This window comes from Mycobacterium sp. 852002-10029_SCH5224772 (assembly GCF_001667315.1).
GTDB lineage: Bacteria > Actinomycetota > Actinomycetes > Mycobacteriales > Mycobacteriaceae > Mycobacterium.
In genome coordinates this window covers 1-57,671 of sequence record NZ_LZHT01000011.1, presented here as the reverse complement: position 1 = coordinate 57,671, position 57,671 = coordinate 1, and the positions used below count along the sequence as shown (strand labels likewise).

Annotated in this window: 47 protein-coding genes, 1 tRNA gene and 1 pseudogene (1 of these 49 running past the window's edge); 20 read left to right on the top strand and 29 right to left on the bottom strand. The window is 65.4% G+C overall.

Annotated elements, in window-relative coordinates:
• The 3 genes from A5775_RS03410 to A5775_RS03400 form a co-directional block, all read left to right on the top strand.
• Positions 1-5,860: the 3' portion of a BTAD domain-containing putative transcriptional regulator gene (locus A5775_RS03410; protein WP_082952862.1), read on the top strand. 4,055 nt of this gene lie to the left of the window's left edge; the window shows 5,860 of its 9,915 coding nt (coding positions 4,056-9,915); its start codon lies off the left edge, out of view; its stop codon occupies positions 5,858-5,860.
• Positions 5,857-6,558, top strand: coding sequence for a Type 1 glutamine amidotransferase-like domain-containing protein (locus A5775_RS03405; protein WP_067247487.1), 702 nt, complete (start codon positions 5,857-5,859; stop codon positions 6,556-6,558). The genes A5775_RS03410 and A5775_RS03405 overlap by 4 nt, the downstream gene beginning before the upstream one ends.
• A gap of 67 nt (positions 6,559-6,625) precedes the next feature.
• Positions 6,626-8,227, top strand: coding sequence for a bifunctional aminoglycoside phosphotransferase/ATP-binding protein (locus A5775_RS03400; protein ID WP_067247483.1), 1,602 nt, complete (start codon positions 6,626-6,628; stop codon positions 8,225-8,227).
• Here the strand turns inward: A5775_RS03400 and A5775_RS03395 are convergent.
• A complete protein-coding gene (locus A5775_RS03395) occupies positions 8,218-9,132 on the bottom strand; it encodes a TPM domain-containing protein (RefSeq protein ID WP_067247480.1) in 915 nt (304 codons plus the stop codon). The two genes, A5775_RS03400 and A5775_RS03395, sit on opposite strands and share 10 nt — an antisense overlap.
• 211 nt (positions 9,133-9,343) lie before the next feature.
• Here A5775_RS03395 and A5775_RS03390 point away from each other — a divergent pair, with 211 nt between their 5' ends.
• Positions 9,344-10,750: an aldehyde dehydrogenase family protein gene (locus A5775_RS03390; RefSeq protein WP_067247476.1), complete on the top strand. Its 1,407-nt coding sequence runs from the start codon at positions 9,344-9,346 to the stop codon at positions 10,748-10,750.
• 265 nt (positions 10,751-11,015) lie between these two features.
• On the opposite strand, the gene A5775_RS03385 is transcribed toward A5775_RS03390, so the two are convergent.
• From A5775_RS03385 to A5775_RS03355, 7 genes are all read right to left on the bottom strand, one after another.
• Positions 11,016-11,693 (bottom strand): hypothetical protein, encoded by a 678-nt coding sequence (locus A5775_RS03385; protein WP_067247473.1) that lies wholly within the window; start codon positions 11,691-11,693, stop codon positions 11,016-11,018.
• Positions 11,690-12,634 (bottom strand): vWA domain-containing protein, encoded by a 945-nt coding sequence (locus tag A5775_RS03380; RefSeq protein WP_067247470.1) that lies wholly within the window; start codon positions 12,632-12,634, stop codon positions 11,690-11,692. The genes A5775_RS03385 and A5775_RS03380 overlap by 4 nt, the downstream gene beginning before the upstream one ends.
• On the bottom strand, positions 12,631-13,608 hold the full coding sequence (locus A5775_RS03375) for a hypothetical protein (RefSeq protein WP_067247467.1): 978 nt from the start codon (positions 13,606-13,608) through the stop codon (positions 12,631-12,633). Before A5775_RS03375 ends, A5775_RS03380 begins: the two co-directional genes overlap by 4 nt.
• Entirely contained in the window at positions 13,599-14,072 is a 474-nt protein-coding gene (locus tag A5775_RS03370) for a hypothetical protein (protein WP_067247464.1), read from the bottom strand. The genes A5775_RS03375 and A5775_RS03370 overlap by 10 nt, the downstream gene beginning before the upstream one ends.
• Positions 14,062-14,940, bottom strand: a complete 879-nt coding sequence (locus A5775_RS03365) for a DUF58 domain-containing protein (protein WP_067247461.1) — start codon at positions 14,938-14,940, stop codon at positions 14,062-14,064. The genes A5775_RS03370 and A5775_RS03365 overlap by 11 nt, the downstream gene beginning before the upstream one ends.
• 16 nt (positions 14,941-14,956) lie before the next feature.
• Positions 14,957-15,958, bottom strand: a complete 1,002-nt coding sequence (locus A5775_RS03360; protein WP_067247456.1) for a MoxR family ATPase — start codon at positions 15,956-15,958, stop codon at positions 14,957-14,959.
• A gap of 93 nt (positions 15,959-16,051) precedes the next feature.
• Complete coding sequence (locus A5775_RS03355; RefSeq protein ID WP_156660556.1) at positions 16,052-17,275, bottom strand: hypothetical protein; 1,224 nt, start codon at positions 17,273-17,275, stop codon at positions 16,052-16,054.
• 536 nt (positions 17,276-17,811) lie between these two features.
• On the opposite strand from A5775_RS03355, the gene A5775_RS03350 reads away from it, so the two are divergent.
• Positions 17,812-18,525, top strand: coding sequence for a TylF/MycF/NovP-related O-methyltransferase (locus A5775_RS03350; RefSeq protein WP_197512332.1), 714 nt, complete (start codon positions 17,812-17,814; stop codon positions 18,523-18,525).
• Here A5775_RS03350 and A5775_RS03345 read toward each other — a convergent pair.
• A complete protein-coding gene (locus A5775_RS03345; RefSeq protein ID WP_067247446.1) occupies positions 18,514-21,066 on the bottom strand; it encodes an excinuclease ABC subunit UvrA in 2,553 nt (850 codons plus the stop codon). The two genes, A5775_RS03350 and A5775_RS03345, sit on opposite strands and share 12 nt — an antisense overlap.
• Before the next feature lie 142 nt (positions 21,067-21,208).
• Between A5775_RS03345 and A5775_RS03340 the strand changes: the two genes are divergently transcribed.
• Complete coding sequence (locus A5775_RS03340) at positions 21,209-22,360, top strand: alpha/beta fold hydrolase (RefSeq protein ID WP_197512330.1); 1,152 nt, start codon at positions 21,209-21,211, stop codon at positions 22,358-22,360.
• A 231-nt stretch (positions 22,361-22,591) separates the two neighbouring features.
• On the opposite strand, the gene A5775_RS03335 is transcribed toward A5775_RS03340, so the two are convergent.
• From A5775_RS03335 to A5775_RS03315, 5 genes are all read right to left on the bottom strand, one after another.
• Entirely contained in the window at positions 22,592-22,849 is a 258-nt protein-coding gene (locus A5775_RS03335; RefSeq protein ID WP_067247442.1) for a hypothetical protein, read from the bottom strand.
• 154 nt (positions 22,850-23,003) lie between these two features.
• Positions 23,004-24,176, bottom strand: a complete 1,173-nt coding sequence (locus tag A5775_RS03330; RefSeq protein WP_067247439.1) for a CaiB/BaiF CoA-transferase family protein — start codon at positions 24,174-24,176, stop codon at positions 23,004-23,006.
• Positions 24,177-24,244: 68 nt separating this feature from the next.
• Complete coding sequence (locus A5775_RS03325) at positions 24,245-25,768, bottom strand: aldehyde dehydrogenase family protein (RefSeq protein ID WP_067247437.1); 1,524 nt, start codon at positions 25,766-25,768, stop codon at positions 24,245-24,247.
• Between the two features lie 22 nt (positions 25,769-25,790).
• The gene (locus tag A5775_RS03320; protein ID WP_082952866.1) at positions 25,791-26,996 is read right to left on the bottom strand and encodes an amidohydrolase family protein; all 1,206 of its coding nucleotides are present in this window, start codon (positions 26,994-26,996) and stop codon (positions 25,791-25,793) included.
• A gap of 216 nt (positions 26,997-27,212) precedes the next feature.
• The gene (locus A5775_RS03315; protein ID WP_197512328.1) at positions 27,213-28,439 is read right to left on the bottom strand and encodes a cytochrome P450; all 1,227 of its coding nucleotides are present in this window, start codon (positions 28,437-28,439) and stop codon (positions 27,213-27,215) included.
• A 309-nt stretch (positions 28,440-28,748) separates the two neighbouring features.
• Between A5775_RS03315 and A5775_RS03310 the strand changes: the two genes are divergently transcribed.
• From A5775_RS03310 to A5775_RS03280, 7 genes are all read left to right on the top strand, one after another.
• Complete coding sequence (locus tag A5775_RS03310; protein WP_067247430.1) at positions 28,749-29,438, top strand: TetR/AcrR family transcriptional regulator; 690 nt, start codon at positions 28,749-28,751, stop codon at positions 29,436-29,438.
• A gap of 217 nt (positions 29,439-29,655) precedes the next feature.
• Complete coding sequence (locus A5775_RS03305; protein ID WP_067247427.1) at positions 29,656-32,004, top strand: CaiB/BaiF CoA-transferase family protein; 2,349 nt, start codon at positions 29,656-29,658, stop codon at positions 32,002-32,004.
• Positions 32,005-32,055: 51 nt separating this feature from the next.
• Positions 32,056-32,256 carry a ferredoxin gene (locus A5775_RS03300; protein ID WP_067247425.1) on the top strand — a complete coding sequence of 67 codons (201 nt, stop codon included), beginning with the start codon at positions 32,056-32,058 and terminating at the stop codon, positions 32,254-32,256.
• Positions 32,253-33,368, top strand: coding sequence for an NDMA-dependent alcohol dehydrogenase (locus tag A5775_RS03295; protein ID WP_067247421.1), 1,116 nt, complete (start codon positions 32,253-32,255; stop codon positions 33,366-33,368). The genes A5775_RS03300 and A5775_RS03295 overlap by 4 nt, the downstream gene beginning before the upstream one ends.
• 80 nt (positions 33,369-33,448) lie before the next feature.
• Positions 33,449-33,862, top strand: a complete 414-nt coding sequence (locus A5775_RS03290; protein WP_067247419.1) for a limonene-1,2-epoxide hydrolase family protein — start codon at positions 33,449-33,451, stop codon at positions 33,860-33,862.
• Positions 33,859-34,776 carry an SAM-dependent methyltransferase gene (locus A5775_RS03285; protein WP_067247416.1) on the top strand — a complete coding sequence of 306 codons (918 nt, stop codon included), beginning with the start codon at positions 33,859-33,861 and terminating at the stop codon, positions 34,774-34,776. The genes A5775_RS03290 and A5775_RS03285 overlap by 4 nt, the downstream gene beginning before the upstream one ends.
• 57 nt (positions 34,777-34,833) lie before the next feature.
• Positions 34,834-35,229: a nitroreductase family deazaflavin-dependent oxidoreductase gene (locus A5775_RS03280; protein WP_067247413.1), complete on the top strand. Its 396-nt coding sequence runs from the start codon at positions 34,834-34,836 to the stop codon at positions 35,227-35,229.
• Between the two features lie 126 nt (positions 35,230-35,355).
• Here the strand turns inward: A5775_RS03280 and A5775_RS03275 are convergent, their stop codons facing one another.
• From A5775_RS03275 to A5775_RS03260, 4 genes are all read right to left on the bottom strand, one after another.
• The gene (locus tag A5775_RS03275) at positions 35,356-35,811 is read right to left on the bottom strand and encodes a hypothetical protein (RefSeq protein ID WP_231995107.1); all 456 of its coding nucleotides are present in this window, start codon (positions 35,809-35,811) and stop codon (positions 35,356-35,358) included.
• On the bottom strand, positions 35,808-36,617 hold the full coding sequence (locus A5775_RS03270; RefSeq protein WP_067247409.1) for an SDR family oxidoreductase: 810 nt from the start codon (positions 36,615-36,617) through the stop codon (positions 35,808-35,810). The genes A5775_RS03275 and A5775_RS03270 overlap by 4 nt, the downstream gene beginning before the upstream one ends.
• A 3-nt stretch (positions 36,618-36,620) precedes the next feature.
• Positions 36,621-37,529 (bottom strand): RNA polymerase sigma-70 factor, encoded by a 909-nt coding sequence (locus tag A5775_RS03265; protein WP_067247406.1) that lies wholly within the window; start codon positions 37,527-37,529, stop codon positions 36,621-36,623.
• Between the two features lie 110 nt (positions 37,530-37,639).
• Positions 37,640-38,656, bottom strand: a complete 1,017-nt coding sequence (locus A5775_RS03260; protein ID WP_197512326.1) for an ABC transporter substrate-binding protein — start codon at positions 38,654-38,656, stop codon at positions 37,640-37,642.
• Positions 38,657-38,869: 213 nt separating this feature from the next.
• On the opposite strand from A5775_RS03260, the gene A5775_RS03255 reads away from it, so the two are divergent.
• Together A5775_RS03255 and cax are read left to right on the top strand one after the other, a co-directional pair.
• Positions 38,870-39,130, top strand: coding sequence for a DUF1918 domain-containing protein (locus A5775_RS03255; RefSeq protein WP_067247403.1), 261 nt, complete (start codon positions 38,870-38,872; stop codon positions 39,128-39,130).
• 703 nt (positions 39,131-39,833) lie between these two features.
• The gene (gene cax / locus A5775_RS03250; RefSeq protein WP_082952860.1) at positions 39,834-40,991 is read left to right on the top strand and encodes a calcium/proton exchanger; all 1,158 of its coding nucleotides are present in this window, start codon (positions 39,834-39,836) and stop codon (positions 40,989-40,991) included.
• Positions 40,992-41,075: 84 nt separating this feature from the next.
• On the opposite strand, the gene A5775_RS03245 is transcribed toward cax, so the two are convergent.
• The 6 genes from A5775_RS03245 to A5775_RS03220 all read right to left on the bottom strand — a co-directional run bounded on the left by A5775_RS03245 (position 41,076) and on the right by A5775_RS03220 (position 46,652).
• A tRNA-Ile gene (locus A5775_RS03245) sits at positions 41,076-41,149 on the bottom strand.
• A 128-nt stretch (positions 41,150-41,277) separates the two neighbouring features.
• A complete protein-coding gene (locus tag A5775_RS03240; RefSeq protein WP_067247400.1) occupies positions 41,278-41,697 on the bottom strand; it encodes a hypothetical protein in 420 nt (139 codons plus the stop codon).
• 322 nt (positions 41,698-42,019) lie between these two features.
• Positions 42,020-42,439, bottom strand: a complete 420-nt coding sequence (locus A5775_RS03235) for a DUF732 domain-containing protein (RefSeq protein WP_067247396.1) — start codon at positions 42,437-42,439, stop codon at positions 42,020-42,022.
• A gap of 414 nt (positions 42,440-42,853) precedes the next feature.
• On the bottom strand, positions 42,854-43,720 hold the full coding sequence (locus A5775_RS03230) for a carboxymuconolactone decarboxylase family protein (protein WP_067247393.1): 867 nt from the start codon (positions 43,718-43,720) through the stop codon (positions 42,854-42,856).
• 41 nt (positions 43,721-43,761) lie between these two features.
• Positions 43,762-45,135 (bottom strand): TldD/PmbA family protein, encoded by a 1,374-nt coding sequence (locus A5775_RS03225; RefSeq protein ID WP_067247390.1) that lies wholly within the window; start codon positions 45,133-45,135, stop codon positions 43,762-43,764.
• A complete protein-coding gene (locus A5775_RS03220) occupies positions 45,132-46,652 on the bottom strand; it encodes a TldD/PmbA family protein (protein WP_067247647.1) in 1,521 nt (506 codons plus the stop codon). The genes A5775_RS03225 and A5775_RS03220 overlap by 4 nt, the downstream gene beginning before the upstream one ends.
• Before the next feature lie 58 nt (positions 46,653-46,710).
• On the opposite strand from A5775_RS03220, the gene A5775_RS03215 reads away from it, so the two are divergent.
• From A5775_RS03215 to A5775_RS03205, 3 genes are read left to right on the top strand one after another with little or no spacing between them, the layout of a single operon-like run.
• Complete coding sequence (locus A5775_RS03215; protein WP_067247386.1) at positions 46,711-47,595, top strand: carbohydrate ABC transporter permease; 885 nt, start codon at positions 46,711-46,713, stop codon at positions 47,593-47,595.
• Positions 47,582-48,403, top strand: coding sequence for a carbohydrate ABC transporter permease (locus A5775_RS03210; protein WP_067247383.1), 822 nt, complete (start codon positions 47,582-47,584; stop codon positions 48,401-48,403). Before A5775_RS03215 ends, A5775_RS03210 begins: the two co-directional genes overlap by 14 nt.
• Positions 48,400-49,740 (top strand): extracellular solute-binding protein, encoded by a 1,341-nt coding sequence (locus A5775_RS03205; RefSeq protein ID WP_067247379.1) that lies wholly within the window; start codon positions 48,400-48,402, stop codon positions 49,738-49,740. Before A5775_RS03210 ends, A5775_RS03205 begins: the two co-directional genes overlap by 4 nt.
• 8 nt (positions 49,741-49,748) lie before the next feature.
• On the opposite strand, the gene A5775_RS03200 is transcribed toward A5775_RS03205, so the two are convergent.
• The 5 genes from A5775_RS03200 to A5775_RS03180 are packed head-to-tail and all read right to left on the bottom strand — an operon-like array spanning position 49,749 to position 56,414.
• A complete protein-coding gene (locus A5775_RS03200) occupies positions 49,749-51,203 on the bottom strand; it encodes an amino acid permease (RefSeq protein ID WP_156660555.1) in 1,455 nt (484 codons plus the stop codon).
• 24 nt (positions 51,204-51,227) lie between these two features.
• Positions 51,228-53,042 carry a sulfatase-like hydrolase/transferase gene (locus A5775_RS03195; protein WP_067247372.1) on the bottom strand — a complete coding sequence of 605 codons (1,815 nt, stop codon included), beginning with the start codon at positions 53,040-53,042 and terminating at the stop codon, positions 51,228-51,230.
• Positions 53,035-53,487 carry an SRPBCC family protein gene (locus tag A5775_RS03190; RefSeq protein WP_067247369.1) on the bottom strand — a complete coding sequence of 151 codons (453 nt, stop codon included), beginning with the start codon at positions 53,485-53,487 and terminating at the stop codon, positions 53,035-53,037. The genes A5775_RS03195 and A5775_RS03190 overlap by 8 nt, the downstream gene beginning before the upstream one ends.
• 36 nt (positions 53,488-53,523) lie before the next feature.
• A complete protein-coding gene (locus tag A5775_RS03185; protein ID WP_067247366.1) occupies positions 53,524-54,375 on the bottom strand; it encodes an energy-coupling factor transporter transmembrane protein EcfT in 852 nt (283 codons plus the stop codon).
• Positions 54,372-56,414 (bottom strand): ABC transporter ATP-binding protein, encoded by a 2,043-nt coding sequence (locus A5775_RS03180; RefSeq protein WP_156660554.1) that lies wholly within the window; start codon positions 56,412-56,414, stop codon positions 54,372-54,374. The genes A5775_RS03185 and A5775_RS03180 overlap by 4 nt, the downstream gene beginning before the upstream one ends.
• A gap of 109 nt (positions 56,415-56,523) precedes the next feature.
• Here A5775_RS03180 and A5775_RS03175 point away from each other — a divergent pair, with 109 nt between their 5' ends.
• Both A5775_RS03175 and A5775_RS25620 read left to right on the top strand, forming a co-directional pair.
• Positions 56,524-57,012: a MarR family winged helix-turn-helix transcriptional regulator gene (locus A5775_RS03175; RefSeq protein WP_067247363.1), complete on the top strand. Its 489-nt coding sequence runs from the start codon at positions 56,524-56,526 to the stop codon at positions 57,010-57,012.
• Between the two features lie 114 nt (positions 57,013-57,126).
• Positions 57,127-57,671: pseudogene (locus tag A5775_RS25620) on the top strand (hypothetical protein); the annotation flags it as partial.

The following is a 57,671-nucleotide window of genomic DNA, read 5'->3' as shown; positions in this document are numbered from 1 at the left end:
GCTCGCTCGATTGGTGATAGGCGCCGTCGACGTCAGCCCTGGGGCACCGCACGACGAATTCCTCCTGCTTTATGGCATCGATGACGATGGCCAGATCTCCCTGCAGGTGTGGTTTGACGTCGAAGACCTCGACGCCGCAATGGCCGAACTCGACGCCATTCATGCCAAGTTCGAGGCAGCGCATCCACATTCGCGGACACTCGACAACGCGGCAACGCGCGCATTCGAACGCTTCTGGTCCTACTTCGCCGCGCGCGACTGGGATGCCGTAGGAGCGATTGTCTCCGAAAGCCTTTCCGGCGCCGATCACCGACGCGTCGTGAATGCCGGGGACCGAGGTAGTCGAGAATCCGTGATCCAGGATCTACAGGTGGCCGCCGACCTCGGCTTCACGATAGGGATGGCGGACGTCATGGCGATCCGCGGCGAGCACCTCGCCCTCACGCGGGTGCGTGCGTCCGGTAGTGACCCCGAGACGATTCAAAACGACGCCTTCAATCTCATCGAGATTGCCGCCGACGAGCGAATCACGTCGATCGCTATCTTCGACCTTGACGACTCCGACGCGGCGTTCGCCGAACTCGATGACCGCTACCTCGCGGGCGAGGCTGCGGCCCACGCGCACACCTGGTCGGTCATCGCGGGGACCTATGCTTCGGTCAGCCGACACGAGTTCCCCGCGATAACACCGGACTGCATCACTGTTGACCATCGCCGGACGACAGCGTTCGGGCCCGGTGAGACGTCCACATTCATCCGCGCCGGGTGGGACCTAGGCCAAGACATTCGACCCTTCGTCGAGACCGTGCACCGGTTGAGTGATCTCGGCGCGGTCTGCAGCTATGCGGGCCATGGCGTTTCGCGCGAGGGCTTCGTCGCCGAGTGGCGGGGAGTCGGTCTCTCCACGGTCGAGGGTGACATGATCAACCGCGCCGAGTTCTTCGACGAGGCCGACCTCGACGCCGCGATCACGCGATTCGATCAGCTCAGCCGACCGGCACCGCGGCTCGAAAACACAGCATGCCGAGCGTTCGACCGCTACATGGCGCACTTCGCGGCCCGCGACTGGGACGCGCTCACGAAGGTAATGGCCGACGACATCGTGACCGACGACCGCCGGCGGGTCGTAAACGCGGGCATCCGCCGCGGTCGTGATGCCGAGATCACAAACCTGCGGGCGGGCGTCGACGCCGGGGGCGGGTACATCACGGCCGTCATCATCGCAACCCGTGGAGAGCGCCTCGCCCTCGTGCGTATATCGGGCCACTATCGCGAGAACCAGGAGTTCGTCACGGATTTGCTAGGCGTCGTCGAGGTCAACTCCGACAACCAGATCGCGGTGATCGTCGTGATCGACCTCGACGACTTCGACTCCGCCATCACCGAACTCGACGCCCGCTATCTCGCCGGCGAGGCCGACCCCTATTCGCAGACGTGGGCGGCCGTCGCCGAGACGTACGCGGCCGTGAACAGGCAACAGCTGCCATTGTCACCCGGCTGCGTGAGCATCGATCACCGACAAGCGAGAGCGTTCCCGCCTGGTGAAGTGACCGCATACATGCACGCCACTTGGGAAATCGCGCCAAACGCCACGGGTTACCTCGAGTCGGTGCATCGGCTGAGTGACTGCGGTGCCGTCCTCACCCACGTGGTGCGGGGAAGCTCGCAAGAGGGCTTCGACGCCGAATGGCGGGAAGTCATACTGGGCACATTCGACGGAGGTGTGATCAGCCGCTGCGAGCTCTTCGACGAAGCGGACCTGGATGCCGCGATCGCGAGGTTCGAACAGCTCAGCCCGCGGCCATCCCGGCTGAAAAACAGGGCAACGTTGGTCTTCGAGCATGTCTGGTCGCACTTCGCGGTTCGCGACTGGGACGCCATGGCCAAAACGGTGGCTGACAACTATGTCAGCATCGATCATCGGCGGGTCGTAAGTGCCGAGCCTCAACACAGTCGAAACGACGTGATCAGAGACCTGAAGGCGGCCGCCGAAGTCGGATTCATGATCTCGATGGTGAGTGCCGTCGCGATTCGCGGAGAGCGTCTCGTTCTCGCGCGAGTTCGCGCCTCCGGCAGTGACCCTGACGCCGCTCAAAACGATGCCCTCAACATCGTGGAGATTGACGCCGACGACCGAATCGCGAACGTCGTCGTCTACGACCTCGAAGACTTCGACGCGGCCATCACCGAACTCGACGCGCGATATCTCGCCGGCGAAGCGGCCGACCACGCGCAGGTGTGGTCGGCCATCGCACGAGGCTATGTCGCGGTCAATCGGTGCGAACTTCCAGCCATAACACCGGATTCGGTGTACATCGACCATCGAGCCGTCCTAACGACCGCGCGGGAGGATCTGGCGGGATATCTTCCCACCGTGTGGGACCTCATGCCAGATGTCAGCGCCTACATCGAGGCGGTGCATCGGCTGAGTGAGGCGGGAGCGGTCATCGCCCACGCTGCGCGTGGCACTTCGCAGGACGGCTTTGATGCCGAGTGGCGGGCAGTCGTCGTTGGAATAACCGACGGCGACCTCTACCGCCGCGTCGAGGTATTCGACGAGACGGACCTCGACGCGGCGCTCGACCGGTTCGACGAACTCAGCCGGCCGGCACCGCGGCTGGAAAATGCGGCAAGCAAAGTGGCCGAGCAATTCCTTGGGCACTATGCGGTGCGCGATTGGGATGCCATGGCGGAACTGCTCGCCGACGACGTTTCCTCAGACGATCGCCGCTCAGTGATAAACGCCGGGATCCGGCGCGGCCGAGATGCCGAGATGGCGAACTGGCGCGCCACTGGCGAAGTCTGGAGCACGCATGAGGCGTCGATCGTCGCCGTCCGCGGAGAGCGGCTCGCGCTGTGTCGTACCGCTTTCACAAGCCAAGGTCGGTCACCTGAGGCATTTTCCGCTTCGGCGTTCGGCGTAGTTGAGGTCAACGACGACAACCGAATTCGGGGAATCGTCGTCATCGAGCCGGAGGATATCGACGCCGCCTTCGAGGAACTCGACGCCCGCTACCTCGCGGGCGAAGCGGCGGCCCACGCACACACCTGGTCGGTTATCGCTCGGGTCTACGGGAGCTTCAATCAGCACGACATCCCCGAGGCGGATTGGGTCACCGTCGACCACCGTCGGACCACACCGTTCGCCTCCGGCAACATAACTCCGTCCATACGCGCCGTTTGGGACCTGACGCCGAATTTCAGCGCCAACATCGAGACGGTGCACAGGCTCAACGACTTCGGCGCGGTCGTCACTCACACGTCGTACGGCACCTCGCCACAAGGATTCGACGCCGAATGGCGAATGATCCAAGTTCTCACTGTCGAAGGCGACCGGATCAATCGCTGCGAGCTATTCGACGAGGCGGACCTCGACGCCGCGCTGGCCCGCCTTGACAACCTTCGCTCGCAGCAAGGGCGGCTGGAAAATGCGGCAAGCCGAGTGGACCAACGCCTCCATGCCTGCTTTGCCGCCCGCGACTGGAATGCAATGACCGAGGCGCTGGCCGAGGACACGCTCTATGACGATCGTCGACGCGTGGCGAACGCAGGGCTCCGGCGCGGCCGGGATGCCGAATTGGTCAACATCCGGGCGCTGGTCGATCTCGGTGCAAGTGTGATGTCGACCGTCATTGCGACCCGCGGGGAACGTCTTGTGCTCACACAAGCCCGCTTCTCGGGCCCCGATCAACGATCCGACGCATTTCATAACGTGATGGTCTCCGTCCTCGAGATTGATGCCGAGGAACGGATCGTGGCCCGCATCGTGTTCGACCTCGAGGACATAAACGCCGCCTTCGCCGAACTCGATGCCCGCTACCTCGCGGGCGAAGCAGCCCCCCACGCGCACACTTGGTCGGTGGCTTCAGGGGCTAACGCCCAATTCAATCGTCACGAGTTTCCCGCGACGACGGCGAATCCGGTTTACATCGATCATCGACGCCTCGTATCGATCGCGGGGGTTGATCTAGCCACATCCGTCGGTGCCATGTGGGACCTCACTTCGGATACCAGTGCCTACATCGAATCCGTGCATCGACTGAGCGAACTCGGAACCGTCACTACCCAAGTCCTGAAAATGACCTCGCAAGAGGGCTTCGACGCGGAATTGCGGTTGACCTACGTGATCGCGGTCGAAGGCAACCTGCTTAGCCGCATCGAGGTCTTCGACGAGGCAGATCTCGACGATGCCCTCGCGACATTCGAACAGCTCAGCCAGCCGACGCGGCGCCTGGAGAATGCGGCGAGCCGTGCAGAACGCCGACTCTTTGACCGCTCGGGCACCCGCGATTGGGCGGCGATAGTCGACATCTTGGCGCCCGACAGTTACGTCGACGATCGACGTCGAGTGGTAAATGTCGGCTTCTGGGACGGTCGCGACGCCGTAGTCGCAAATATGCGAGCACTGGCCGAGGGCCTTGCGCAGGTATCTTTGACGGCGATCGCGATTCGCGGAGAGCGCCTCGCACTCGCCCGCATCCGCTCATTCAATCCTGACTCGCGGCACGGAGAATTTTCCATCGAGATGCTGGGAATCGTCGAAATCGACACCGACGGGCGGATCGCTGCCCATATCTTTTTTGACGCCGAAGATATCGATGCTGCCTTTGAGGAACTCGATGCCCGCTACCTCGCCGGCGAAGCCGCCGCTCACCCGCACACCTGGTCGGCTGTCTTGCGGGCCCTCGACGCGTTCAACCGACGCGAGATTCCCGCGACCACACCGGACTGGGCGAATATTGACCATCGCCGAGGAAGAGCGTTTTCGCCCGGAGACCTCGTCCCATACATCCGCGCCGCATGGGAACTCGCGCCCAAAGCCAAGATCTATGTCGAGGCGGTTCATCGGCTGAGCAGCCTCGGCGCCGTCGTCACCGAGGTGCTGCGCGGAACGTCGCCAAACGGCTTCGATGCCGAGTGGCTCGAAGTCAACCTCATTACAGTCGAAGGCGATCTGATCAACCGCAGTGAGCTGTTCGACGAGGAGGACCTCGACGCCGCCGTTACACGTTTCGATGAACTGCAGCCGCTGGCGCGACGGCTGCAGAACAAGGCCACCCGAGCAGAAGACCGCTTCTTTGCGTACTACAAGGCTCGCGACTGGGCAGCGCTCGCCGAGATGCTGACCGACGGCAGTTTCATCGAAAATCGCGTGCCCGTGGTGAACACCGGGCTCTGGCAAGACCGCGAGGTCGTGATCGCGAATATGCAAGCCCTGGCCGAAGCTGTGGCAAATACGACGTCGACCGTAGTTGCGATCCGCGGGGAACGCCTTGCACTCACTCTCATGCGTTACCCGAACAGCGATTCGCGGTACGGGCAGTTCGCCCCCGAGCAGCTCATCATCGCCGAAGTCGACACCGACGATCGGATTGCGGCGCACATCGTGTTCGACCCCGAAGACATCGACGCCGCCTTCGAGGAGCTCGAAAACCGGTACCTCGCCGGCGAAGCGGCCATTCATTCGCGAGTGTGGTCGGTGATTGCCCGGGCCCAGGCCGGATTCACCCGGCGCGAACTTCCTGCGACCACACCGAATCCAGTTTACATCGATCATCGATCGCTCCTAGCGAGCGATGCGGTTGATCTGGCCGCAGCTCTGCAAGCCTCGTGGGACGTCCTGGCCCCGGATATCAACGTCTACGTCGAGACCGTCCATCGGCTAAGCGAACTCGGAGCAGTCGTCATGCAGGCACTCAAAGGGTCGTCGCGAGAGGGCTTCGCCGCCGAGTGGCGGTTGACCAACATTTTCACGGTCGAGGGTGACCTGATTAACCGCTGCGAAGTCTTCGACGAGGAAGACCTCGACGTGGCTCTCGCGCGCTTCGACCAGCTTGCCGGCGAAGATAAGCCAAAGTGAAAGCGCCACAACCGCAACCGGTCTATCTGCTGGCGGACAGTCAGCTGCTGTTTTGGAAGCTCCGCGACCGCCTGCTTCTCGAGGCAGCCCTCGATGGATTGGTTCAGGACGCACCCCTCAGCGCGGCCTACATCGGTGCCTCCAACGGGGATCGGCCGGAGTTCTACGAAATCTTCGAAGCGGCCATGGATGCCGTCAGGATCACCGATCGTCGCATGATCGGCTCGTCGTTCGACCGGGCCGACCGCGCCTTCCTGGACAGCGCCCAGTTGATCGTCCTCGCCGGCGGCGATGCGCGTCTGGGCTGGAACACCTTCGAAGAAACCGGCATGAAGGAGACAATCCTGGGCCGCTACGCCGAAGGCGCCGTCCTCGTGGGCATTTCGGCCGGTGCGGTACAGCTTGGACGCTATGGGATCGTCGAGACGCCGGAATCACTCGGGGCCGACGTGTTCGACGTGTTCAATCTCATCCCGATGGTGATCGACGTGCACGACGAACGCACCGAGTGGTTGCGACTGTCGCGGGCGATTCGATTGCTGAAGGGAGAGGCGAGTGGGCTCGGCATCCCCGCCGGCGGCGGAGTCGTCGTGCACGCGGATTCGACCATCGTGGCCCTGCGCCGTCCCGCGCATACATTCGTCTTCGACGGCACTACCATCACGCACGCACTGTTGGCCGCCGAAGTGGGCAACTGACGAGTTCGTCCGTAGCCTGAAATTCTGTGAGGGCCAGCCAAACCACCTGTAATCGTTCGGCGAGACCATGACACACGCCTTCGACCCAACTGGACCCGACGGCCGCCCGCGGATCATCGCCGACCTGCTGCGGCCCGACGCGTATGAACCCCCGGCCTACGACGTGCGTCTTCACGAGACGCACAGCTCGTGGGTCGTGCTCGCCGGACCATACGCCTACAAGCTCAAGAAGCCGGTGGACCTCGGCTTCCTCGACTTCACCAGCATCGAGCGGCGCCGTGCCGACTGTGACGAAGAGCTGCGCCTCAATCGGCGGTTCAGTCCGCAGATGTATCTGGGTGTCGTCGAAGTCACCGAACAGAATGGCCGCTACCGCATCGGCGGCGCGTCCGGCTCGGGCGAGCCGGCCGTGTGGATGCGGCGCCTGCCGGAGGAAGGCATGCTGCCGGCCAAGCTCGCGCGCGGCGAGGTCGACCTGCGTCTCGCGCGGCGGATCGGCCGCACCCTGGCCAAGCTTCACGGCAGCGCCGAAACCGGCCCCGACATCGACGCGTACGGCAGCCCGTCCAGCGTGATCGCGAACTGGCGGGAGAACTTCGACCAGATGCGCCCCTTCGTCGGGCGCACCATCGCGAGCGACATCAACGACGACATCCGAAGCTACGTCGACGAATTCGTGCGGACGCACGCGCCATTGCTCGAGCGACGCGTGGCCGACGGGCACGTGCGGGATGGGCATGGCGACCTGCACGCCGCCAGCATCTGCATCGACGACGGCCGAATCCTGCTGTTCGACAGCCTGCAGTTCGCGCCTCGCTATCGGTGCGCCGACCTGGCGTCCGAAGTTGCCTTTCTGGCAATGGATTTGGAGTATCACGGTCGCGCAGACCTGGCGTGGGGTTTCGTCGACTCCTACGTGCGCGCCAGCGGCGACGTCGGACTGCTCCAGCTACTCGACTTCTATATCTGCTACCGCGCCTACGTTCGCGGCAAGGTCCGCAGCCTGCGCCTAGCCCAGACCAGCCAGTCTTCCGGTGACGAAGGACGTGAGCTCATCGCCGAGTCGCGGAACTACTTCGACCTGGCGTGGGCGCACGCGGATGGGCTGCCCCGTCCGCCGATGGTGGTCATCATGGGCCTGCCGGCGAGCGGCAAGACCACGCTGGCACGCGCGCTCGCGGGCCGACTCGGGCTGGTGCACCTCTCGTCGGACCTGGCGCGCAAGCGGATGGCGGGCATCGAGCCCACCCAGCGCGGCGGCGACGAATTCGGTTCGGGGCTCTACGATCCGGCGATGACGCGCAGCACCTATGCCGCGCTGCGCCGCGACGCCGCACGCTGGCTGCGTCGGGGCCGCGGCGTCGCCGTCGATGCGACGTTCGGCAATCCGCACGAGCGCGCCCAGCTGCGGCAGCTGGCGCACCGCCTCGGGGCCGACCTCCGCGTCGTGCTGTGCGACGCCGACGACGCCACCCTGATCGCGCGACTCGAGCGGCGCGCCACGGAGAAGGGCGTGGTCTCGGATGCGCGGATCGAGCTGTGGCCCGAGTTGCGCGCCGTGTTCACGCCCCCCGATGAGCAAGCGTCCGTTCTGCGGGTCGACGCGACGCGCAGCAACGAGGAGACCGTCGAGCAGGCGCTTTCGCTGTTGCGCGCTTCCTACCGCTGACGGCTTCGACCGCGTCGTGGCTTGCGCTGTGCCGACAGCACGTCGTCGTTGGCCAACGTTTGCGCCTGAGCGGCCAGCGTCGATGCCCTGTTGGCATGGGCGATCGCTTCGGCGTCGTTGGCCGCTTCCTTGCCGCGTGCCGCCGCCAGATGCCGTTTGCCCTCGTCGAGCCGGGTCTGGGCCTCGGCGCCGACGCTGTCGCGATGCCGCGCGACGTAGTCAGAGATTTGGCGCAGCCTGGCGTAGGGGGTAGACAGCGCCTGCGGCAGCGAATCACCGCGGCCTTCAATGCTCGTTTGCGGGCCGCGGGAGCGGGCGCGCCCGCGCCGACGCGCGCGATAGAGCACGAACAGCAGCAGTACAACCACGACGACGATGACGCCGATCGCCACCAGCGGCCAGATCGGCTTCGACGAGCTCGCCGGCTTGGCCGAACTCGCCAATTTGTCCAAACCGTCGGCCGCGGCGACCGCAGCACCGCTCCAGTCTTTCGCACCCAGCACGGGTTCAATTTGGTTGCGGCGCAGACTGTTCAGCCCGGCAGTGGTCGGGCCGTGCACCTGCGGCGGCACGGTGAAGGTGTACGCCTTGGTGTTCGTGGCGATGGCCAGCAGCGCATCCTGGCCGCCCAGCCCACTGGCGCTGCGGGTGCGGTCGGCCCAGTTGTCGGGCTTGTACCGGGAGAAGTTGTCGACGTAGACGACCCACAGTTGGATGTGGCGATCGCGGTAAAGCCGGTCGATCGCCGAGCTGACGGCCGCACGACCGGAATCGGTCAACGCCCCCGTGCTGTCAGTGAGGTGATCCTTGAGCTGGGAGGGCGGCTGCGCGCCGGCGGGGCTTGCCAGCAGCAACCCGGTGGTGAGGATCGTCAGGACGGCACCGAAAAGGCGAACAACCCGCATACAGGTAACTTAGCCGTCCGTTTGCGTTCGGGCAGGCGAGCGGCGCGCACGCGACCCACGGATCGCCGATCACGTTGCCGCACGTCGGCGACCAGCAGAATCGCCCGGAGACTCACGGTCGGCACGCCTCCCCCACGCACTGGACACCCACTGGTTACGCGCGTAACCTCTGTCGCGCGACGACAGGAACCGCTAACGAAGGGCCACGAAATTGAGTACCACCATTCCCGTCTTCAACCCTTCCACTGAGGAGCAGATCACCGAGGTCCCCGATTCCGACCAGGCAACCGTCGACGCCGCGGTGGCCCGCGCGCGCGAGACCTTCGAGTCAGGCGTGTGGCGCAAGGCGCCCGCGTCGCACCGGGCAAACGTCCTCTTCCGCGCCGCGCGCATCATCGAGGAACGCACCGACGAGCTCGCCGCGCTCGAGGGCCAGGACAACGGCATGAACCTGACGGCCGCGCGGCACATCATCCCGGTCTCGGTCGACATGCTGAAGTACTACGCCGGCTGGGTCGGAAAGATCCACGGCGAGTCGGCCAATCTCGTGTCCGACGGCCTGCTCGGCACCTGGGAGACCTATCACACCTTCACCCAGCTCGAGCCGGTCGGCGTCGTCGGCCTCATCATCCCTTGGAACGGGCCGTTTTTCGTCGCGATGCTCAAGGTCGCACCCGCCCTCGCGGCGGGGTGCAGCGCCGTCCTCAAGCCCGCCGAGGAGACGCCGCTGACCGCGCTCAAGCTCGAGGAGATCTTCCGTGAGGCAGGTCTGCCCGATGGTGTCCTGAACGTCATCACCGGCTACGGCGAGACCACGGGTGCCGCGCTCACCGCGCACCCGGACGTCGACAAGATCTCGTTCACGGGGTCGACGGAGGTCGGGCGGCTGATCGTCAAGGCGGCCGCCGGCAACCTCAAGCGGCTCACACTCGAGCTCGGCGGCAAGTCGCCGCTGATCATGTTCGACGACGCCAACCTCGACAAGGCGATCTTGGGGGCGGGCATGGGCCTGCTCGCCGGTTCGGGGCAGAACTGCTCGTGCACGTCGCGCATCTACGTCCAGCGCGGCATCTACGACCAGGTCGTGCAGCGCCTTGCCGAGTTCGCTCAGATGCTGCCGATGGGCGGCAGCGAGGATCCGGATTCGGTTCTGGGGCCGCTGATCAGCGACAAGCAGCGCAAGCGCGTGGACGGCATCGTGAACGACGGCGTGGCCGGCGGCGCGCAGGTGATCACCGGCGGCAAGCCGATGGACCGCAAGGGCTACTTCTACGAGGCGACGATCGTCACCAACACGACACCGGACATGCGGCTCATCAAGGAGGAGATCTTCGGGCCGGTCGGCTGCGTGATCCCGTTCGACGACGAGGACGAGGTGCTCGCTGCCGCGAACGACACGCACTACGGCCTGGCCGGCTCGATTTGGACCGAGAACCTGTCGCGCGCGCACCGCGTCGCCAATGAGCTTCGCGCGGGCCAGGTTTGGGTGAACTCCTCACTCGCCGCCGACCCCTCGATGCCGATCAGCGGCCACAAGCAGTCGGGTTGGGGCGGCGAACGCGGCCGCAAGGGGATCGAGGCCTACTTCAACACCAAGGCGGTCTACATCGGCCTGTGATCGGGCTTTGAGCGCCGGTCGCGCGAGCGTAACGTCACTGCGAAATTATCGCTGATTTTTCGCAGTGTCGTTACACTCGGCGCTTCTGGTCCAGGAGGATATGAGCCGCAACGGCTTTCAGTGCGACGCGATGATCAGGCCGCTTGAAATGCGTTCACATCCGGGAATTTCGGCGGCGTGGCCGTGGCGACGCCGGGGCTGGCGCGGGCGCAGGGGCACACACGATGGCCCGAGGAGTTCGTCGACGTCAAAGCCTGACAGACCCTTACGGAGGTTCCCCCGGCGATGCAGCGTCCTGCAGCACCTGCTGCAACTTGTCGAACGGATCGCCCACACCCGGGTCGAGCCGGCGTGGTGGGATCTCACGGCCATCGGGTGTGAGGGCGGCGAGGGGCGGCGGCGCGGTGAGCGCCATTTTCTTGGCGGCCAACCGGTTCGCGGTGTCGTGCCGGATGTTCCGACGCTGCGCGTCCGAGTCGGTGTTGCCGAAGAAACAGGCTTCAGGCGCGGCGTCGACGACGGCCAGCGCGCCCGCATAACGTTCCGCGGCGCGTGCCCGCTCACCTGCCGCCGCAGCCCGGTCGCCCTGGGTTTCGCGGACCAGTTCGAGGTTGACCCGCACCGGGCAGGAGCGGGCGACGTCGGTGCGGGCAAGCGCGGCGGAGAAATGACGGTCGGCATCCGCGAGCCGGCCGTCGAGCACGGCGGCGGCGCCCGCGGTGAACGGCGCCTTCGACGGTTCGACCACGTTGACCACGCCGAGGACCGCCGCATCGGTTCGCACCGCATTCCCATCGCCGTGGGCGAACGAGGACACGGCGGAATTGCCGGCCACGACAACGGAAATCAGCTTGACGACGACCAACAGCGCAACAGCGGTCAGTGGGGCCGAGTAGATCAGCAGCCGCCGTCGTAGCCGTAACCGCGCCGGTCTGCGCGTCATGATTCCAAGTCCCGCCAGGCGATGCGGCCGCGCCGGAACTCGCGGACCGAAAGGTAGATTTCGGCGAGCAGCAACCCCGCCGCGAGCAACGCGGGCAGCCAGTACAGCTCTATCCGGTCAGCGGCCTCGGCCTGAACGTGCTGCGGCGTGACAGGCAGGTCGGGCCGGAAGGGCTGGCCGGGATCTCGGTGAACGTAAGGCACGTTGAGTTGTCCCGCGATGTGACGCAATGCGGCTTCGTTGATCGCGTCGCCGCGGCCGTAGCCCAGCACCGCCCCCCCGCCCACCGACCCCCGCGTGAGGTCGATGTCGCCCTGCGGCGTGCGCGAACTGGGCGCACCGGAACCGAAGTACAGCACCACGTTCCGCGAACCCGGATATTGCTGCGCTGCCTGCATCAGCTGGTACCGCAACACGTTGTCCGCGGCGGCCGCGTTGACATCTGAACCACTTTGGCCGGCGCGCAGAGCCGCGATGGTCGGACGCAAACTCCAAACATCTTCGGACAGCGGCCACTCCAATGAAGCTTTCGAGGCGAACGTGACGAGCGCGTAGCGTGCCGCCGGGTACTGCTTGATCAACACGGCGATGTCGTCGCGTATCCCCGCGATCCGCGGTTTGTCGGTGCCAGCAATGCTGTAGTCCTCGACATCCGAGTCGGCCGAACGGTCGACGATCAGGAACACGTTGAGATTGTCGCCGGCCGCGGACGTTGTCACCCCATGGTTTCCGTCGTCGCGAAATGCCGGGCGGGCGGTCGCGGCGATGAGCAGTAGCACCGCGACAGTCACACCGCTCCAGCGCAGCACCGCCCGGTGTCGGCGTCCGGAGCGGCGCCCGGCCGACAAAAGCGCCTGGCGCAGCGCTACCAGGCGCGCCAGGGTAAGCGCGCCGGTGACGACGGCGAGGATCGCCCAGGGCAGGAGAGGCTGAAACGTCATCGGCGCAACACCAATAGCGCCACCGAGAGCACGGCCGCCGACAACAACGCGATCGCCAGGGGTACCGCCGGCGCGTCCTGCAGCTCCGCTGTCACGACGGTGCCGTCGGCCAGGCGCACCGGCGGGGCGTGCGCCCGAATCTCATCGAGGGTCGCGGTCACCGACTTCGGTCCCGGCGCGAGATATCGGCCTCCGGTCTGCTCGGTGAGCGCCACCAGCGAACCGCTCGCGGGCGACGGCGCCGTGTCGATCACATTGATTTGGGCTCCAGCCCGTTCAACCAGGGCCCGTAGACTGCCGTCGGTGAACAGTGCGGCGCGCCGTTCTCCGCCAGCACGCAGATCTGAGGGGCCGAGATAGATCACCGACCGCCGGTGCGTGCTCCGCTGCTCGGCGGACGGAAACCCGGAGAGACACAGCGCCAGAACATCATTCACGTTTACGGTGTAGTCGGTGTAAGGCACCGGCGGGGCGAATGACGCCGACTGCGCCTGGTGGGCGCCCACGTACTCGTCGAATCGCGCCGCTGCGTACTGGTGGTCGCGTGTCAGCGGCACCACGCGGCGATTGGCCGATGTCAGGCCGATGCGTTGAGCCTGGGGGGAATTCGTGGCCTGGCGAGCGAAGTGGTCGAGGAGTTCAGCCGTCGCGGCATCGGTCACCGGCTGCCCGACGCACAGCATGATGTCCTCGGGGTGTGCGGCGTCGAAATCCTTGGTGGCCTCGGTCGGACGGGCTCCCGCCCAGGTAGCGGCGGCGAACATGACCGTCAACACGACCAGGGTGACAACCGTTGACAGCGAACGCAACCGGGCCACCTTCGCGTACTCGGGCAACCGCGTCAGCCGGGCGACGTTGGCCAGAGGGCGCAGCTGCCGGCGGGCAGCGGCCATGGATAGCAGCGCCGCCAGGGCCGCGACGGCGACGAAGCAGGCCGATCCGATCGCCGCGACCGGCCACCACTTCAGGTCCACGAGCGGATCAACTCCTGCGCCCGGGCACTCACGTCGGCGACGTCGACCCGCGATTCGGCGTTGAACTGCGCATCGCCGAGCTGGGTCAACAGCGGCGCGGCCACGGCCAGGTTCGCGTCAGCCAGGGCGCCGACTTGCAGGTACTGAGCCCGCGCGCCGGTCGCTTGATGCAGAAAGCTACGCACCGTCCGGCTGATCGCCGCACACGCCTCGGGCGCCGACATCCGCCCGGCACGGTGCTCACCAGCTATGCGCTGCACGCAGCGGGCGAACCGGTTACGGATCAGCCAGGCGTGGACGCGCCGCACAATGGGGATGCGCCGTAGCCGACGCGACGGCAGCGTCCACACGAAAATGCCTGCATACCAACCGATGACGACGACGATCAGCAGGACAACCCCCCACAGCCACCCCGTCGAGTACGGCTGCGGACCGAACACATGGCGCAGCAGATCATCCGGCACGAGCGGCCACCTCGGTCAGGCGAACAAGTTCACGCCGAATGTCGTTGCTGCCCGCGATAGTCGCGTGCGCAACCGCGCGACCGGTCAAGAACGCATCGAGGCGTTCGCGGCGAGCCTGCTCGGCCCGGCGATACGCGGCGACGACACGAGGGCCGAGGTCGGCGCCATTCAAGACGAAACGACCGGTGGCGACGTCGTACCCGTCGGTGTTGTCGGATCCCACCGCGGGCATGTCCGACACCATCGCCCACATGATGTCGTGCCGCCCGCCCAGTCTGGTGAGCACCGCGCTGAGCCGGTCGTCTGGGCGCTGCTCGAAGTCGGGTTCGTCGGACACCACGATGATCAACATGGTGTGTCGGTAATGCGTTGCCACGTAGTCGAGTTGGGCCGTGATGTCGCTGGGACCGGGGTCGGTCATGGTGTGCTGGTACCAGCGGTGCAACAGCCCCTCGACGTGCGTTTCGCCGCGCCGCTGCGGGACGTTCACGCAACCGCGGCGGTCGCCGTAGACCATGCCGATCTGATCGGATCGCCGCAGGCCGATCAACCCCACCGCGCCCATGATGTGCGCGGCGACGTCGCGCTTACACTCCCCGCTCGGCGCGAGCGCCGACATGTTGCGACCGGCATCGCCGACAAGCAGGATCTTGTGGTGCTTTTCGGAAACGAACCGTTTGATGAGCACGCCGCCCGAACGCGCCGAGGCCTTCCAATCGATGTCCCGCACGTCGTCGCCGGGAACATACGGCCGTAGATCATCGAATTCCATGCTGCGCGTGTGCAATAGCGCGTAGCGGCCGCCTTCGAGCAGACCGCGGGTATCGGTGCCGAAGTGGGCCTTGGCCCGGTTGAGGTGCTTACCCAAGACGACCGTCTGGCACCTAGGGGACCCTGACGGCCCGCAGGGCGGCGTCGACCACGACCTCAGGGGTGATATCGGCGCTGGCCGCTTCGAATCCGAGGATGAGCCGGTGCCGCAGCACCCGGTGCGCAAGCTTCGCGATGTCCTCTGGCAGCACGTGCGCACGTCCGGACAACACCGCCTGCGCTCGGGCCGCCTTGCAGAACGCGATTGTGGCGCGTGGGCTGGCGCCGTACTCGACCAGACGCGCGATCTGCTTGGGCAACACCTGCGCCGGGTGGCGGGTCGCGTCGACGAGTTGGCTGGCGTAGAGCATCAGCGCGCGATCCATGTGGACGTGGCGCACGACCTCCTGCAGGCGCAGCACGTCGTCGAGGCTGACCACCGGCGGGGCGGGTCGCCCCTTGTCGTAGATGCCCGCGTCGATCCGCGTCATCACTTCCACCTCTTCCTGCGGGGTGGGGTAGCGCACGATCTCCTTGAGCAGGAAGCGGTCGGTCTGCGCCTCGGACAGCGGATAGGTGCCTTCCTGGTCGACGGGGTTCTGGGTGGCGATCACCAGGAACGGATCCGCAAGGGGGTGCACCTGCCCGGCGATGGTGGTCTGCCGCTCCTCCATCGCCTCGAGCATCGCGCTTTGGGTCTTCGCGCTTGACCGGTTGATCTCGTCGAGCAACACGATGTTGGCGTGCACCGGACCCAGTTGGGTGACGAACGAATTCGTCGCCGCGTCGTAGATCTGGGTGCCGATGATGTCGCTGGGCAGCAGGTCGGGCGTGCACTGGATCCGTTGGAAGCGGCCGTGCACCGACTCCGCGAGCACCTTGGCGGCGGTGGTCTTCGCCAGGCCCGGCACACTTTCCAGCAGGATGTGGCCGCCGGCGAGCAGGCCGATCAGCAGCGACTCCCGTAGGTCGCGTTGCCCGACGATCTTGGTGGTGAACGCCTCGGAGATGGCGTCGACGATCCCCTGGACGTCGTCGATTTCACGCTGATGTGGTTGTGTTCGCGCTGTAGTCATACGCCCGCTGGGATACCCGGGTGCGGGCTTTCCACACTTCGGGCGTGTGTGACATGGCGCGCATCGCCAACCGTTCGCGAGACGCCCTACCGGCTACGTCTGGTTCCCTCGCGGGGGCCGTCTGTTCTTGCCTTCAGCCTCCAGCCGCAGCCGGATTGCCTTCGCCCGTGCCTCGGCGGCCCGAGCTTGCGCTTCGGCGGCTTCTGCTCCCGCCCAAACCTCGGCGGCCCGAGCGCGAGTTTCGGCGGCTTCCGCGCGGGCGCGCGCCTCGGCGGCCAGGGCCTCGGCTTCGGCCGCTTCCGCGCGTGCCCGCTCCCGCGCCCGCGCGTCGGCGGCCAGGGCCTGGGTTTCGGCGGCTTCGGCACGCGCCCGTGCCTCGGCCACCAGCGCTTCTGCTTCGGCGGCCTTTGCCCGCTTTCGAGCTTCGGCCGCAACGGCCTCGATTTCGGCGGCTTCTGCCCGCTTCCTCGCTGCGGCGGCCAAGGCTTGCGCTTCGGCGGCTTCCGCCTGCTTCCGCGCCTCGATGGCCAGCGCCTCGGCTTCGGCGGCCTTTGCGCGTGCCCGTTCCCGTTCCCGCGCTTCGGCGATCAAGGCTTGAGTTTCGGTGGCTTGTGCCTGCGCCCGCGCCTCGGCAGCCAAAGCTTCGGGCTCGGCGGCTTTTGCCCGCTTCCGGGCTTCGGCGGCTAGGGCGTGCGCTTCGGCGGCTTTGGCCTGCTTCCGGGCTTCGGCGGCTAGGGCGTGCGCTTCGGCGGCTTCTGCCCGCTTGTGCGCCTCGGCGGCCTGCGCTTCGGCGGCTGCGGCTTCCGCGCGCGCCCGCTCTCGCGCCCGCGCTTCCGCGGCCAGCGCTTCCGCCGCGGCGACCTCGGCCTGCGCCTGCGCCTCGGCGGCCACCGCTTCGGGCTCGGCGGCGAGCGCTTCGGCCGCAGCGGCTTCGTCCCGCGCCCGCGCCTCGGCGGCGAGCGCTTCGGCTTCCGCGGCCAGAGCTTCCGCTTCCGCCGCCAGGGCTTCGGCCGCGGCCGCGTCTGCCCGAGCCCGCGCTGCGGCGGCCACCGCTTCGGCTTCCGCGGCCAGCGCCTGGGCGGCGGCGGCTTCTGCCTGCGTCCCCGCGTGAGCCTCCGGTCTGAGTCGCGGCGGCTTCTGCTGGGACGGCGGCTTCTGCTGGGACGGCGGCCTGGGCTGATTGACGAGCGGCTGACGGTTCCGCATCGGAGCGCCGGCTGCGGTTCGCGCCTTCTGCTCAGCCACTCTGTACGGGCCCGCAAGGAAATCGGTCAATACCAAGACCACGCCGACCAGCAGTACCAGCGGCAGGGCCAAGGACGGGCGAGTGACCATTCCCCAGATCCCGGCGACTGTCAGCGGCGCTGCGAGCAACACTGCGGCCCCCGGATACCGACCACCTAGGTCGAGGATCGCTGCGGGGACCGCGGACGCGCGAGCGGCCAACGGGAGCCGATCCGGCCGACTTACGACGACTCTCTGAGACCCCACGATCCCGCTCCTTCACGGAGATGCTGGCACATAAGAGTACTGCGCAATCGGCCGTTGCGGTGGATCAAATCTTCGTGTCTGAATAGCAATATCGCCGCAATACCGTAGCCGGGCCGGGCGACTTGGAAGATGACGGTAGTTCACGGCCAGCGAGCATCGGTGTGGCCGTCGGGCGCCGAGATCTGCACTATCCAGCACCGGTGTCGATGGAACCTCACAATCCGTCGTGAATGAGGTGCCAAGCCTCTACGCTGCCGGTTAATCATGCTGCGTCTTCCGGCGAGGAGGTTGAGCGCATGGAGTCGTCGATGGCGTCGGATTACCCGTGTAGCAACGGATTCAATTGGGCACAATTGGTGAAGATGCCGATCGTGAGCGATGAATGGCATCATGGGCATCAAATTCTTAACTTTTACCCGATGGATAAGGACTTTCGAGAATCGCAGGCGGCGCGGACCATGGTGGCCGAGAACTTCGGCAACGCCAAGGCTCTCGACATCGATGCGGAATTGCTCAGATTCGGCTCTGACCACGTTACGTTGGGAGGCGCGTATTTGGAGATGGGCGTATGTACCGGAAGAACCATCAACTTCATTGCCGCGCTCAATCCCCGCCAACGTATCTGGGGATTCGATTCCTTCGACGGCCTTCCTGAACGATGGGCTCGCACCGATATCACGGTCCTCCAAGGCACTTTTCGGGCTAACGTCCAGGGTTGGATGCCACCGGTGCTCCATAACGTAGCCTCGGTAGAGGGCATGTTCCATGAAACCCTTCCGCAGTTCAAAAAGCGAGTTCTGGAATCCACGCCCATCGCTTTCCTACACGTCGATTGCGACATTTACGCATCGATGAAAGAGATTTTTTGCCAGCTGGCCGACAACATCGTGTCAGGGACCGTAATAGTATTTGACGAATTTTATAACTATCCGGGGGCCGAGGACAGGAGTTCAGGGCATTCCAGGAGTTCCTCGACCTCACCGGGAAGAAACCGGTCTACCTTGCCTACAACCAATACTTCGAACAAGCGGTTGTCCAGATTGCCTGACTCGATTGCGACGCGCTCAAGCCGGTAAGCACTCGGCGCGGGCCAACCGCTTCGCCAGATACGGCGCCGTGCGACTGTGCTTCGCACTTGCCACCGTCGCCGGCGGGCCCGCCGCAACGACACGTCCGCCGTCGCTGCCGGCTCCGGGCCCCAAATCGATCACCCAGTCCGCACCCGCGACCATCCGCATGTCGTGTTCGGCCACCACGACGGTATTGCCAGCGTCGACCAGCCGGTGCAGTTGACGGTCGAGCAGATCCACATCGGCGGGGTGAAGCCCGGTGGTCGGCTCGTCGAGGACGTAGAGGGTGTGCCCTCGCCGGGGTCGCTGCAGTTCGGCGGCGAGCTTGATCCGCTGCGCCTCGCCACCCGACAGCTCGGTCGCCGGTTGTCCGAGACGCAGATAGCCCAGTCCGACCTCTTGCAGCGTGGTCAGGCTCCGCGCTGCGCTGGCGACGTCGGCAAAGAACTCCGCGGCCTCATCGACCGTCATCGCGAGGACGTCGGCGATCGTACGGTCGCGATAGCGCACCTCGAGCGTCTCGTCGGAGTAGCGCGCTCCTTGACACGCCGGGCACGTGGCGTATGTGCCTGGCAAGAACAACAATTCGACCGAGACGAAGCCCTCCCCCTGACAGGTGGGGCAGCGACCTTCAGCCACGTTGAACGAAAACCTGCCAGCTGTCCAACCGCGGCGACGCGCCTTCGGGGTCGCGGCGAATTCACGGCGCACGGCGTCGAATAGGCCGGTGTAGGTCGCCAGCGTCGAGCGCGGCGTGCGGCCGATCGGGCGCTGGTCGACTGACACCAGCCGGTTGATCTCCTCGCCGCCCTCCGCCGTCACACCGACACTCGCGTCGCGATCGAGATCGATGATCCCACTGTCGGCTTCGTCGTCATCGGATTCGGCCGGCTCGGCTGCTCGTCCCGTGCCGAGATGGCTGTTCACGACATCGCCGAGGACCTTGACGACGAGCGTCGACTTGCCTGAACCGGACACTCCGGTGACGGCGGTGTACACACCGAGTGGCAGGTCGACGTCGAGGTCCTTCAAGTTGTGGAAGCAGATCCCCCGCAGCCGCAGCCGCCCGGACTGCGTGCGCGGTTGACGAGACGGCGGCCTGGCCCCCTCGAATAGGTACCTACGAGTGACCGACCCCTCGATGTCGGCGAGACCCGGCACCGGCCCGCTGTAGAGCACGGCCCCGCCAAGCTCTCCGGCCCCAGGCCCAACGTCGACGATCCAGTCGGCGCGGCGTACAACGTCCATGTCGTGCTCGACCACGAACAACGAATTGCCCGCGCGCCGAAGGCGATCGAGCACCTCGAGTAGCGGTTCGGCGTCGGCGGGATGCAGTCCAGCCGACGGCTCGTCGAGCACATAGAGCACGCCGAACAAGCCGGCGCGCAGTTGAGTGGCCAGCCGCAATCGCTGCAGTTCGCCGGGTGACACCGTCGGAGTGCGGCGACTGAGCGTGAGATAGCCGAGGCCAAGATCTATGAGTACCTGCAGGCGCGCGACGAGGTCGGCGGCGATCATGGTCGCCACTTCCGTCAGCTCACCGGATTTCGTTGACTCGTAAGCGGCGGCGGCATCGGTCCGAGAAGCCGTCGGGCGCAACGTTTCAGCGAGGTCGGCCAACGGCATCGCCGTGTAGTCGGCGATGGTGCGCCCGGCGAACGTCACCTTCAGCGCCTCCGGCCGCAAGCCGGAACCGTCGCATACTGGGCACTCGACGCTGTCGACGAATTGCAGCACGCGGCGGCGCATCATCGCGCTATGGGAGTTGGCCAACGTGTGGCGAACGTGGCGCTCGGCGCTCGAGAACGTGCCGTTGTAGTAATAATCGGCTTGCACAGGGTGCTGGTCCGGATCGATTTCGACGGTCGGCTGCTCGTCGGTGAACAGAATCCAATTGCGTTGACGCTTAGGAAGTTTTCGCCATGGCTTGTCGATGTCGTAGCCCAGCGTGACGAGGATGTCGCGCAGGTTTTGGCCCTGCCACGCACCAGGCCATGCGGCAACGGCGCCTTCGCGGATGGTCAGCGAGGGGTCTGGCACCAGTGTCTCTTCGGTCACCCGATGGATTCGCCCCAGCCCGTGACATTCGGGGCACGCCCCAACCGCGGTGTTCGGCGAGAACGCATCGGAGTCCAGTCGTTCCGTAGCCCCCCGCGGGTAGGTCCCGGCGCGGGAGAACAGCATCCTCAACAGGTTCGACAGGGTGGTGACGGTACCGACCGTCGACCGCGATGTCGCCGAACCCCGGCGCTGCTGCAGTGCAACGGCAGGCGGTAGCCCGGTGATGTCATCGACCTTTGGCGCGCCGGTGGGCAATAGCAGGCGACGGGCGTACGGAGCGACCGATTCGAAATAGCGGCGCTGGGCCTCGGCATAGATGGTCCCGAAGGCCAACGACGATTTGCCGGATCCGGAGATTCCGGTGAACGCGACCAGCGCGTCACGGGGCGCTACCACGTCGACACCCCGCAGGTTGTGGACCCGCGACCCGTAAACGCGCACACAAGGGTCGATTTCGTCCGGGCTTCCGTAGGGCATTTGCGTCATCTTGCTCAGCGGAATACCCCGGGTTGCGGCCGCACAAGCGCGATGTCTGCTGCTCGACACCGGGTCCGACGCCTCATTCTTTCCCGGATTTGGTCTGCAATCCCGTTTTAACGCCCCGCCGGCCGGGAATTCCGCCGTGGCCATGACGGAGACATCACCAAGCCGCATCCGCCTGAGTCATCACGTCGTGGAACTCGATGACGGGCGCCGGATCGGACTTTCAGTCGGCGGCCGCGGAGTGCCGTTGTTATTCATGCACGGGCTCCTGCTGAGTCGTAAGGCATATCTACGGATGCTCAGCCGGATCGCCGGTATGGGATTTCTGGTCGTCGCCGTCGATGCCGCCGGTCACGGCGACACCGGGCGACTGCCCAGCGACGCGTGCGGCTTCACCGATCGTGCCGATTCGGTATTGCGCACGCTGGACGCCCTCGGCATCGGGCAAGCGTTGTTTGTCGGCCATTCGATGGGTGGGCGAATGACCATCCAGCTGGCCGCACGCGCGCCCGAGCGGGTACTCGCTGCCGTGCTGTTCGACCCGGCGGCCGGAGCCCGGTTCGACACGACCATCCCAGAACTGGTGAAGTCACCCACCAAGGCATTGGGCGCGGCCTACACCGCGGTCCGCGACACACTGGGCGACCCGACGCAGCTCAGCGCCGGGGAACAGGTCGGATATTTCCGCGTGCTCGCCGCGGTGGCGGTGCCCAACCTGCGTTATCCACTCGGGGCCGTCCGGACGATCAAGGCCATCGTCGAGTCCGGTGATTACACGCCGATGCTGCACACCATGCGCGACGAGGGGATGCCCACGATGGTGGTGCACGCCGAAAAAGACATGATCGTGCCGTTCCCGCACGCGCGCGAAATCGCCAACGAGTCCGACGCCACGCTGTACAAGGTGCCGGCCGCGTACCACTCGTGGATGATCGCCAATCCGCGGCAGGGCGCCGACGCGTTTCGTCAATTGCTCGATGGCGAACTGGGCGAGGTGCTTCGCAACGCCGCCGACACGATGGGCATCGCCGACCTCGATGACCACGAGGCATGGGAGCGCGAATTGCTGGACCCCGATGCGCTGGTGTTGCAGTTCATCCAGGGTCGCGACCGTGTCGAAATCGGGGCGGAGGAGCTTGACCATGTCGACCTCGAACTGGTGCGCCGTACGGAGCGTTCGCAGGAGCGACTGTCGTGGGCGCAACGCACGTATCGTAGGTGGGCGGCCAAGCACCTGCATCAGGCGCGATCGATGATCCGGCAGAACACCCGGATTGAGCCGGAGCATCACGAATAACTACCGGTGAATAGCGTGCGGTGGGGGCGGGCGGGGCTCGAACCCGCGACCAACGAATTTGCGAGCGATGGATCGCGTAAGTCTTAGAATGTCAATTCAATTGGCCCGCAGTAGCATTAAGGATCTAGCGATGATACTCGGCAACCGTTGTTAGGTAACTGACCCGGTCATACTCGCCGATTAAACGCCGACTGCCACGTGTTTGCCATCGCCGCGGCCGGTGTTCTTGCCTCAATCAGGCGCCTGGCCAGCGCCGCGCTGCTTTTCCGATGCCAAGTGCTTCACCATCTGGCAGAGGTTGACGACAGCAGCACTCAGCTTGGAGATGGTGGCGTCCCGATCTTCAACACACGACTGCCAGTCGGGAAACTCCTGCGGCAACTTCTGGTTGTCTGCGTTGACGTGGATTTTCTGCTCGATTTGGTCGCACAAATCCGCGAGCGTTAACTGTCCTGGCGCAGAGATGTCGGAGAACCATTTATCGGACATGTGCGGCCGTCTCCTCTCCAAAGAAACAAAGCTCCCGAATCTCGCAGGTTAGCGGGTCCCCGTCACTAGGTTTTCTGTGGGGCCGGATCACATCCGGCTGCCTTGGCACCAGTCAAACCGCTCCGGCCTCGGATGCCGGAGGTTGCGCCGCTGTTCAGATTGCACCCGTCGAACGAAGGCGTTCCATTCCAACCGCATCGAAGCCCGCGAGGGCGCCGAGTAGTTCTTCCGTATGCTGCCCGACGTGCGGCGCCGCCGGCGGTGCAAATCCTTCGTCGGGTTTGGTCTTGATGCACGTTCCAATCAATCGCTGCGACGTTCCGTCCGGCTGAGCCTGCTCGTAGATGAGTCGGCGATCCTTCGCGTGGTCGTCGTCGAACAGGTCCGCTCCCAAAAACGCTGGGGCTCCTGCGATATCGGTTGCAATGAAGAAGTCTGTCCATTCCCTGCGTGTGCGGCTCTCGAAAATTGCCGTTAACTCCTCGCGCAGCCTGGCGTCCGCCTCGAGATCCTTCCCCGGCTGCTGGCGCCCCGGTTCGTAGAGATCCATCCTGTCGAGTGACTCGCAGAACCTTAGCCAGAACTTGTCCTCCAGCGCGTTGAACACCACATAGTTGCCGTCGCTCGTTCGGTAGTACTGATAGCGAAGCGAAGCGCGGATTCCCTCACCGTAGGCCGGATGACCGTTCGCCAACGCCGTGAGGTGCTGAAAGTTCCAGTTGATAGCCGCATCGACCTGCGCTACCTCGACGTACTGCGGCTTGCCGTCGCGCCCGGCGGCGTGCAGTGCGGCGAGTACGCCCATCGCTGCGTACAGCGGTCCCGCCAGAACACCTGTCGTCCCTGTGGCCGCCCCCGAAAGGCGTGGCGTTCCATCCGCATCGATCACCGGCGGACTCAAGCCGGCGAAGCAATCGAAGGACAGCCCGTGTGTGGGTAATCTCGTGTAGGGCCCATAGCTGCCCATGCCGTTGAGCACGCAGTAGACAACCGTCGGGTTGACCGCAACGACGTCGTCGTAGCTGAATCCGAGCCGATGCGCGGTTCCGTAACGTAGACCGTCGATCACCACCGCCGACGACGCGGCCAGGCGGCGAAACGCATCCTGCCCGTCCGGTGTTTTCAGGTTTATTGCCACACTCTTCTTGCCGCGGTTCCAGTGCGAGTCCTGCAACTCGCCGCCGGAAACCGCCGAACCGCGGAAGCCACCGCCGCCGGGCGGCTCCACCTTGATCACCTCTGCGCCGAGGTCAGCCAGATGCCCGCCCAGTGCATCCGCGGAGAACAGTGACACCTCGAGGACGCGGACATCCTTGAGAAGTTCCATAACGCGACCTTTCCAGCCCGGAGTCCGGACGCAACCAGGCGCGGCGCGTCCTCACAAGTGCGGTGCGGCTACATCATGGTGATTGATTTCAGCTCGGTGTATTCCTCGAAGCCCCAGCGACCTTGCTCTCGGCCGAGTCCACTTTGCTTGAAGCCGCCGAATGGCCCCCCGCCGTTGAACATGCCGCGCGCCGGTAGAGACCAGCCGGGGCCCTGCCCGCCCCCCGGATCGGCTCCGAGGTTGGCACCGGGTGCGAGAGTTTGCACCATGATGGTGCCGGTTCTGACCTGCCTGGCGACGTTGAATCCCCTTGCGGCGTTGCGGGTTAGCACCAACCCTGCCAGACCGTAGATGGAGTCGTTCGCGATGCGGATGGCTTCGTCTTCGGAGCGATAGGTCATGACTGCCAGGACAGGCCCGAACACCTCTTCCTGGCATAAGCGCATGTCGCTGCGGCAGTCGACAAATGCCGTCGGTTCGTAGTAGAAGCCCCGTTCGAGATGTTCGGGACGTTTGCCGCCGGCCACTAGCCGCGCGCCTTCCTGCACTCCGGCCGCAACGAAGGACTCAACTCGTTGACGCTGCTGATCCCTGATAAGGGGCCCGACGACGGTGGCGGGATCACGCGGGTCCCCGACCGTGATCATTGGGGCCATGGCTTTGAGGCCCTCGACATACGCGTCGAGCAGGTGCTCGGGCAACAGAAGTCGCGATGTGACGGTGCACGCCTGTCCGGCATGCATCAAAACTTGTCCGAATCCTATTCCAGCAACGTCACTTTCGGTCGCATCGTCGAGGACGATGTGCGCGCTCTTGCCGCCTAGTTCGAGCTGTGCGCGTTTCATCGTCGCCGCCGATAGTGCGCGGATGCGTCGACCGGTGGCGGTCGAACCGGTGAACCCGATCATGTCTACGCCCGGATGGGTACACAGCTCCTCGCCGATACCAGCACCTCCCACGACCACGTTGAACACTCCGGGCGGGAGGCCGGCTTCCTCGCCGATCTTGGCCAGCTCCAAGGCGTTCATCGGGGTCCACGGGTGCGGCTTGAGCACCACAGTGCAGCCGACGGCCAAGGCGGCCAGGCACTTCTGAATGTTGATCGAGAAAGGAAAGTTGAACGGCGTGATGACTCCGACCACCCCGACCGGTTCGCGGACCACCGTCACGCCGCCCAGGCCGGTCGGCGACACCACGGGCCCGCCCGGTGTCTCCACCCACGTCACGTCGTGTTCGACGAACTCGCCGTAGTAGTGGGCGGCTTCGATCGCACCACCAACCTGAATCAGGTCGGTGATGAAGCCGGTCGAGCCGATCTCGGCGACGATCAACTCTCGAAGTTCTGCTTTGCGCTCGTCCAGAATTTCAGCGAACCGCTTGATGATCTTTGCCCGTTCCCGGACCGACATCCACGGCCACGGCCCTTCGTCGAAAGCCCGCCTGGCAGCCTCGACCGCCATGGCCGCCTGCTTTGGTCCGCCGTCGACAACCCGTCCGATCAACTCTTCGGTAGCCGGATCGATGACGTCGATGGTGCCGAGAGCGTTGTCGCTCAACCACTTACCGTCGATGAAGCTCTGGTACTCCCGCATTACATGAATCCGTACGCGTCGACTAGGTCAGCGTCGGATACGGGGCGGGCTCAAAGTCGAAGACCCGGCGAGCATTACCTTGAAGCACTTTGTACTTGTCGAGGTCGGACCGGCCGTCGAGCGCCTTGTGAGCAGCCTGAAGGGAGTTGGGCCAGAGGCTGTCGGTGTGCGGATAGTCCGTTTCGATCATCACATTGTCAACGCCGATGAAGTCGAGATTCGCCGCCCCGAAGTCGTCCTCGATGAAGCAGCCGTACATGTGGTCGCGGAAGAGCTGGCGTGGTGACTCCGGGAATATCTCGGGGTCGGTGGGTACGGCGTTCAAGCGCATCGTGGCCGGGTCAACCGCCCAGTTGTTGGCGCGCAGATAATGGTAGTCGGCGGCCACATGTTCAGCACGCTCGATGAGATAGGGAATCCAGCCGATGCCACCCTCGGCGAGCACGATCTTCAGGTCGGGGTACTTCTGCAGCTTGCCCGAGAACAGCCAGTCGGTGGTTGAGTTCGCCAGATTGAGGTTGATGTTGACCGCCTGAACCCCAAAAGGTGCGTCAGGTGCTGTGTTCGGGCTGACCGAGGACGATCCGATGTGGGTGCACAGCGGCATCTTCGTCTCGTTCACCACTGCGAAGAAGTCGTCCCATGCTCCCGAGTGAATGGACGGAAATCCCAACGGGTGCAGGTTCTCCGCGAAGGCAATCGCTTTGGCGCCCTTGCCTGCGCACCTCAGCGTCTCTTCCACGGCCAGTTGAGTATCCCACAACGGAATGATGATCATCGGGATGTAGCGCCCGGGCGCCGCCGCGCACCACTCATCGATGACGAAGTCGTTGTAGGCCCGCACGCACTTGAGACCTAGGTCGCGGTCACCGAGGTGGGCGAACATCTGACCACAGAACCGGGGAAAGAACGGAAAGTTCAGTCCCGCGATCACATGATCCTCGTCCATGTCAGCGATACGGGCCACCGGATCGAAGTATGCACGAGGCATTTCGTCGTAATTCACTGGCAGCGGCGAGTACTCAGCCGGCCGTTGGTGAGCCGCGACCAAGATGCCCATCACCGAGGCGCGCGCTTGGTCGTAGATCCACGTATCGACGCCATCGATGCGCTCGACACGTGGCACTCGATCGCGGTCGGCGGCCGACGCCCGGTCGACCCATAGATTCGGTGGCTCGATGATGTGGTCATCGACGGAGATCATCCATTGAAGATCTTGCTTGTCCACGGGTTCCTCCCTGATTTCACCGAACCGGTTCATCGGGCTTGGCGAGCGAGCAACGGCTGCAGCAATGGGGGCGTCGTCGCGCAAACGGATACCGATTACCGGCTGACCTGATGCTAGGAGCGGCTCTGGCGCACTGTCAAGTGGCACTTGATAACTTGTCGAGTCCTACTTGAAAAATCGCTATCGCGCTGGCTGCGAGCTGATATGGGCCACCCCTCACTGGCCGACGCGGGCACCCGGCGTGAAAACGACGGGCAGGGCGCGGTAGCCCCGAGTGACCGAGTTCCCGTGAAAATCAACTTTTGCCCCAGGGGGGATTGCGTAGTCGGGTATCCGATTCAGGGTCTGTTCGACGCCCACCCGAAACTCGAGTCGGGCGAGATTGGAGCCGAGACAGCGATGGACGCCGGCTCCGAACCCGAGGTGGCGGTTTGTCTGTCGGTCGAGAATGCACTTGCTCGGCTCGTCGAACTCGCGCGCGTCGCGGTTGGCGGCCGCATAGTTCACGACGACCGTCTCACCGGGACAGAACTTGTGGCCGCTTAGTTCAACCCCTTCCGCAACTGAGCGATGCAGTCCGTGCACCGAACCGGCGAACCGGATGAATTCCTCTATCGCCGTGGGCATCAACTCCGCTTCGCGGACGAGGCGATCGCGCTCCGAAGCATGAGTGCCCAGATAGAAGAAGGCGAACGACATTGCACTAGAGGTTGTTTCGAGCCCCGCTTGCACCAGCAGCATCACATTGGCGACAACGTCGTCGAAGCTCAGTTTTTCGCCGTCGACCTCGGCGGCGAGTAAAACATCGATGAGATCGTCACGCGGCGGTTCACCACGACGCTTGTCGATCTCCTCGCGTACGCGGAGGTAGAGATTCGTCATCGAACCGTTTCGGACCTCTTCGCTCTCACCATTGATCGCGAGGTCAGCGGTCTCGATGTAGAGCGGCACGTCCTCAACGGGCATGCCGAGGAGATATCGGAAGAACACGATCCCGGGTTGCTGCCAGGCGACGTCGGCGAGATCGCCGCGGCCCGATTCGATGAAGTTGTCGATCAAGCCATCGGTGACCGCGCGCACCTGGGGCTCCAGCTGTTTCATGCGACCCGGAGAAAAATATGGGTTGAGAACTTTGCGAAGCTCTTGCTGCCGCGGAGGATCCAAGGTGATCACGATGTCACCCAACGACATCGGGTTGCCCTCCAGCCCAAGGGGTTTACTGGAGAAGCTGCGCCAATCACGCAAGATCTCGTAACAGTCGTCGTAACGGGTGGCGACCCACGCGCCCCCCGGCGTAGGGCCCAGGAAAGGGACATCCTGGTGACTGAACGGTCCGCTCTCCCGCATCACTGCGTAGACCTCGTAGAGGTATTCTTGGTCGTTGAAATCTTCGTGACGAAGATCGAGGTTCCGGGCGTGTTCCTCCGGTGGCTTGGTCACCATGGGTATTCCTTTCCGCCCCCGGGCGCGGGCATGCCAACCTCGGGACAACGACCGCAATCGCGCCACCGTCCATGTGCCATCTGCGCCGGCCCTCGATTTTCTCGCACACGCCGAAATTTGCTTTGGCAGCACAGTAAGTCGTCGGCCAGATGGAGTCAAGTCGCACTCGATAACTATCCGAGCCCACTCATGATCAGCGCGCCGTAGTGCGCACGGACACAGAGGATAAGGCCGAAGAAGCTAAGTGGCGTCGGACGGCACGCGTGCGAGCTTCCCCTCAGAAGACTCGTGCTCGCTAAAGTATGTGGGGTGACTACAGGTGCGCGGCGGCGAGTTCGCGACAAGGACGGCAAACAACGAGCTCTCCTTGAAGCGGCTGCGGAGGTCTTTGCCGAGGCGGGATACGCGGCTGCGGCGACAAAGGAGATTGCTCGTCGCGCCGACTGCTCTGAGGCAATGCTGTTCCACTACTTCGGGGACAAGCGAGGCATCTTTGAGCAAGTTGCTTCTCGACAGATCGCGGACCTCGTCAGCGAGGCAGAAGAGCAAGTCGTGGCGGCCCTGCCTGCGCACTTCGAGGACTATATCGAGAAGCTTTTCCTTGCGAGACTGAGGATCGATGACCGGAACAGCGGCGTGCCCGGATGGGACATTTCCGGTCGGGCGTTATCAGATCCGGACTTCTCGCTGCGCGTGCTGCAACCCAATCACGCACGCCGTACGGCCGTTATCGCTGAAGGCGTTCGCAACTACCAAGCCGCGGGACAGATCAGGGCCGACGTCGACGCCGACCTGTTCGCCGAGCTGCTGGCTAATTTCATCATCTTCACAACCAGCCTCGGACCACGCTGGTTTGGTACAGGCGAGTCAGATATCCGCGCGCAGATCGAACTGGGTTCGCAGATCCTCGCTAAAGGCGTAAGCACTTCACCCAGGACGCCGCCCGCCAAGCGAGGCGCGCGGGCGCAACGGGCCCCTAGGGTGCGTGCGGCCGACTAAAAGCTCCGACGAGTCGACCACGCGGCCGTGGCTATCGAGTCGCACTTGACACCGTTGCTTTCCCGTCGCTAGCGTCGTTGCCAGCCAGGCCGCAGCGATGCGGATGCAGAGCACCCTGCTCGATCGGCGCGAGCGTGAGGACAGAAGGTGGCGTGTGTGCATTCATCGGCGCTTGTAGCTCACTTCCGAAAACGTTGACGCGGAAAGTCGCACGGCGATGAACGCGCTGAATGGGGTTCGGGTTGTCGAATGGGCGACGGAAATCACCGGCCCGTATTGCACCAAGTTGTTCGCCGACCTCGGAGCAGAGGTCATAAAGATTGAAGCCCCGGACGGGGATCCGTTCCGCCGCAGAACGTCTGGCGATCGAAGCGACGCCGACGCGTTATTCAAATTCCTGAACGCCGGCAAGCGTTCAGTCGTTGGCACATCGCTGCCCGACCCGGAGGACCTGATCGCTTCCGCCGATGTGTTCGTCGATTCTCTTGGCCCTGGGGCACTCGACCGCGAGGCCCTCCTCCGGCGTGCGCCACACCTGGTGATCGTGGCGTTGTCTCCGTACGGATTGACCGGACCGTACCGGGACCGACCCTCAACGGAGTTCACGATCCAGGCCGAGAGCGGAACCTTGGCGCTGCGAGGTCGTCCGGACCAACCGCCCATTCAAGCGGGTGGTCGAGTCTTCGAATGGGTCATGGCCAGTTATGCCGCCGTCGCGGCGCTCGGCGCATTGCGTCGGGTTCAACTCGGCGGTGCAGGTGAAATCGTCGACTGCTCGTTGTTGGAGACGTGCCACCTCAGCGCCAGCGGCTTCGCTGACATCTACCACGAGTTGGCCGGACGTCCTGAGTTGAACTTGCCTGCCCGGCAGGTCGAGATCCCGTCCATCGAACCGACCGCGGACGGATGGGTGGGCTTCAACACCAATACCCGCCAACAATTTGAGTCGTTCCTCGCGATGATCGGTCGACTGGACCTGCTCGACGATGACCCGGCGTGGGCGCTCGCAACGACCCGCTGGGAACGCCGGGACGAGTGGAATCAGATTGTGCGGAACTGGACGACGAGACACTCCACAGACGAGATCGTCGAGTTGGCCTCCGATCTGCGGATCCCCGTTTCACCGGTCAACAACGGCCAAACCGTGGTGAACCACCCCCAGTTCGCGGCGCGCGGCGTGTGGGGCACGTATGCCGACGGCAGCTTTACCCACCCGTTGGCGCCCTACCAGATCAATGGCCGACGACCCGCCCCGACCGCCGGTGCTCCTCCGCTCGGCGAAATGGCACATGCACCCGCCCACACCAGGATTGCGACCGCCGCTGACCGCGCACCGGCACTTCCGCTACAGGGCGTACGAATTCTCGACGCGACAGCGTGGTGGGCGGGCCCCTCCTCCACCCATATTCTCGCCGCGCTAGGCGCCGAGGTCATTCACCTAGAGTCGACGGACCACCCCGACGGCGCACGGATGGCGGTCGCAGCGTTCGCCAATCAGCCTCAGTGGTGGGAGCGGTCGGGAATGTACCTGGCGACCAACACGAACAAGCGAGGGCTCACCCTCGACCTGTCCTCTTCCGAAGGGCGGGAGTTGTTGTTCGGCCTCGTCGCATGCTCGGACATTCTGGTCGAAAACTTCTCACCCCGGGTCTTCGACAATTTCGCGATCACGTGGGAGGCCGTCAGTGAGCAGAACCCCCGAATAGTGATGGTCCGTATGCCTGCGTTCGGACTCGACGGACCATGGCGCAACAATGTGGGTTTCGCGCAAACGATGGAACAGATGACCGGAATGGCTTGGGTGACCGGCCACGAGTACGACCAGCCGCGAATCCCCCGCGGCCCGTGTGACCCACTGGCGGGAATGCACTCCGCATTCGCCATGCTCACCGGACTCCGGCGTCGCGACGAGACTGGCCAAGGGTCCCTCATCGAAGTATCGATGGTTGAGTCCGCACTCAACGCGGCCGCCGAGCAGGTCGTCGAATTCACCGCATACGGGCACCTGATATCGCGGCTAGGAAATCGGAGCCGTGACGCCGCCCCACAAGGGCTGTATCAATGCGCGGGGACCGAGCGGTGGCTGGCGATTTCGGTCGCCACCGACGAGCAGTGGCGCCTACTGAAGTCGGCTCTGGGTGAACCGGATTGGGCGAATGACCCCGCGTTGGACACCCACGAAGGGCGCATGCGGGCACATGATGTGATCGACAAGCATCTCGAGCACTGGACCGGCCGCCAGGATTCCGCGGCCGCCGCAGAGTTACTCGTTGAATACGGTGTTCCGGCTGCGGATTTGGCAGACGCCAGGGTCGGTTCGATGCACCCTCAGCTGGCCGCACGAGGCTTCTTCGAAAGCCTCGACCACCCAATCGTGGGACGCCATCACGTGCCGGCGATTCCCTTCAGGTACCGCAGCGTCGATGAGTGGTATCGGTCAGCGGCGCCGACGTTGGGACAGCACAACGCGAGCATCCTCGGCGACCTACTGGGCCTGGACGCCGCATCGATTGCAGCGCTCACAGAAAAAGGAGTCATCGGGACCAGACCAGGCGGCTTGGACTAGACAGATCTGCTGTAAGTGCGTCCAGCGGATGTGTTGGGGAGAAGAGACAGCGTGAAACTTCGTGTCGACAGCGAAATGTGCCAGGGCCACAGCCGTTGTTACGCAACGTATCCCGAATTGTTCGACATCGACGACGAAGGGATTGCCGTCGTCACCATGGAAAATGTTCCTCCCGCATGGGAAGACCGGGCGCACAACGCAATCGCGAACTGCCCCGAGCGTGCCATACATATCGTCAAGGAGTCGCCGTGAAGACCAAGGGAGCAGTTCTGTGGGGGCTGAACGAGAAGTGGTCGGTAGAAGAGATCGAACTCGATCCGCCGCAGGAAGGCGAGCTACTCGTCGAGTTCGAAGCCACCGGTCTCTGTCATTCCGACCACCACATCCGCACCGGCGACATGTTCGGGGTGAGTTTTCCCTTGATCGGTGGACACGAAGGGGCGGGCATCGTTCAAGAGGTGGGTCCGGGAGTGCGCGATGTGGCGGTGGGAGACCACGTGGTCACATCTTTCCTGCCGGCGTGCGGTCGCTGCCGCTGGTGCGCCACGGGTCAGCAAAACCTCTGTGATTTCGGCGCGACCATCCTCGCGGGAGTCCAGGCCGACGGCACCTTCCGGCGCCGGGCCAGAGGACGGGGCATCGGAGCCCTCTCAGGTGTCGGCAGTTTCGCCCAGTGGGGGGTGTTGTCGGAAGCCTCAGTGGTCAAGATCGACAACGATGTGCCGCTATCGCGCGCATGCCTTCTCGGCTGCGGCGTAACCACCGGTTGGGGTTCAGCGGTCAATACCGCGAACGTCAGTCCCGGCGACGTGGTGCTCGTGGTTGGCTGCGGAGGGATCGGCAGCGGCGCCATTCAGGGTGCGCGACTGGCGGGAGCAGAGCAAATCGTCGTGGTCGATATCGAGCCGAGCAAGCGCGACAAAGCGTTTCAGTTCGGAGCCACTCATTTTGCCACCTCGATAGAGGAAGCAACCCAGTTAGTTGGCGAGATTACGCGTGGAGTCATGGCCGACTCGGCCATCCTCACGCCAGGCGTACTCGAAGGCGCGATGATCAACGACGCGCTCAACGCGGTGCGGAAGGGCGGCGCCGTGGTGGCCACCGCCCTGGCATCGATGTCCGACGTGACACCGACGCTGCCGCTGACGTTGTTCACGCTGTTCCAAAAACGCCTCCTGGGCAGCCTGTACGGCGAAGCCAACCCGCGGGCCGACATCCCTCGACTTATAAGCCTGTATCGAAGCGGCAAGCTGTTGCTCGACGAAACGGTCACCACCGAGTACAAGCTCGAAGACATCAATGAGGCCTACGACGACATGCTCGCCGGCCGCAACATCCGCGGGGTGATAATCCACGAGCACTGAGCCTTTGGGGAACGGCGAATCCGCCACGTATCCAGCCCGCGCAAGTTAATTCACCTACTCATCGTGAAGGGATTTCACTCATGTCTTCGCCAGCCGATGTCGTCCGTAACTTCTGTGCCTTGATGGCGCAGCGGGACGCCGAAGCCCTGCGTCCCCTCCTCGCCGAAGGGGCCGTTTATCAGAACGTGGGAATGCCCGCCTTCACTGGGCCAGACGCCATCGTGGAGAACATGGCCGCCCAGTTCGCGATGTTCCCCGACGCCTACGCCTTCGAAATCGTCAACCTCGCCAGCGAGGGTTCCGTGGTGCTCACCGAACGCCTGGACTACATCCAGACTCCGGACGGAAGCAAGCCGGCCATCCCGGTAATGGGGACCTTCGTCGTCGATGACGATGGGAGGATCACTCGCTGGACCGACTATTTCGACCTGAATCTGATAATGAAACTCCTTCAAGGCGAGGACATTAGCGCCCTGGTACCCGCGACCGCATGAGTTGGGACATCACCACCGATCTGGGATCAACGGCGCTTGCTGTCGCTGCTCAACGGGCAGCGGAAACAGCACAAGACGACCCGTTGATCCACGACGAGTTTGCAGCGGTGTTGGTGGCGGCGGCCAATGAACCGGGTTGGCAACGCATCGCGTGTGGCGACCTTTCGTGGATGGGCGCAGAGGACGATGTTGGGCGGCGGGTTGCGCGAACCGGCCGCGAGTACGTCGCGACACGGACGGTCTTCTTCGACGAGTTCTGTGCTGACGCAGCGAGTTTGGGAATCAGCCAATTCGTCATCCCCGCAGCCGGCCTCGACGCCCGTGCCTATCGCTTAGCCGCTCTCACCGGCAGGCGCGTGTACGAAATCGACCAGCCCGCAGTCCAGGCGTTCAAAGACGCCGCCCTAACAGCGCATGGTGCTACTCCGCTAGCCGACCTGTGCGCGATTCCTGTCGATCTGCGCGATGAGCGTTGGCCGCTGATGTTGATGGAGGCGGGCTGGGACAAGTCGCTGCCGACCGCCTGGCTCGTCGAGGGGCTGCTGCCCTACCTCTCGTCAACCGAGCACAACGCACTCTTCGAGACGCTCACTGGGCTCAGCGCACCGGGTAGCCGGCTGGCCGCCGAGGTCTATCACCACTCGACAATGCATTTCGGTGACAAGCGGCTGAGCGCGTGGCGCGACGGAGCAGCCGAGATAGACGACGCGCTGGGCGTCGACGTGGATGTAACGGCGTTCATCAGAAACGACGATGCCAGCGATACGGCATCATGGCTGTCCCAGCACGGATGGCGGGTGGATTCCCTAGACAGCCGCGAAATGATGTCGCGCCTCGGCAGGCCAATCCCACCGGACCTCCGCGACATGGCGCCAGCTAGCTCCCTGGTAACAGCGATCCGCTCCGGGCCCTAGCGTTCCAACGGATACTGGTGGTCGTCATTTCGAGCTTGGTGTGAACGAGGGGTGTCCATGCGGGTGCCAAGGGCCGTCGCAAACTTCAATCGTCGAGTCACCAATCCATCGGCTCGGTCGATCACGCCATGGCTTCCAGGCCTAGGGACGCTCGAACATGTCGGACGCAAATCAGGCAAGAGTTATCGAACGCCGCTGTTGGTTTTTCCCATCCGCGACGGCTTCGTCGTTCTCATCGGGTACGGGCTGGAATCGGACTGGCTGAAGAATGTATTCGCCGGTGGACAAGCGGTGCTGCACAAGCGCGGCAAGAGTATCGCGCTCGCCAATCCCCGCCTCCTGGGTAAGGCTGACGCCGCAACGCTCGTTACAGGGCCATCTGGTGTGTTCTACCGCCTGTTTCCGTACAACGAAGCGGCGCTGGTGTTGACCAAAGTCAATTCCACGCAGTGACTTTGGGCAGCAGAACGAAGAAATTGCGCCAATGGGCTCGCCCAACGCGGTCGATTGTCGATGTCACGAATCGCTCCCGGCGAGCAACCCCCGCTGCACGGCGGGCCGTGTTTCGGGGCCGGTCGGCTAGTCACCAAGTGCCTGATCTTCACGACACTCGTTTGCTTCCTTTATGCCGGCTCGCCTTGGCCGATAAGCCGTCAGGATCAGCAGACCAACCGGCAGCAGCACGGCCACCGTGAGCACAATCGTCTGCCAGACCGCGGCCTCCATCGTGAAGTGCTCCAGGTGCGTGAGATGAAAGATCAGATGCGGGATGGCGAACAGCAGGTACGCGCCCAGCGCGATCCGCACCATGCGGCACTCCATCGTGATTGCGGTGACAACGAATACGAGCGCAAGTGAGAGATTCATGGCGCCGTAGTCGCGCATGAGGTGTTCGGAGTACGGCGGAATGAGATCCACCCAGGGCACGTAGTCGTAGAACACCCGAGGCGCCAGCGTCGCGACGAGCCCGACCACCATCTCCACGAATGTGAGAAACCACACCCCGGCGCGCAGCGCGGTCAGCGGGGCGTTCACCGCGACCCGTTGCGTCGGCGGTGCGGCAGGTAAGCGCGGATGGCGTCGCGGTAGGGCAGGTGGCCCGTGGCGACTTGTTCGCCGAGATATTCCTCGAAGGTGATCGTGCCGGCGGCGTGCTCCGGGGCTAGCAGCCCGCCGGCGCGGATCCCGCCAAATACCTTGCCGGGCAATCGGACCGGGACGATGGGTCGACGCTTACCGACGATCGCCAAGTAGCTGCGGGCAAGATCGTCGATCGCGCGCGCCTGGGGGCCGCCGAAATCCGGCGCACGCCCGATCGGCTCGCCGAGCGCCAATTGGGCCAACCGTGCGCCCACGTCGCGCGCGTCGACCGGTTGGAACCGCAGGCTCGACGGCAGCGCCAGGACCGGTGGTTTCGCGAGCATACGCATTAGGAAGGCGATCAGATCGTGAAACTGGGTCGCCCGCAGCACCGTCCATGGCAGACCCGACTCGGCGATCAAACGTTCGTTGGCGAGCATCATGCGGTAGAGGGCGAATGGGACGCGGTCGATTCCGACGATGGAGACGTACACCAGATGCGGTGCGCCCGCTCGTTTCGCCGCCGCCACCAGTTGGTCGGTGGGATAGACGCAGTGCACGATTGTGTCGACACCGTCCACGGCCGCGTCGAGCCCATCACCGGTCTGCACGTCCCCCACGACATGCGGGACGTCGGTGGACTGTTGGGGGCGCCGTCCGCGACTGAGAACGCGGACATCTTTGCCCTCGGCCGCAAGATGGTCGACAACGATGCGGCCCACGGTTCCCGTACCGCCGGTTACGAGTACTGAGTTCGTCATACCCTATGAACCGGACAGGCCCGGAGGATGTGACAACTGCTTGGCAAGAAACCGCAGTTTGTCGGGATTGGCCAGGATCCGCACGGCCGCTATCCGCTCGCCCCTGATCTCGAAGCACAAGACACCGGCCAGTGTGTCGCCGTCGAATGCCAGGATCGCCGGCTCGCCGTTGACCTCGGCGGCATCGAGACGCAGGTGTACCTGCGCCAGGTTTCTGGTGAACACCCGCGCCACGTACTGGGCCATCCGGTCGCGGCCCGAGACCACGCGCCGGGCGGCCGCCACCTTGCCGCCGCCGTCGGCCGTGGAGGTCACATCGGCGGTCAAGATTTCGACGAGTCCGACGACGTCGCCGGCGGTGGCGGCGGTGAAGAACTGCTCAACCAGTGACTGCCACTGCGTCCGATCAGGTTGGAAACGCTGCCGAGGTTCACCAAGACGTTGCCTCGCGCGCCGGTACAGCTGCCGGGCGTTGGCCTCCGACATCTCGAGGATCTCGGCGATCTCTAAATGGCTGTAGGCGAACGCCTCTCTGAGCACGAACGCCGCCCGCTCGTTAGGGGTGAGTTGCTCCATCAAGCTCAGCAACGCGATGGACACCGACTCGCGTTGCTCGGCAACTTCCTGCGGGCCGAGTGTCCGTTCGTCGGTGAGGACTGGCTCCGGAAGCCACGGCCCGGGGTAGACCTCCCGGCGAGCGCGGGCCGACGTGAGCCGGTTGAGGCACAGGTTCGTGACGGCCTTGGTAAGCCACGCCGGCAGCGATTCGATGAGTGCTGAGTCTGCGCCGTGTAGTCGCAGGTATGCATCCTGCACCGCGTCTTCGGCTTCGCTCGCCGACCCCAGCAGTCGGTAGGCCAACCAGAACAGGCGCGGCCGCTGAGCCTCGAAGTCCTCCACGAGGTCGGTCACACTGCCAAGACTGCCACGGCTCGAATGTCGCCGGATGGCTGCCGCGACGGGACGAGCTGACAGGTGTCAGCTGGTTAGCTAGGGACGGACCGCCGCCAACACGTTGACGCTCACGTCCGACGAGGTGGCCGATCGACCAGCAACCGCTGTCCGTCCCGCCACTGAACGACGCGGATCTGATGGCCGGTTTGCACGCCGGTGACCGGGTCGACACGAAATCGACCGAACAAGGTGGTGGTGTCGAGTCGTTGTGACGCGGCCATCACCGGCAAGGATTCAATAGTGTCGGCTTCCATCGCGCAGCGCTGCCAAACGACACCTGCGGCGAAGGCCGCAGCAGCCGGATAGGGCGGCTCAGTACCGTTCGCGCTCCGGTAACAGTGGCTGAACCACTCGCTGTCGGGGCCGTCCGCGGGATCATCTGTCCCGTCGTCGAACCACTGGCACGGCCCGTAAAGCCCCTCCACGCGATCACCGATGGCATGCCGGAGCTCATCAACCCCCGCGGCAACCAATCCAACTGCGCGCCAACGGCGTTCGCTGGCCCACTGCGCGATCGCGACGTCGTCGTCGAAGGAACCGGCCGATAACAGCACATCGCCCGCCGGGACCTGCGCCAGCATGTCTCTGGCCCGGCCTGGCCGAAAAGTCACCGACCGCCACAGGAGACCCAGTCGCCGCGCAACCGTCGCCGCCCCTTCGGCCACCTCGCGACCAAACCCCGTGTCGACATGCACTATTACCACCTCTGACCCCTCCCCGACACCGTCGGCGACAAGTGTTTCGAGCACTGCGGCGAGATAGCGGTAAGCAGGAGACTCCACGTTGACGACACGCGGATACGCCGGCCGCGCCAGCCGGGCGGTCGCGCCACCGTGGTTCCAGACGACCCCTGTGCTGGCGGCCGCAGCCGCGAGCGCGGGCCCCGAACCGTACGGCCCGAACACCACGTTGGGCCGGCTAGCCTCCGCGGCCCGCATCGCGGACGCCGCGGAGGGGTAAGCGTCAATGACCTCCAGACTTACTCCGGAACTGTCAGCCCAGAGAGCAACGGCGCTCGCCCCTGCTATCCCGAATCTGGCCAGCGGCCCCGACAGCGGGGTAACCAGGACGGCGCGCGCTGCCACGCACACAATTTAAACAGTGTGGCGAAACCGAGCGCGAGCTTCGCGCGGCTGCCGCGTCGGAATTCAGCCACGGGCGTGGGGCCTACGCGCCGACCTACAAACGCGGACTTCGTCGCCGGAAAGCTGCAGTAGTTACTCACGCTTCCGTTAAGTGACGAACGCGCGCACCATGGAGGGGTCCGCAGTCTCACCAGGACGAGAAGGGGGCGGGCGATGAAGGCAAATGTCGGCGACTACCTCGTGGTAAAGGGCACAACCACGGAACGGCATGATCAACATGCTGAGATCATCGAAGTGCGCTCGCAAGACGGCTCGCCGCCATACGTGGTGCGTTGGCTGGTGACTGGGCACGAGGCGACGGTGTACCCCGGGTCTGACGCGGTGGTCGTCACCGCCGCCGAGCATACGGAGGCCGCACAACGCGCTGCCGCGCGGGCCCGCCACGCCGCCACCACCCGCACAGCGGTTCCGTGAGATTTGCTGGGCCAAGAGTAATTCGACGAGAGTCAGATGTGTCGGCTCCGATCGAGGTCACCGCTGTGGCCCCCAGTGCAGGGTCAGGCTAGATCGCCAGTACCGTGCCCCCGGTCGTCGGGCAGCATGCCGATGTCGCCGGTTCGCCTGCACGGCAAGATGTTTGCGGTTGTTGAGGCGAACGCGAGTACAGTAGTTCGGTGGTCGTCGCCCCATCCAATGAGCGGATGATCGCTGGGTCGCCGCCGCGACCGTCGAAGAATGTATTCGCCGGTGGACAGGCGGTGCTGCATTAGCGCGGCAAGAGTATCGCGCTCGCCAATCCCCGCCTCCTGAGTAAGGTGTTGACCAAAGTCAATTCCACGCAGTGATTTTGGGATTTAGAGCGAAGAAATTGAGCCAGTGGGCTCGCCCAACGCGGTCGATTGTCGAGTCACGAATCGCTCTCGGCGATGCGCTGCTGCACGGCGACATCAACGCTTTCTTGCGGTACGTCTCTGGTTGCGCTGGCTAGCCCATAACCCAAAGGTTGATGGCGCCTACCAGCATGAGCGTGACGGCGCAGATCAGGATTACCGCTGCGCCCCGCCATTGACCCCCGGACTCGGCAGTTAGCCGAAGTCGCCGCAGCGGGACCAGCGTGTTCCCCGCGCGAACGGTTCGGTTGTGGAAAACTTCAGCGCGATCAGAGCAGGAGAGGCGCGTGACGACCACCCATACCGAACGGCTCCCGTTGCTGACCCGGCGCGACCGCATCATGAGCACCATCACCGTGATCGCGTCCATGGCAGCCGGGGTTCTCAACTTCACCCACGCGAATGCAGTGCTGGCGTTCACCGTCTCCGCACTCGCGTTGGCCACACTGGCATCCCTGGTCGGCCGTTCGGTGGAGGCGCTCGGAGACCGGCTCGGGCCCAGCGCCACTGGGATACTGCAGACGGCGCTGGGGAACCTGCCCGAGTTGTTTGTCATCCTGTTCGCACTCAAGGCGGGCCTTTACGGCGTGGTTAAGGCCACCATCGTCGGCTCGATTCTCTCCAACGCCCTGCTGGTGCTCGGGCTGGCATTCGTGGCCGGCGGGATCAAGCACGGCCGCCAGCGGTTCGCCGCCGACGATGGACGCACCCTCGGACTGATGTTCACCCTCGCGGTGTTCATCCTGGCCGTGCCCTCCCTCACCGCTGCAATACACACCCCGGCGCAACAGCACGAACGGGTGGTGTCGGTCGTCGTCTCCATCGTCATGCTCGCGCTGTTCGCACTCTCGCTGCCCGCCACGCTCGGAAACCGGGCCCCCGACCCGGCGCTACAAGCTGGTGATAAACCCTCCAGAGCGACCTCTCCCATTGTGGCCAGCCCCGATTCGGCCGAAGCCGCCAGTGCCGCAACAGCACACGGCGAGTGGCCGTTGGCGATGGCCATCGGCATGCTGGCCGTCGCCGGTATCGGTGCGGCCTTCGTGTCGGAATGGTTCGTCGCCGCCCTCGAGCCAGCGATGCATGCAGCGGGCATCAACGAGGTTTTCGCCGGTCTGGTGATCGTGGCCATCGCCGGCAACGCGGTGGAGAATTTCGTCGGCATTCAGCTGGCGGCCAAGAACCAGATGGACTACGCGGTTCAGGTAGTCCTCCAGTCGCCCGTCCAGATCGCGCTCACCATCGCCCCGATCGTCTGCCTGGCGGCGGTATGGCTCGGCCAGCCCGGTTTCGATCTGGTGTTCTCGCCGCTGCTGTTGGCGTCGATGATTATGTCTGCGCTGGTCGCGGTGCTGGTGACCTTCGACGGGGAGTCGACCTGGTTCGAGGGAACAGTGCTCATCGCGCTCTATGTAGCGATCGCCACGTCGTTCTGGTGGGGATGAGGGGCCCCAACGGTCTGACGGTCCGCCCTCCAATCACCCGAAGGCGAAACGTCACGCATCAACCGACGTCATACATTTGGCCGGTGGGGCGGGCGGGGCTCGAACCCGCGACCAACGGATTATGAGTCCGCGGCTCTAACCAACTGAGCTACCGCCCCGACGGGGTTGTCCGTAGGAAACGGTAGCCGAAGAACGAAGTGAGTTTCTGTGGGGCGGCACACGCCCACCTGCCGTGTCGCACCCCATGGGCGCCGCATCCCTGGTGGCGCCCATGGGCAAAAAGCTCTTACGCGGGCGACGGCGCCTGTGCGGCCTGTCCCTTGATCGCGGGAATCATTTCCGGCGCGTAGACGAAGATCGCGGACTCGACCTCCCACTCAGCCTGATCGGCTTTCAGGGGCGTCGTGTTGGTCACCATGTTCACGAGTCGTTTCCCGGCGGCCAACGGATTGTCAGCGCTGCGGACCTGGTCGGCGAACCAACGGCCCTCGGCGGTCATGTTGCAATCGTTGAACTCAGCCGAGTGAATCATTTTGTTCTGCGCCAGCAGCTTGATGTACTGATCGTCCTTCGGGGTCATGTTGCAGCCGGCCGCTGCTTGCGGCGCTGACAGCAGCGCTCCGCCCAGCATCGATGTCGCAACGACTGCGCCGGCAGCCCCTAACGCCAGCATCTGCCCGCGCGAGCGTGTACGTCTGATTGTCATCTTCGAACTCCTTCGCGTAGAGGTTTGCTGAACCACCAGTCGCACACCACATGGATACACCGACAGAGAGCGCGACAAACGGCAGTTATGCCAAACAGGGGGGAATAATGACGATTGAAAACCACAGCGCAAGAAGCTATTCGAGCAAATAGCACTCACGGGATGGACGAGCTTCTTGAACCGGTACGACGTCTTTCATCATCGCCGTCAGCGGTTCAATGTCTCGTTATTCAGTTAGCTGGCAACTTCAATACACAACGGATGAGATCCAAAGCCGTTGCGGCCGTTTGATATTCGGCGCGCCGGGCAGCACGCGCCGGGCTCAGGACTCGACCGGCCAATTTTGCTTCGCGGCTTGATCCTTGATCGTGGGGATCACTTCCGGGGCGTAGACATAGATCGCCGACTCGACCTCCCACTCGGCCTTGTCGGCCTTTAGCGGCGTCGTGTTGGTCACCATGTTCACCAGTTGCTTGGCCCTGCCGAAGGGATCGGCTGAGCTCTTCACCTGATTGGCGAACCAACGGCCCTCGGCGGCCTCATGACAATCGCTGTACTCGGCAGTGTGCACCATGTTGTTCTGAGCCAGCAGGTTGATGTATTGATCATCGGCAGGGCTCAAATCGCATGTCGCCGAAGCCGGCGGTGCCGACAGCACAGCGCCGCCGAGCATCGAGGCCCCCACTGCGACACCGGCAGCCCAGACCGACACCATCCGCGAGCGTCTGCGGCTGTCTGTCATTTTCGATCCTCCCTCTGCGCGGGAACACAATTGAGTCCGACGCAAAACCCAAGCCACGAATGCTGCAAACGACTAACCGGGATCTCCATCGACGCGGCGGCTAATGACGTACGTCTTATGGCCTACCCGGCTGGGGCCACGATGCCATTTCGCTGCCGTCACGTCTCAGTGGTCATTTCAGTGTCGGCGACAGGGCTTAAGTTAGCGAATGACCCCCTCACACAGCGAAAACGCACGCTTGCGCGTCGATGTACGAATGGTTAACATTTCGTGCCCTTGCCCCGGGATGGGCAACGCCCTCACCCGCCCGGCCGGGCCGCGACGCAGGCGTTGGGGCACGAATACGGCCGAACATCGCCGCCAACGGCTCAAAGAGGGACGCCCGGCGGCTTATCGGGTGCGCATCGCCCCCCGTCAGCTAAATACCGTTTGGCCCTCGGCGTCGATCAGATACCGCTCGGTGCCGCTCTCGACGCGGGGCGCATCGGCGCCCAGTGACACGGCAACCTTGTTGCTGGCATTGCGCATGATGTCGAACGTGAGCTCGACGGATTCCGCCTCGGAGAACCGGGCGCGCACCTCGGCGATATCGTCGGCGACGAGGCGTGCAGGAGTCCAAATTAACGCATCCGCATAGCGCAGCGCCGCTTTTGCGCGGCCGTCGAGCAAACCCGACGATTCGAAGCGCTCGATCTCCTCATACAGCGTTTCCGAACCGCCGGCATCCAGCGCGCCACCCTCGCGAAGCGAGTTGCACAGCCGGCAATTGTGTTGTGCCGCGCCCCGCAGCCGCACCAGTTCGGAGGTGACCGGGTCCAGCGCACGCATTCGCGCCACGGCGATTAAAAAGTCGTTGAACACCAAATCCGACGGGTCGGTGGCATGATCCCACGCGATCGGTCCGGCCACCCAACCCAGGTACCGCGAGCCGACGCCGAGCGCTTCCAGCCCGGCCCGAACCCGGGGGAGGAAGTCGGCGATGTACATCTGCACCACCACCCCAAAGGTGCGGTCCCCGAGTTGTTTCCACAATCGGGACCGCTGCTCGGCGGTGATCGACGAGACATCGGCGCTGAATTGTTCGGCGAATTCGACGACGGCGGCCTCGGTTTCCGATTCCGGCTCGCCCACCTCGACGGCCGCCGGCAGCGGCGGAAGCGACAACGTCTGCGCGCACACCCGCCGAATGAGCGCCGCGATGCGACCGTCGCCGGGCGTCCCGGGAAACAGCACCACCAGGCGCGTGAGCTGGTCTTCTCGAACCGAAAGCGGAGCCACCATCCGTCACACGCTAGAGCGCGCCCGTCCCGGCGGCAATCAATCTATTGGGCCTGGCTCACCGAGGACATGTGGAAGTCCGGAATCCGCAGCGACGGCATCGCGGCGCGGGTTGCCCAATCCCCCCATTCGCGGGGCAGCGTCTTCTCGCTCACGCCGGCTTCGGTGGCCCGTCGCAGCAGGTCCAACGGACTTTCGTTGAACCGGAAATTGTTGACGGCCGCCGTCACTTGTCCGTCTTCGATGAGGTAGACGCCGTCGCGGGTCAACCCGGTGAACAACAGCGTGGTGGGGTCGACGACCCTGATGTACCACAGGGTGGTCAGCAGCAGGCCACGCTCGGTGGCCGCGATCATGTCGTCTTGGGTGGCCGTTCCCCCGCTCATCACCAGGTTGTCTGCGGCCACCGCGACGGGGGCGCCGTATTTGGCGGCGGTGGCCCGCGGATAGGCCAACGCGTTGATCACCCCCTCGCGGATCCAGTCCACCTGGCTGATCTCCATGCCGTTGTCGAACACCGACAGCGTCTCCGAGGAGCTGCTCGCCGCGACGAACGGCGTGCAGGCGAGGCCGGGCGCCATCGGGTCGGAGAACAGGGTCAGCGACAGGTCGGTGAGCCGCTCCCCCACCCGGGTTCCGCCGCCGGGCGCCGAGAACGCGGTCCGGCCCTCCTGCGCGCCGCGGCCGGCCATCGACCACGCCATGTAGATCATCATGTCGGCCACCGTCGACGGCGGCATGATCGTCTCGTAGCGCCCCGCCGGCAGCTCGACGCTGCGCTGCGCCCAGCCCAGCCTGGTGGACAGCTGCTCGAGCAGCGAATCGATTGGCACATCGACGAAGTCGGGCGTCCCGACGCCCGCCCACGCGCTGGCGTCGCCGCGTTTGGCGTTGATCTCCACCGCGCCGGTGGGCTGGCTGAACCGGCGGCGCAATCCGGTCGAGGAGGCCAGGAACGTCGTCGAAACACTATGGTGCGCAAAGCCGTAGAGCCGGTCCGCGCCGCGGAAGCCGCGGCTCAAGGAGTCGGCGGCCTCGGCGAAGACCAGGGGCCCGGTGCCGGGCACCGGCGCGTCCCAATCGGCGGGCGTCCCGGTATCACCGAGCAGCGGTGCGGCGTCGCCGGCCTCCGGCGCCGAGCCGGCGGCCTCCTGCGACGTCGCCACCAACCCGGGGAGCACCCGCGGATCCGCCTCCGCGGACACCACCGTGCCGATGCGGGCGCTGGACCCCCGGCGCACCACCGAGATCACCGTCACGCTGCGGCTCACCGAAACCCCGTTGGTGGTCATCGAATTGCCCGCCCAGCGCAGGGTCGCCTCGACCTTGTCGGTGACCAGCACCATGGTCTCGTCGGCGCCGCCACGCTTGGCCGCCTCCTCGAGCACGATGTTGACGACATGCTGCGCGCTTATCATGAACGGCCACCCTCGGTGCGGGTGTTGAGGACGTTGACGCCGCGGAACAGCGCCGACGGACAGCCATGGCTGACCGCCGCGATCTGCCCGGGCTGGGCCTTGCCGCAGTTGAGCGCCCCGCCTAGCCGCCACGTGGACGCACCCCCGACGGCCTCCATCGAATTCCAGAAGTCGGTCGTGGTGGCCTGGTAGGCGACGTCGCGCAACTGGCCGTCCAGGCGGCCGTCGCGAATCCGGAAGAACCGCTGCCCGGTGAACTGGAAGTTGTAGCGCTGCATGTCGATTGACCACGACTTGTCGCCGACGATGTAGATGCCTTCCTCGACCCGGCCGATCAAGTCGTCGGTGCTGATGTCCTCGGCGGCGGGCTGCAGCGACACGTTGGCCATGCGTTGGATCGGCACGTGATGCGGCGAGTCGGCATACGAGCACCCGTTGGAGCGCGGCTGCCCCAGGCGCCGGGCGAACACCCGGTCCAGCTGATAGCCGGTGAAGATCCCGTCGCGCACCAGATCCCAGCGTTGCGCGGCCACCCCTTCGTCGTCGTAACCGATGGTGGCCAAACCGAATTCGACCGTCCGGTCGGCGGTCACGTTCATCACCGGCGACCCGTAGCGCATCGTGCCCAGCTTGTCCGGTGTGGCGAACGAGGTTCCGGCGTAGGCGGCCTCGTAGCCGATGGCGCGGTCGTATTCGGTTGCGTGCCCGATGGATTCATGAATCGTCAGCCACAGGTTGGTCGGGTCGATCACCAGGTCGGTGCGTCCCGGAATCACGGTGGGCGCCTTGACCTTCTCGGCCAGCAGTGCCGGCAGCTGCGCCAGCTCGTCGGTCCAGTTCCACACCTCGTCGCCGGCCAGGACCTCCCAGCCCCGGCCCATCGGTGGTATCAGCGTGCGCATCGAGTCGAAGCTGCCCGCCGCGGGGTCCACGGTCACCGCCTCCAGGGTGGGCTGGATCCGCACGCGCTGCTGGGTGATCGAGGATCCGAAGGTGTCGGCGTAGAACGTCTGCTCCTTGACGGCGGTCAGCACCGCCGACACGTGATCGATGCCGTCGGCGCTGAGCAGCCGCCCCGAGTACTCCTCGAGCACGGCGATCTTGTCGGTGGTGGACACGTCGAAGGGGTCGATCCGGTAGTCCGACACCCAGGCCGCGTCGTGGTAGACGGGTTCGGGCGCCAGCTCGACGCGCTCGGTGCTCAACGCCGCCAGCGTGGTGGCGACGTGCACCGCGCGCCGGGCGGTCTCGGCGGCCACGGACGGCACCAACTCCGCGTGCGACGCGAATCCCCAGGTGCCGTCGACGATCACCCGCACCGCCAAGCCGACCTCCCGGTTGATCACCGCGGTCTCGAGTGCGCCGTCGCGCAGCTGGACGATCTCGGTGGTGATGCGATGAACCCGCAGGTCGGCGTGCGTGGCCCCGGCCGCCTTGGCCGCCGAAAGCGCAGCTTCGGCCAGTCCGTGGCGCGGCAGGTCGAGGAAGTCGGCATCGATCCCCCGGTGCGCTGTCACGGCTCCACCGTAACGGCCGCTCACCCCAAACCGCGGCGGCGCCCGCTTTAATTACCCCATGGCCGGCGCGGAACGCAGGATTCATCCTCGATCGACGGCGCTGGGCTACGCGCTGCTGGCGCCCAGCTTGTTCGGTGTCCTCGCCTTTCTGCTGTTGCCCATCCTGGTGGTGATCTGGCTGAGCCTGTGTCGCTGGGATCTGCTGGGACCGCTGCGTTTTGTGGGCCTGTCCAACTGGCGGTCCGTGCTGACCGACGCCGGGTTCGGCAACTCGCTGATCGTCACCGCCATCTTCGTGACAATCGTGGTCCCGGCGCAGACGGCGTTGGGGTTGCTGGCCGCGTCCATGCTGGCCCGCCAGCTGCGGGGCACCGGCCTGTTTCGCACCGTGTTCGTGCTGCCGTGGATTTGCGCGCCCTTGGCGATCGCGGTGTTGTGGCGGTGGATCCTGGCGCCCACCGACGGCGTCGTGAGCACCGTACTGGGACACACCATCGAATGGCTTTCCGACCCCAGCTTTGCGCTGCCGCTCGTCTCCGCCGTCGTGGTGTGGACCAACGTCGGATACGTCTCGCTGTCGTTCCTGGCGGGCCTGCTCGCCATCCCCGACGAGGTTCACGCCGCCGCACGCACCGACGGCGCCAACGCCTGGCAGCGGTTCTGGCGCATCACCATGCCCATGCTGCGCCCGACGACCTTCTTTGTGCTGGTGACCGGGATCGTCAGCACCGCACAGGTTTTCGACATGGTGTACGCGCTGACCGACGGCGGTCCGGCGGGCAGCACCGACCTGGTGGCCCACCGCATCTACGCCGAAGCGTTCGGTTCGGCCGCCATCGGCCGGGCGTCGGTCATGGCGGTGGTGCTGTTCGTGATCCTGATCGGCGTCACCCTGGCTCAGCATCTGTATTTCCGGCGGCGGATCAGCTATGACCTCACCTAGTCGCGCCAATACGCTGATTTACGCCGGGCTGACGCTGGGCGCGTTGATCACGTTGGCCCCGTTCGCCCTTGCGCTGATGACCGCGTTCACCTCGGCACATCAATTCGTCACGGGCACGCCGTTGCAGCTGCCGCGACCGGCCACGCTCGCCAACTTCACCAACCTGGCCGGGGCCGGATTCGGCCGCGCCGCGGCGGTCACCGCATTGATGACGGCGGTGATCCTGGTGGGCCAGTTGACCTTTTCGGTGCTGGCCGGATACGCCTTTGCGCGCCTGCAGTTCCCCGGGCGTGACGCACTGTTCTGGGTTTACATCGCGACGCTGATGGTGCCCGCAACGGTCACGATCGTGCCGATGTACCTCATGATGGCCCAACTCGGACTGCGCAACACGTTCTGGGCGTTGGTGCTGCCGTTCATGTTCGGCTCGCCCTACGCGATCTTCCTGCTGCGCGAACACTTTCGCATGATTCCGAACGACTTGGTCAACGCCGCCCGCCTGGACGGCGCCAACACCCTGGACGTGATCGCTCATGTGGTGATCCCGTCCAGCCGCCCCGTCCTGGCCGCCCTGGCGCTGATCACCGTGGTCTCGCAGTGGAATAACTTCATGTGGCCGTTGGTGATCACCAGCGGCCACAAATGGCGGGTACTCACCGTCGCGACCGCCGACCTGCAGTCGCGGTTCAACTCCCAATGGACCTTGGTGATGGCGGCCACCACCATCGCGATCGCCCCGCTGATCGCCCTTTTCGTGGCGTTCCAGCGCCACATCGTCGCGTCGATCGTCGTGTCGGGGCTCAAGTGACCCGGCCCCGGTTCTCCACACTGGTCGCCGGAGCGGTCGGACTGGTCGCGGTGCTCTTGGCGGCGACGGCGGTGCTGCTGGATTACACCGCCCAGCCCCACGGCGGCAAGACCATTGTGACGGTGCGAATCTGGGGCGATCAGATCGGCGCGGCCTATCGGCAATCGTTCCACGAGTTCAGCCGCGCCCACCCCGACATCGACGTGCACGTCAACCTGGTGGCGTACTCGACCTATTTCAACACCCTGCGCACCGACGTGGCCGGCGGCAGCGCCGACGACATCTTCTGGCTGTCCAACGCCTACCTCGCGGCTTACGCCGACAGCGGCAGGCTCCTGGATATCGGTGCGGCGCTTGGTCCCACCGCGGCGTCGGACTGGGAGCATCCGGTCGTCGAGCAGTTCACCCGCAACGGCAGGCTCTGGGGTGTACCGCAACTGACCGACGCCGGAATCGCGTTGTACTACAACGCCGATCTCCTCGGCGCCGCCGGCATCGACCCCGCCCAGCTGAACACCTTGCGGTGGAGCCCCGACGGCGGCGACACGCTGCGCCCGATACTCGCGCGGCTCGCCGTCGATGCCGACGGAAACCGCGGAGACACCGCGGGCTTCGACCCGGGACGGGTGCGGCAGTGGGCGTACAACGCCGCCAACGATCCGCAGGGGATCTACCTGAACTACATCGGTTCGGCCGGCGGCGTGTTCCAGCGCGGCGATGAGTTTGCGTTCGACAATCCCGCGGCCGTGACCGCCTTTCAATACCTGGTCGACCTGATCAACCGCGACCACGTCGCGCCGCCCGCCGCCAACACCAACGACAACGGCTACTTTTCCCGCAACCAGTTCCTGGCCGGCCGGATGGCGCTGTTCCAGTCAGGGACCTACAACTTGGCCCCGGTGGCCCGCGATGCCCGCTTCCATTGGGGTGTGGCCATGATGCCGTCGGGTCCGGCGGGCCGCGTCAGCGTCACCAACGGCATTGCCGCGGCGGGCAATGCGGCGACACGGCATCCCGACGCGGTCCGTCAGGTCCTGGCGTGGATGGGCAGCAAGCAGGGCAACGAATACCTGGGCCGCTATGGTGCGGCCATCCCCGCGGTGTCCTCGGCCCAACCTGTCTACTTTCGCTATTGGGCCACCCGCGGTGTCGACGTCACACCCTTCTTTGCCGTGTTGAACGGCCCGCGCATACCGGCGCCGGGGGGCGCCGGCTTTGCCGCCGGCAATGACGCCCTGCAGCCGTATTTCGACGAAATGTTCTTGGGCCGCGGCGATGTCGAGTCGACGTTGCGGCGGGCTCAGGCGGCGGCCAACGCGGCCGCAGCGCGCCGCTGAGCGCCGCGTCACTGGGAGTCGATCGATACCTCACCAGCTGTCTCGTCGTTGAGCGCGCTGTGGTGGCGGCCCCAGACGAAATAGAAAACCAGGGCAAGCAACACCCAGCCGCTGAACGCGATCCAGGTGTACCAGTGCAAGCTGGCGAGGATGTAGCCGCAGGCCACCACCGAAAGAACCGGCGTGACAGGGTAACCCGGGACCTTGAAACCCCGCGGCAGGTCGGGCTCGCGCACCCGTAAGACGATCACGCCGACAGAGACGACGACGAACGCGGTGAGCGTGCCGATCGACACCATGTCCGCCAGCTTTTGCAGCGGGATGAAGGCGGCCAGCGTCGAGGCCGCCATCGCGACGATCACCGTGTTGTTCACCGGGGTCATCGTGCGTGGGTTCACCGTCGCGAACCTTATGGGCAGTAGCCCGTCCCGGCCCATGGCGAACAGGATGCGCGTCAGGGCGTACATGGTGACCAGCGTGACACTGAAGATCGAAATGACCGCGCCGGCAGCAAGAATCGACCCGGCCCAGCTGCCATGGGTGACGTTTTCGAGAATCGTCGACAGCCCGGCCTCCTGCTGGCCGGCGAAGTCCTGCCACGGCTGGGTACCCAGCGCGGCCACCGCCACGAAGACGTAGACCCCGGTGACGGTCAGCAGCGCGGCGATCAGCGCGCGCGGCATGGTTTTCTGCGGATTCTTCACCTCGTCACCCGCGGTGGACACGGCATCGAGTCCGATGTAGGAGAAGAAAATGGTGCCGGCGGCCGACCCGATGCCCGCCACGCCGAACGGTGCGAAGTTCTGAAGATGGTGCGCATCGAACGCGGTGAAGGCGACGATCACGAACACGACGAGCACGCCGAGCTTGATCAACACCATGATCGCGTTGACCCTCGCCGATTCGCTGGCGCCACGGATGAGCAACAACGCGCACATTCCGATCAGCGTGATCGCCGGCAGGTTCACATAGCCGGGTTGCGCATCCCACGGCGCGGCCGACAAGGCGTGCGGCAGTTGGAATCCCACGACATTGCTCAGCAGCCTGTTCAAGTAGCCGCTCCAGTTGACCGCCACCGCGGCGGTGGCCACCCCGTATTCCAGCAGCAGGCAGGCCGCCACGCCTACCGCCACCACCTCGCCGAGCGTGGTGTAGGCGTACGAATACGACGAACCCGAAACCGGCACCGCCGAGGCCAGTTCGGCGTAGCAGACGGCCGCGAGGCCGGCGGCGAGACCCGCGAGCAGGAACGAGACGATGACTCCCGGACCCGCTTCGGGGACGGCTTGGGACATGACGAAGAAGATCCCCGTGCCGATCGTCGAGCCGACCCCGAACATCGTCAACTGAAAGGTGCCGATGCCGCGCTTGAGGTGGTCGGCGGCCCCGTGCGCGACATGTGCGCCCACCGCCGGGCGCCGCCGCAGCATCTGCTCTTTCAGGCCGATCGACGTGTCTGGCAATTGCCCCTCCTGTTTCCGCTGCGGTCAGCGCCGGCGCAGCAGCCGCGCCACCCGGGACGGCTGCGAACGTGCTGGCTCTGCGCGGCGAGAGGCATACGGCCAGGGATTGTTTCGCTCGGGAACAGATTGTGCCCGGACGTGTTTGAGTTGGGAGCGCAGATGCTGGCGCAGGTCCTGCAGGTGTGGATCCGTCCAACGGTTGATCGCCTCGATCGGGTCCGCGGTCAGGTCGTACAGCTCCCATTGGTCGTCGAGCGGCGATGTGCGGTACGCCTCTCCCCCAAGCCCGTTGGCCGCCAGGTGGCGCAACCCGGGTTCGGTCCAGGTGCCGAGATCGTCGAAGGTGCGCACCAGCTTCCACAGGTGCCCGCCGCCACCGGCGGCCGACGCGTCGTCGACACGAACGACCAGCCCCTCGAAATTGGATGCGGTGTGCGCCGGGATCCGAATGCGCAGTGGCGCGGGGGGATTGGCCGTCCGCTTCAGTTGCCGTCCCAGGCCGGACGCCCCGCTGTCGCCCTCGAGCACGTTGTCGCGGGTCATCAGGTAGACGGCCCGGCCGTCGTCGGGAACGCCGCGCTCTTCGTCAATCATCGGCATGAGGTTGCGGCCGGGCAACTCGTGCACTTCGGAAAACGACTCCGTCAGTGCGGCCGCGGCCGCGGCCACGTCGACGCCGGCGGCCGCCAGCAGCGTCGGGACAAGGTCGACGTGCGAGGTCGGTGCCGTGACCACCCGGCGCCCCGTGGAGCGCTCGCCGATGCGCGCGATGACGAAGGGAACGCGGGTGGCCTCGTCGTAGAGGTTGAACCATTTTTGGTGCAGCCCGCCATGAGCTCCGAGGAGATCGCCGTGGTCGGCCGTGCGCACCAGCACTGCGTTCTGCGACCCGGATTCGGTGACGGCCCGTCGCACTCGGTCGATCGGACCGTCCGACTCGGCGTGCAACCGGTAGTACAGGTCGCGGTAGCGTTGCGCGTTGCGTTCGTAAGTCCAGTTGATCGCGGGTGCCGGGCCGTACCCGGAGTAATACGCCTCGCGGAAGGCGATTTGCGCGGCCGGCTTGGTGGACAGGTCTTCGTCCGCGGTCGGAGCCGCAGGCACCGGCGGCGGGTCCAGTGGTGACGGCTTCACCGGTCCCCGCCGTGACCATGCCGGAAACAGCACGATGTCATGGGGATTCACGAAGCTGGCCACCAGAAGAAACGGACGCAGCGCGGCGGGATCGCCGGCGCAACGACGGGCGTAACGCGCGGTGAGCCAAGCGACCACGCGATCGGCGATCAGCGGGTCGCGGCGAATGCCGGCGTTGGCCAGGGCCGCGCCGTGCGGCTCAGGGCCAACCCATCCGGAGAAACCGAACGGGCCGAGCGGGTCGGCGTCCAGATAGCGGCGCACCGCGGCCGGGTCGACGATGCCGTCATCGTCGTTGGTAGCCAACGGACCACCGGTCGCCGGGTCGGTGAGGTCAGCATGCGAAATGTGCCATTTGCCGTCGTAGTGGGTGTCGTATCCCCCCGCGCGGAACCAGTTGCCCAGCGTCGGAACTTCGCCCTGGCGCAGCCACCGCATGCGGGAATCATCGGCGGTCTTTCCGATGCCGTCGGTTTGAGTGACCCCGTGCAGGTCGGGGTATTGCCCAGTGAAAATCGTTGGGCGACTGGGCACGCAGGCCAGCGAGCCGGTGTAGTGGCGGACGAAACAGACGCCGTGATCCTCGAACCACTTGCGTCCGCCCAGCGTTCGGTCACGCCACGCCAGCACGTCGGGCGACTCGTAGGGCGGCACCGCGCGTTCTTCGTCCGTCATGATCACGATGACATCGGGGCGATCAGACACTGCCGTTCTCCAATCGATTCGCGAGCCCGACGAGCAGCGCGTCGGACTGCCGTGCGAGGAAGCGACACAGGACGCGCTCGGCCAGCTTGCGCGTTGCGCCAGGCCCGATTTCGACCGTGCTGGTCAGGGATACCCGGGTGGTGTGGCCGCCTGCGGGCGTCAACGTCCAGCGGTTGGTCACGCGCCGTAGGCGGCGGGGCAAGCCGTCGATGTCGTAGGCCAGGGTGCGGCCCGGGTCGAATTCGGTGATGCGCTCGACCAGCGCGTCACGCTTGACCTGGACCCGGCGGGCGGTGCCGACCGGGCCGCCCCCGGGACCGGAGTACAGGACACACGAGTGATCGACGTTGCCGCACCACGAGCTGAGGGAACCGAAGTCTGCCAGGACATTCCAGACATCGTCGATGGCAGCCGCGATGGTGCGGGCGCGCTGGATGTCGGTCATCTGCTCACGCTGCGCGAAGGGCTCACACCGACTCGCCTAATGAAGGTGGACCATCGAGTCGATGACCACCCCGGTCGCTCCGGCGGCGGCGGTGACGGCCAGCGTCACCCAGTCCGCGAGCTTCGGGCGCGCCGGAGAGGCCGACAGCTGACCGATGCCACCCCGGGCGGTGATCGCATCGCCCATTTCGTCGGCGCGCCGCAACGTCACAACGATTGCCGCGGTAAGTAAGTCGATCATGTCGCGGGCCTGCTGGCGGCGGCGGGCCCGGCGGTTGCGCGGTGTCTGGTTGGGCCGCAGGCGCCGGGCGGCGTAGAGCACCTGGAATTCCTCGATCAACATCGGGAAGGCACGCAGCGCGAGCGCCAGGGCAACGGCCCATTCGTCGCTCGGGATCCGCAACCACCGCAGGGGGCGCCCCAAAGCGGCCAGCGCCGGCCCCATTTCGGCGACGTTGGTGGTCCAGGACAGCATCGCCCCCAGCCCGATCAACACGATCGACAGCGCGGTGACCCGCACGAAGTGCAACGTCCCGCCCAGCCCAATGTGCACGCCGGCGATCGAGACCACCGGGCTGCCGGCGCCGAGCGCGGCCGTGATGCCGCCCACCGCGAGGGCAATCCATATCCAGCGCCGCGGCGACGGCAGCGCACCGCGGGGAATGTGCGCGAGCCGGGCGGCAGTCACCAACAGGACCAACATCAGCCCGACGGTCGCCCAACCCGGATAGAAGGTCAGGATCACCGAAACGCCCAGCACCACCAGGAGTTTGGTGCCGGCCCACAGTTCATGGATTTTCGACGTCCCGGGCACCGGGACCAACAAGACGACCGGACGGGGCGTGCGCCGAGTCCGCCCCGCCGACTTGGCGTCCGTGGGCGCGGTCACGGCATTCCCCCCGCCGCCGTCGATGCCGTTTCCAGCACCCCGTTGCGCAGATACAGAGATCGCGGGCAGAGCTCCTCCAGCCCGACGATGTCGTGGGAGATCACCACCACCGTCAGACCTCTTTCCCTGCGCAGGTTTTCCAACAGCCGCAACAGGCCGCGCTGACTGCCGGCGTCCAATCCCGCTAACGGCTCGTCGAGGACCAACGCCCGCGGGGAACGGGCCAGCAGTCCGGCCAGCACCACACGGCGCATCTGGCCGCCACTGAGTTGGTCGATACGCCGCGCGCCCATCGCCGGGTCCAGCCCGACCGAGATCAGCGCCTCGGCCACGCGGTCCTGGTCGAGGTGCGAAAACCCCGCCGCGGAGGCGACTTCGGCGTCGACGTGGTCGCGCATCAGCTGCAGGCGGGCCGACTGGAACGAGAGCGCGACCTCCCCGACGTGCTCGTGAGTGGGCTCGCCGTCGAGCAGGCAGGCGCCGCCGGTGGGGGTCGTCAACCCGGCCATGATCCACGCGAGCGTCGATTTACCGGAGCCGTTGCCGCCGTGGATCAACACCCCGTCGCCCCGCTCCACCACGAAGCTGACATCGCGCAGGGCAACCTTGGCCCACGGTGTGCCGCTGGCGTATTCGTGACTGACGTCGACGAGCTCGAGCACCGGCGTGTGTGACCGCGGTGTGACGGGCGCGGTCCGTGCGGGAGTGGCCGGGATCTCGGCCGTGACCGTGTTATCCGGCGAGTCGCTGAGTCTGATGATGCGGTCGGCGGAGGCGGCCTCGTTGTCGTAATGGGTGATGTGCACCAAGGCGCTCCGGTGGCGTTTCGCGAGGCCAGAGAGCACGCCCAGCAACGAATCTCGCCCCTGCTGGTCAACCATCGTGGTGACCTCGTCGGCGATGAGCAGCGCCGGATCCCGCGCCAGCGCGGCCGCGAGCGCAAGCCGCTGCAGCTCTCCGCCCGACAGGCCTCCGGTGTCGCGTTCGGCAAATCCCTCGAGCCCGACCTCGCGCAGCAATTCGCTGACGTCGATCTGTGCGCCCGCGGGCAAACCCCACACCACGTCGTCGGCGACCCGCGTGCCCAGGACCTGACTCTTCGGGTGCTGCAGGACGATTGCGGTGCCACCCATCTCGCCCAGCCCCACCGCCCCGGGGCGCTCGACGGTTCCGGACGTCGGTTCCCGGCCGGCCAGCATCAACATCAACGTGGTCTTACCCGAGCCGTTGGCCCCGGTCACGGCGATGTGTTCCCCAGCCTGGACATCGAGGCTGACCTCGCGCAGCGCGTCTCGGTCGGCGCCGGGATACCGGAATGACACTGCGTCCAATCGCACGGGCACCGGCCCGACCGGGGCGCCGCCCGCCTGCGCACCCTCGGAAACATCCAACTTGTGCACGTCAGGGATCTTGCGCATCCGGTCCAGCAGGCGAGACAGCGCCGACCAGCTGATGAACGAAACGATGACGACCAACAAGACCATGTACGGAAAAATCAGCAGCGGCCAGTGGTGTATCCCGTCGGCGACGTAGCGCTTCAGCGCGTCGCCGACGCCGGGCAGGTGGACCCAGGTCAGCAATGACGCGACCCCGTTGGCGTTGGCCGTGATCACGTCGAAGAACAACTGCCGCAGGTTGGTCAGCACCGCCAACACCGCGACCCACCCGGCGCCCCAGAGGACTCCGGCGATCAGCGACAAGACGGCGACCGTCGGCGTGCCCCGGCCCTTGCGTTTGACGATGCCGCACAGTCCGCCGACCCATGCGCAGTCGACGAGCATGAACAGGCTGCCCAGTCCAGCGATCAAAAACGCGATCACGCCGCCGGCCACCGTCGCGGCCATCAGCGCCCGCGGACGGTAGCGGTAGGCGAGCAATCCCATGGGCACCGTGCCCAGCACGCCCAATCCCTGAGCGAACGGGATTACCGCGGCGAGGATCTCGATCGCCGCACAGAGGGCCCCCATGACCGCGGCCTGTGCCAACTCATTCGGCCGCAGGGCCCCTTCCCCAGGTTGCCGAAAACGCAGCAAGGTCACTTTGGCGATTGTGCCAGCCCAGGCAGGGAGTGTCCGCTGAAGACGGCTTTTGGCGCGGCACGCGTCGCCATTTTGGCCTCGCTTAGCAAAGCTATGCAACCATGGATACATGGACAACGTCGTCGACACCGCAAAGCTCGAGGGAGCGAAAGGGCTGGGGGCGGATCTGCTCGCCGTGGTCGCGCGGCTCAACCGCCTGGCCACCCAGCGCATCCAGATGCCGCTGCCGGCAGCGCAGGCGAGGCTGCTGGCCACCATCGAAGTACACGGCGAAGCCCGAATCGGTGACCTCGCCGCCGTCGATCACTGTTCGCAACCGACGATGACCACTCAGGTGCGCCGTCTCGAGGAAGCGGGCCTGGTGACCCGCACGGTCGACCCAGGTGATGCGCGGGCCGTCCGCATCCGCATCACCGCTGACGGCAGGCGCACGCTCAACGCCGTTCGGGCCGACCGTGCAGCCGCGATCGAACCCCAATTGGCGCTGCTCGACTCCGGCGACCGCCAGGTGCTGGTGCAAGCAGTCAGCGTGTTGCGCCGGCTGCTCGACGATGCCTCCCTGGCAACCTCGCTGGCGAGCCGCCGTCACTCGCTGTGAACGTCGCGACCATGGTGAGCGGACCTCCGGCAGGAGTAGACACGTAACCGAACGGGCGACCGGCGCCTGACGGCGAGACGACATCGAGCTGACCGGTGACGAAAGGTGGCGGCCATGCCGACCGAGGCTTCGGCCGTTCCGGCCTACCCGCTGACCGTGTGGGCCGGACCGAGCAGGTATGTCTTCGCCCCTGGACGCGACGTGCTCGTCGGCTACGGCCCAGGCTGCGACATCCCGCTGGAGGGCCCCGGGGGTCCCACGCCGCGGTCCCCCACGTCCCACCCGGATGTGGTGCTGCGGTTCACGGGGGTTCAGTGGGTGGCCATCGATCTGAGCCACCGCGGCATCTTTCTCGACGGATTCCGGGTGCCGACGGTCGAGATCCGCGACGGCCTGGGGATCTCCATCGGAGATCCCCAACACGGTCCGCGCCTGGTTTTCCAGATCGCCCCCGCGCCCGTCCCGCCGGGCCACCCCGCGCCGGGCGGCCCCGACCCGCGGGTCCCCACCCAAAGCGCCACCCAGCGCATGCCGGTGGTGGCGACCCGCGGGTCGGGGCCACCCCCCCCCGGGCGGGACGGGCGCGGGGGCGAACAGGAAAACCAGGCGCGGACCGTGTTGGGGATAGACCATGGAGATACCCACGCCGTCGCGGGTCG

Coding starts and splice junctions, on each gene's coding strand:
- A5775_RS03400 (WP_067247483.1), top strand. CDS start 6,626: ATGACACACGCCTTCGACCCAACTGGACCCGACGGCCGCCCGCGGATC.
- A5775_RS03395 (WP_067247480.1), bottom strand. CDS start 9,132: ATGCGGGTTGTTCGCCTTTTCGGTGCCGTCCTGACGATCCTCACCACC.
- A5775_RS03385 (WP_067247473.1), bottom strand. CDS start 11,693: ATGACGCGCAGACCGGCGCGGTTACGGCTACGACGGCGGCTGCTGATC.
- A5775_RS03380 (WP_067247470.1), bottom strand. CDS start 12,634: ATGACGTTTCAGCCTCTCCTGCCCTGGGCGATCCTCGCCGTCGTCACC.
- A5775_RS03360 (WP_067247456.1), bottom strand. CDS start 15,958: ATGACTACAGCGCGAACACAACCACATCAGCGTGAAATCGACGACGTC.
- A5775_RS03350 (WP_197512332.1), top strand. CDS start 17,812: ATGCCGATCGTGAGCGATGAATGGCATCATGGGCATCAAATTCTTAAC.
- A5775_RS03345 (WP_067247446.1), bottom strand. CDS start 21,066: ATGACGCAAATGCCCTACGGAAGCCCGGACGAAATCGACCCTTGTGTG.
- A5775_RS03340 (WP_197512330.1), top strand. CDS start 21,209: ATGACGGAGACATCACCAAGCCGCATCCGCCTGAGTCATCACGTCGTG.
- A5775_RS03335 (WP_067247442.1), bottom strand. CDS start 22,849: ATGTCCGATAAATGGTTCTCCGACATCTCTGCGCCAGGACAGTTAACG.
- A5775_RS03330 (WP_067247439.1), bottom strand. CDS start 24,176: ATGGAACTTCTCAAGGATGTCCGCGTCCTCGAGGTGTCACTGTTCTCC.
- A5775_RS03325 (WP_067247437.1), bottom strand. CDS start 25,768: ATGCGGGAGTACCAGAGCTTCATCGACGGTAAGTGGTTGAGCGACAAC.
- A5775_RS03315 (WP_197512328.1), bottom strand. CDS start 28,439: ATGGTGACCAAGCCACCGGAGGAACACGCCCGGAACCTCGATCTTCGT.
- A5775_RS03305 (WP_067247427.1), top strand. CDS start 29,656: ATGAACGCGCTGAATGGGGTTCGGGTTGTCGAATGGGCGACGGAAATC.
- A5775_RS03290 (WP_067247419.1), top strand. CDS start 33,449: ATGTCTTCGCCAGCCGATGTCGTCCGTAACTTCTGTGCCTTGATGGCG.
- A5775_RS03285 (WP_067247416.1), top strand. CDS start 33,859: ATGAGTTGGGACATCACCACCGATCTGGGATCAACGGCGCTTGCTGTC.
- A5775_RS03280 (WP_067247413.1), top strand. CDS start 34,834: ATGCGGGTGCCAAGGGCCGTCGCAAACTTCAATCGTCGAGTCACCAAT.
- A5775_RS03270 (WP_067247409.1), bottom strand. CDS start 36,617: ATGACGAACTCAGTACTCGTAACCGGCGGTACGGGAACCGTGGGCCGC.
- A5775_RS03255 (WP_067247403.1), top strand. CDS start 38,870: ATGAAGGCAAATGTCGGCGACTACCTCGTGGTAAAGGGCACAACCACG.
- A5775_RS03240 (WP_067247400.1), bottom strand. CDS start 41,697: ATGACAATCAGACGTACACGCTCGCGCGGGCAGATGCTGGCGTTAGGG.
- A5775_RS03235 (WP_067247396.1), bottom strand. CDS start 42,439: ATGACAGACAGCCGCAGACGCTCGCGGATGGTGTCGGTCTGGGCTGCC.
- A5775_RS03230 (WP_067247393.1), bottom strand. CDS start 43,720: ATGGTGGCTCCGCTTTCGGTTCGAGAAGACCAGCTCACGCGCCTGGTG.
- A5775_RS03225 (WP_067247390.1), bottom strand. CDS start 45,135: ATGATAAGCGCGCAGCATGTCGTCAACATCGTGCTCGAGGAGGCGGCC.
- A5775_RS03215 (WP_067247386.1), top strand. CDS start 46,711: ATGGCCGGCGCGGAACGCAGGATTCATCCTCGATCGACGGCGCTGGGC.
- A5775_RS03210 (WP_067247383.1), top strand. CDS start 47,582: ATGACCTCACCTAGTCGCGCCAATACGCTGATTTACGCCGGGCTGACG.
- A5775_RS03190 (WP_067247369.1), bottom strand. CDS start 53,487: ATGACCGACATCCAGCGCGCCCGCACCATCGCGGCTGCCATCGACGAT.
- A5775_RS03175 (WP_067247363.1), top strand. CDS start 56,524: ATGGACAACGTCGTCGACACCGCAAAGCTCGAGGGAGCGAAAGGGCTG.